This is a genomic window from Amycolatopsis sp. NPDC006131, from assembly GCF_040614175.1.
GTDB classification, from domain to species: domain Bacteria; phylum Actinomycetota; class Actinomycetes; order Mycobacteriales; family Pseudonocardiaceae; genus Amycolatopsis_E; species Amycolatopsis_E tucumanensis.
Window position 1 is genome coordinate 1 of the sequence record NZ_JBEXTX010000007.1, and the last position, 55,791, is coordinate 55,791.

Annotated in this window: 51 protein-coding genes, 2 tRNA genes and 1 pseudogene (1 of these 54 only partly in view); 24 read left to right on the top strand and 30 right to left on the bottom strand. The window is 71.7% G+C overall.

Annotated elements, in window-relative coordinates:
• Positions 1–674: 674 nt before the first annotated feature.
• From ABZ215_RS06305 to ABZ215_RS06320, 4 genes are all read right to left on the bottom strand, one after another.
• Entirely contained in the window at positions 675–2,078 is a 1,404-nt protein-coding gene (locus ABZ215_RS06305; protein ID WP_354948180.1) for an FGGY-family carbohydrate kinase, read from the bottom strand.
• Entirely contained in the window at positions 2,075–3,406 is a 1,332-nt protein-coding gene (locus ABZ215_RS06310; protein ID WP_027935724.1) for an MFS transporter, read from the bottom strand. The genes ABZ215_RS06305 and ABZ215_RS06310 overlap by 4 nt, the downstream gene beginning before the upstream one ends.
• A gap of 73 nt (positions 3,407–3,479) precedes the next feature.
• Complete coding sequence (locus tag ABZ215_RS06315) at positions 3,480–4,268, bottom strand: DeoR/GlpR family DNA-binding transcription regulator (protein ID WP_020417055.1); 789 nt, start codon at positions 4,266–4,268, stop codon at positions 3,480–3,482.
• 9 nt (positions 4,269–4,277) lie between these two features.
• Positions 4,278–4,883 (bottom strand): histidine phosphatase family protein, encoded by a 606-nt coding sequence (locus ABZ215_RS06320; RefSeq protein WP_354948182.1) that lies wholly within the window; start codon positions 4,881–4,883, stop codon positions 4,278–4,280.
• A 68-nt stretch (positions 4,884–4,951) separates the two neighbouring features.
• On the opposite strand from ABZ215_RS06320, the gene ABZ215_RS06325 reads away from it, so the two are divergent.
• From ABZ215_RS06325 to ABZ215_RS06355, 7 genes are read left to right on the top strand one after another with little or no spacing between them, the layout of a single operon-like run.
• Complete coding sequence (locus tag ABZ215_RS06325) at positions 4,952–5,629, top strand: HAD family phosphatase (RefSeq protein WP_354948184.1); 678 nt, start codon at positions 4,952–4,954, stop codon at positions 5,627–5,629.
• Positions 5,626–7,314, top strand: coding sequence for a dihydroxyacetone kinase family protein (locus ABZ215_RS06330; protein WP_354948186.1), 1,689 nt, complete (start codon positions 5,626–5,628; stop codon positions 7,312–7,314). The genes ABZ215_RS06325 and ABZ215_RS06330 overlap by 4 nt, the downstream gene beginning before the upstream one ends.
• Positions 7,314–7,778, top strand: a complete 465-nt coding sequence (locus ABZ215_RS06335; RefSeq protein WP_017985389.1) for a ribose-5-phosphate isomerase — start codon at positions 7,314–7,316, stop codon at positions 7,776–7,778. Before ABZ215_RS06330 ends, ABZ215_RS06335 begins: the two co-directional genes overlap by 1 nt.
• A 28-nt stretch (positions 7,779–7,806) precedes the next feature.
• Entirely contained in the window at positions 7,807–8,838 is a 1,032-nt protein-coding gene (locus ABZ215_RS06340) for a 2-hydroxyacid dehydrogenase (RefSeq protein ID WP_020417051.1), read from the top strand.
• Positions 8,835–10,283, top strand: a complete 1,449-nt coding sequence (locus ABZ215_RS06345) for an FGGY-family carbohydrate kinase (protein ID WP_354948188.1) — start codon at positions 8,835–8,837, stop codon at positions 10,281–10,283. The genes ABZ215_RS06340 and ABZ215_RS06345 overlap by 4 nt, the downstream gene beginning before the upstream one ends.
• Positions 10,280–10,930, top strand: a complete 651-nt coding sequence (locus ABZ215_RS06350) for a class II aldolase/adducin family protein (RefSeq protein WP_354948340.1) — start codon at positions 10,280–10,282, stop codon at positions 10,928–10,930. The genes ABZ215_RS06345 and ABZ215_RS06350 overlap by 4 nt, the downstream gene beginning before the upstream one ends.
• Before the next feature lie 25 nt (positions 10,931–10,955).
• Positions 10,956–11,459, top strand: a complete 504-nt coding sequence (locus ABZ215_RS06355) for a GNAT family N-acetyltransferase (RefSeq protein WP_020417048.1) — start codon at positions 10,956–10,958, stop codon at positions 11,457–11,459.
• Here the strand turns inward: ABZ215_RS06355 and ABZ215_RS06360 are convergent.
• Positions 11,456–11,761 (bottom strand): hypothetical protein, encoded by a 306-nt coding sequence (locus ABZ215_RS06360; protein WP_354948190.1) that lies wholly within the window; start codon positions 11,759–11,761, stop codon positions 11,456–11,458. The genes ABZ215_RS06355 and ABZ215_RS06360 overlap by 4 nt on opposite strands.
• A 120-nt stretch (positions 11,762–11,881) precedes the next feature.
• Between ABZ215_RS06360 and ABZ215_RS06365 the strand changes: the two genes are divergently transcribed.
• Positions 11,882–12,337, top strand: coding sequence for a hypothetical protein (locus ABZ215_RS06365; RefSeq protein ID WP_354948192.1), 456 nt, complete (start codon positions 11,882–11,884; stop codon positions 12,335–12,337).
• Here ABZ215_RS06365 and ABZ215_RS06370 read toward each other — a convergent pair.
• The 7 genes from ABZ215_RS06370 to ABZ215_RS06400 form a co-directional block, all read right to left on the bottom strand.
• On the bottom strand, positions 12,325–13,758 hold the full coding sequence (locus ABZ215_RS06370) for an MBOAT family protein (protein ID WP_354948194.1): 1,434 nt from the start codon (positions 13,756–13,758) through the stop codon (positions 12,325–12,327). The genes ABZ215_RS06365 and ABZ215_RS06370 overlap by 13 nt on opposite strands.
• 166 nt (positions 13,759–13,924) lie before the next feature.
• Positions 13,925–14,881, bottom strand: coding sequence for a 23S rRNA (guanosine(2251)-2'-O)-methyltransferase RlmB (gene rlmB / locus ABZ215_RS06375; protein ID WP_020417044.1), 957 nt, complete (start codon positions 14,879–14,881; stop codon positions 13,925–13,927).
• On the bottom strand, positions 14,882–16,273 hold the full coding sequence (cysS, locus tag ABZ215_RS06380) for a cysteine--tRNA ligase (protein ID WP_354948196.1): 1,392 nt from the start codon (positions 16,271–16,273) through the stop codon (positions 14,882–14,884).
• A gap of 31 nt (positions 16,274–16,304) precedes the next feature.
• Entirely contained in the window at positions 16,305–16,991 is a 687-nt protein-coding gene (locus tag ABZ215_RS06385) for an HAD family hydrolase (protein ID WP_027935721.1), read from the bottom strand.
• 41 nt (positions 16,992–17,032) lie between these two features.
• Entirely contained in the window at positions 17,033–17,500 is a 468-nt protein-coding gene (gene ispF / locus ABZ215_RS06390; protein ID WP_020417041.1) for a 2-C-methyl-D-erythritol 2,4-cyclodiphosphate synthase, read from the bottom strand.
• Positions 17,497–18,132, bottom strand: coding sequence for a 2-C-methyl-D-erythritol 4-phosphate cytidylyltransferase (locus tag ABZ215_RS06395; RefSeq protein ID WP_354948198.1), 636 nt, complete (start codon positions 18,130–18,132; stop codon positions 17,497–17,499). The genes ispF and ABZ215_RS06395 overlap by 4 nt, the downstream gene beginning before the upstream one ends.
• 98 nt (positions 18,133–18,230) lie before the next feature.
• Positions 18,231–18,722, bottom strand: coding sequence for a CarD family transcriptional regulator (locus tag ABZ215_RS06400; protein ID WP_020417039.1), 492 nt, complete (start codon positions 18,720–18,722; stop codon positions 18,231–18,233).
• Positions 18,723–19,047: 325 nt separating this feature from the next.
• Here ABZ215_RS06400 and ABZ215_RS06405 point away from each other — a divergent pair, with 325 nt between their 5' ends.
• Together ABZ215_RS06405 and radA are read left to right on the top strand one after the other, a co-directional pair.
• On the top strand, positions 19,048–19,707 hold the full coding sequence (locus ABZ215_RS06405) for a hypothetical protein (protein WP_354948200.1): 660 nt from the start codon (positions 19,048–19,050) through the stop codon (positions 19,705–19,707).
• A gap of 33 nt (positions 19,708–19,740) precedes the next feature.
• The gene (radA, locus tag ABZ215_RS06410) at positions 19,741–21,099 is read left to right on the top strand and encodes a DNA repair protein RadA (protein ID WP_237336412.1); all 1,359 of its coding nucleotides are present in this window, start codon (positions 19,741–19,743) and stop codon (positions 21,097–21,099) included.
• Positions 21,100–21,214: 115 nt separating this feature from the next.
• Here the strand turns inward: radA and otsB are convergent, their stop codons facing one another.
• The 3 genes from otsB to ABZ215_RS06425 all read right to left on the bottom strand — a co-directional run bounded on the left by otsB (position 21,215) and on the right by ABZ215_RS06425 (position 26,839).
• Positions 21,215–23,746, bottom strand: a complete 2,532-nt coding sequence (otsB, locus tag ABZ215_RS06415; protein WP_237336414.1) for a trehalose-phosphatase — start codon at positions 23,744–23,746, stop codon at positions 21,215–21,217.
• Positions 23,747–23,793: 47 nt separating this feature from the next.
• Positions 23,794–25,236 carry a trehalose-6-phosphate synthase gene (locus ABZ215_RS06420; RefSeq protein ID WP_017985373.1) on the bottom strand — a complete coding sequence of 481 codons (1,443 nt, stop codon included), beginning with the start codon at positions 25,234–25,236 and terminating at the stop codon, positions 23,794–23,796.
• Positions 25,237–25,318: 82 nt separating this feature from the next.
• Complete coding sequence (locus ABZ215_RS06425; protein ID WP_020417034.1) at positions 25,319–26,839, bottom strand: threonine/serine exporter family protein; 1,521 nt, start codon at positions 26,837–26,839, stop codon at positions 25,319–25,321.
• 150 nt (positions 26,840–26,989) lie between these two features.
• On the opposite strand from ABZ215_RS06425, the gene ABZ215_RS06430 reads away from it, so the two are divergent.
• Positions 26,990–27,062 (top strand) — tRNA-Thr (locus tag ABZ215_RS06430).
• A 261-nt stretch (positions 27,063–27,323) separates the two neighbouring features.
• Here the strand turns inward: ABZ215_RS06430 and ABZ215_RS06435 are convergent.
• Together ABZ215_RS06435 and ABZ215_RS06440 are read right to left on the bottom strand one after the other, a co-directional pair.
• Positions 27,324–28,613 (bottom strand): ArsB/NhaD family transporter, encoded by a 1,290-nt coding sequence (locus tag ABZ215_RS06435; protein ID WP_354948202.1) that lies wholly within the window; start codon positions 28,611–28,613, stop codon positions 27,324–27,326.
• 10 nt (positions 28,614–28,623) lie between these two features.
• Positions 28,624–29,064: a CBS domain-containing protein gene (locus tag ABZ215_RS06440; protein ID WP_354948204.1), complete on the bottom strand. Its 441-nt coding sequence runs from the start codon at positions 29,062–29,064 to the stop codon at positions 28,624–28,626.
• Between the two features lie 294 nt (positions 29,065–29,358).
• On the opposite strand from ABZ215_RS06440, the gene ABZ215_RS06445 reads away from it, so the two are divergent.
• The 3 genes from ABZ215_RS06445 (at position 29,359) to ABZ215_RS06455 (ending at position 31,463) form a co-directional block, all read left to right on the top strand.
• Complete coding sequence (locus ABZ215_RS06445; RefSeq protein WP_354948206.1) at positions 29,359–30,042, top strand: hypothetical protein; 684 nt, start codon at positions 29,359–29,361, stop codon at positions 30,040–30,042.
• A gap of 60 nt (positions 30,043–30,102) precedes the next feature.
• A complete protein-coding gene (locus ABZ215_RS06450; protein WP_354712437.1) occupies positions 30,103–30,912 on the top strand; it encodes a PrsW family glutamic-type intramembrane protease in 810 nt (269 codons plus the stop codon).
• Positions 30,913–31,025: 113 nt separating this feature from the next.
• Positions 31,026–31,463, top strand: coding sequence for an ester cyclase (locus ABZ215_RS06455; RefSeq protein ID WP_020417028.1), 438 nt, complete (start codon positions 31,026–31,028; stop codon positions 31,461–31,463).
• Positions 31,464–31,476: 13 nt separating this feature from the next.
• Here ABZ215_RS06455 and ABZ215_RS06460 read toward each other — a convergent pair whose 3' ends face one another.
• The 5 genes from ABZ215_RS06460 to ABZ215_RS06480 form a co-directional block, all read right to left on the bottom strand.
• Positions 31,477–32,685 carry a DUF6596 domain-containing protein gene (locus ABZ215_RS06460; protein ID WP_354948208.1) on the bottom strand — a complete coding sequence of 403 codons (1,209 nt, stop codon included), beginning with the start codon at positions 32,683–32,685 and terminating at the stop codon, positions 31,477–31,479.
• 2 nt (positions 32,686–32,687) lie between these two features.
• Entirely contained in the window at positions 32,688–33,032 is a 345-nt protein-coding gene (locus ABZ215_RS06465; protein WP_020417026.1) for a YciI family protein, read from the bottom strand.
• Positions 33,033–33,129: 97 nt separating this feature from the next.
• On the bottom strand, positions 33,130–34,038 hold the full coding sequence (locus ABZ215_RS06470) for an endonuclease/exonuclease/phosphatase family protein (RefSeq protein WP_051123487.1): 909 nt from the start codon (positions 34,036–34,038) through the stop codon (positions 33,130–33,132).
• 75 nt (positions 34,039–34,113) lie between these two features.
• On the bottom strand, positions 34,114–35,409 hold the full coding sequence (locus ABZ215_RS06475) for an MFS transporter (protein WP_020417024.1): 1,296 nt from the start codon (positions 35,407–35,409) through the stop codon (positions 34,114–34,116).
• 119 nt (positions 35,410–35,528) lie between these two features.
• Positions 35,529–36,647: a helix-turn-helix domain-containing protein gene (locus ABZ215_RS06480; RefSeq protein ID WP_354948212.1), complete on the bottom strand. Its 1,119-nt coding sequence runs from the start codon at positions 36,645–36,647 to the stop codon at positions 35,529–35,531.
• A 108-nt stretch (positions 36,648–36,755) separates the two neighbouring features.
• Between ABZ215_RS06480 and ABZ215_RS06485 the strand changes: the two genes are divergently transcribed.
• The gene (locus ABZ215_RS06485; RefSeq protein WP_354948214.1) at positions 36,756–37,532 is read left to right on the top strand and encodes an SDR family NAD(P)-dependent oxidoreductase; all 777 of its coding nucleotides are present in this window, start codon (positions 36,756–36,758) and stop codon (positions 37,530–37,532) included.
• A 1-nt stretch (position 37,533) separates the two neighbouring features.
• Here ABZ215_RS06485 and ABZ215_RS06490 read toward each other — a convergent pair whose 3' ends face one another.
• Genes ABZ215_RS06490 through selD form a run of 3 tightly spaced genes read right to left on the bottom strand, consistent with a single transcriptional unit; the run spans position 37,534 to position 41,122 of the window.
• Positions 37,534–37,938: a CoA-binding protein gene (locus tag ABZ215_RS06490; RefSeq protein ID WP_020417021.1), complete on the bottom strand. Its 405-nt coding sequence runs from the start codon at positions 37,936–37,938 to the stop codon at positions 37,534–37,536.
• Positions 37,939–37,966: 28 nt separating this feature from the next.
• Positions 37,967–40,114: a P-loop NTPase fold protein gene (locus ABZ215_RS06495; RefSeq protein WP_354948215.1), complete on the bottom strand. Its 2,148-nt coding sequence runs from the start codon at positions 40,112–40,114 to the stop codon at positions 37,967–37,969.
• A gap of 15 nt (positions 40,115–40,129) precedes the next feature.
• Complete coding sequence (selD, locus tag ABZ215_RS06500; protein WP_354948216.1) at positions 40,130–41,122, bottom strand: selenide, water dikinase SelD; 993 nt, start codon at positions 41,120–41,122, stop codon at positions 40,130–40,132.
• Positions 41,123–41,188: 66 nt separating this feature from the next.
• Here selD and ABZ215_RS06505 point away from each other — a divergent pair.
• The 4 genes from ABZ215_RS06505 to ABZ215_RS06520 all read left to right on the top strand — a co-directional run bounded on the left by ABZ215_RS06505 (position 41,189) and on the right by ABZ215_RS06520 (position 44,819).
• A tRNA-Sec gene (locus tag ABZ215_RS06505) sits at positions 41,189–41,283 on the top strand.
• A gap of 18 nt (positions 41,284–41,301) precedes the next feature.
• Positions 41,302–42,582: an L-seryl-tRNA(Sec) selenium transferase gene (gene selA, locus ABZ215_RS06510; protein ID WP_354948218.1), complete on the top strand. Its 1,281-nt coding sequence runs from the start codon at positions 41,302–41,304 to the stop codon at positions 42,580–42,582.
• Positions 42,570–44,267: a SelB C-terminal domain-containing protein gene (locus ABZ215_RS06515; RefSeq protein ID WP_354948220.1), complete on the top strand. Its 1,698-nt coding sequence runs from the start codon at positions 42,570–42,572 to the stop codon at positions 44,265–44,267. Before selA ends, ABZ215_RS06515 begins: the two co-directional genes overlap by 13 nt.
• A 72-nt stretch (positions 44,268–44,339) precedes the next feature.
• A complete protein-coding gene (locus ABZ215_RS06520; protein WP_020417016.1) occupies positions 44,340–44,819 on the top strand; it encodes a hypothetical protein in 480 nt (159 codons plus the stop codon).
• 190 nt (positions 44,820–45,009) lie between these two features.
• Here ABZ215_RS06520 and ABZ215_RS06525 read toward each other — a convergent pair whose 3' ends face one another.
• Together ABZ215_RS06525 and ABZ215_RS06530 are read right to left on the bottom strand one after the other, a co-directional pair.
• Positions 45,010–45,300 carry a hypothetical protein gene (locus ABZ215_RS06525; protein WP_354948222.1) on the bottom strand — a complete coding sequence of 97 codons (291 nt, stop codon included), beginning with the start codon at positions 45,298–45,300 and terminating at the stop codon, positions 45,010–45,012.
• Positions 45,301–45,389: 89 nt separating this feature from the next.
• A complete protein-coding gene (locus tag ABZ215_RS06530) occupies positions 45,390–46,343 on the bottom strand; it encodes a YafY family protein (RefSeq protein ID WP_354948224.1) in 954 nt (317 codons plus the stop codon).
• A gap of 62 nt (positions 46,344–46,405) precedes the next feature.
• Between ABZ215_RS06530 and ABZ215_RS06535 the strand changes: the two genes are divergently transcribed.
• Complete coding sequence (locus ABZ215_RS06535; protein WP_354948226.1) at positions 46,406–47,482, top strand: epoxide hydrolase family protein; 1,077 nt, start codon at positions 46,406–46,408, stop codon at positions 47,480–47,482.
• A gap of 43 nt (positions 47,483–47,525) precedes the next feature.
• Here the strand turns inward: ABZ215_RS06535 and ABZ215_RS06540 are convergent, their stop codons facing one another.
• The 3 genes and pseudogenes from ABZ215_RS06540 to ilvD all read right to left on the bottom strand — a co-directional run bounded on the left by ABZ215_RS06540 (position 47,526) and on the right by ilvD (position 50,305).
• The gene (locus ABZ215_RS06540) at positions 47,526–47,942 is read right to left on the bottom strand and encodes a hypothetical protein (RefSeq protein WP_020417012.1); all 417 of its coding nucleotides are present in this window, start codon (positions 47,940–47,942) and stop codon (positions 47,526–47,528) included.
• Positions 47,943–48,035: 93 nt separating this feature from the next.
• Positions 48,036–48,593, bottom strand: a pseudogene (locus ABZ215_RS06545) (IS5 family transposase); the annotation flags it as partial.
• Between the two features lie 44 nt (positions 48,594–48,637).
• Positions 48,638–50,305, bottom strand: coding sequence for a dihydroxy-acid dehydratase (gene ilvD, locus ABZ215_RS06550; RefSeq protein WP_354948228.1), 1,668 nt, complete (start codon positions 50,303–50,305; stop codon positions 48,638–48,640).
• Between the two features lie 76 nt (positions 50,306–50,381).
• Between ilvD and boxC the strand changes: the two genes are divergently transcribed.
• The 4 genes in view from boxC to ABZ215_RS06570 are tightly spaced (at most 20 nt apart) and all read left to right on the top strand, a layout consistent with a single transcriptional unit that may run on beyond the window.
• Positions 50,382–51,998: a 2,3-epoxybenzoyl-CoA dihydrolase gene (gene boxC, locus ABZ215_RS06555; protein WP_354948230.1), complete on the top strand. Its 1,617-nt coding sequence runs from the start codon at positions 50,382–50,384 to the stop codon at positions 51,996–51,998.
• Between the two features lies 1 nt (position 51,999).
• A complete protein-coding gene (gene boxB, locus ABZ215_RS06560; protein WP_354948232.1) occupies positions 52,000–53,418 on the top strand; it encodes a benzoyl-CoA 2,3-epoxidase subunit BoxB in 1,419 nt (472 codons plus the stop codon).
• A 20-nt stretch (positions 53,419–53,438) separates the two neighbouring features.
• A complete protein-coding gene (locus tag ABZ215_RS06565) occupies positions 53,439–55,001 on the top strand; it encodes a benzoate-CoA ligase family protein (protein ID WP_354948234.1) in 1,563 nt (520 codons plus the stop codon).
• Positions 54,998–55,791: the 5' portion of an amidohydrolase family protein gene (locus ABZ215_RS06570; protein WP_354948236.1), read on the top strand. Its footprint extends 64 nt past the window's final position; 794 of the gene's 858 nt are visible here — the first part of the coding sequence; the start codon lies at positions 54,998–55,000; the stop codon falls past the right edge of the window. Before ABZ215_RS06565 ends, ABZ215_RS06570 begins: the two co-directional genes overlap by 4 nt.

Genomic DNA, 55,791 nt, shown 5'->3' on the forward strand with positions numbered 1-55,791 from the left:
CCATAGTTCATCCGGCACCAACCGCAGCGACAACCGATCAACCACAGCCAAGATCATCGCTCACCAGCGGTCGATCACCACGTAAGACACGCTCTAAAGATCGGCTGTGGATCGGGGGCGGGGGAGGTCTGGTTGGGGTGGTCGGTGCCGTTGCGTTGCCGGCTTGCTTGTAAAACCAGATCCGATCTCCGGCTTGCCTGCCAGACCAGGCCTGGTGTGCGGCTTGCCTGCCAGGCCAGGCCTGGTGTGCGGCTTGCCTGCCAGGCCAGGCCTGGTGTGCGGCTTGCCTGCCAGGCCAGGCCTGGTGTGCGGCTTGCCTGCCAAACCAGGCCCGGCCTTCGGCTTGCTTGCCAGACTAGGCCTGGTGTGCGGCTTGCCTGCCAAACCAGGCCCGGCCTTCGGCTTGCTTGCCAGACTAGGCCCGGTGTGCGGCTTGCCTGCCAAACCAGGCCCGGCCTTCGGCTTGCTTGCCAGACTAGGCCCGGTGTGCGGCTTGTCCGCCAGACCAGCCCCGGCCTCAGGCTTGCCCGCCAGACCAGCACGCTCGGGCTTGAGCAGCCCGGCTTTCGGTTTCCCTGTCGGAGCCGGCCCGGTTTCCGGTCTTGCCTATCAGCCGTTTCCGGATTTCCTGTCAGAGCCGCCTCAGTGTTCCCACTCGCCAGAGCCAGCCGTCCTCAATTCTGCCGCTGGAGCCAGCCCCGGTTCTGCAATTCCTCTTTGAACCGCCGGTAGTTCTCTTCCATCGGCTCTCGCTCCGCCGCGTCCGGCTCGATCACCGATGCTTCTTCGCCGATCATTTCCGCCGCCTCGGTCAGTCCCCCCGGCAATACCGCCGCGGCAGCCAGCATCGCCGCGCCGTAGCCGGTTTCGGCTTGGGGCGACACACGCAGTTCCATCCCACTTACCGTCGCTCGGATGCGGGTCCACAACGGACTCTTGCTGCCCCCGCCGGCGGCCACCAGCGGGCCCGTCACGGGCACTCCCAGCTCCCGCAACCGCTCCAACGCCAGCCTCTCCACGAAGGCGACGCCTTCCAGACGAGCCCGGTGCAGCTCCACCTCGTCCTGCGGCTCGCCCAGTACGAAGCCCCGCGCGTCGGGCGTCACGAACGGGAAGCGCTCTCCCGGCCGCTTCAAGGGGTAGGCCACGACCTGCGCCGGGCCGCGCCGGGCTGCTGCCTCGTCCAGTGCGGCCAGGTTGGGCACACCGGCCACCGCCTCGCCGCCGGTGTTCGACGCTCCGCCGGGCAGCCACCAGCCGTCCGGGTGGCGGTGGCTGTACATCGCGCCGGACGGGTCTCGCACCAGGTGTTCGGTCACGCCCTTCAACACGTAGGTCGTGCCGAGGATCCCCGCGAAACAACCCGGCGTCACGGCGCCCGTCGCCAGCTGGCCGGCGCAACCGTCGGTCATGCCGGCCACCACCAGGCACCCCTGAGGCAGGCCGGCGACCGGGCGGGGCAACTCGCCCAGCACGGTCGTCGGCCGCACGACCTCGGGGAGCCAGTCCACCCCGAAGTCGAACACCTCGGCCGCCCACTCCTCGCGCAACGGGTCGTACCCGCTCTTCAGGGCATGCGAGGAGTCGGTCGCCACCGGACGGCCGAGGAGCTTCTCACCGATCAGGTCCGGCGTGTGCCGGACACCGGCGGCATCCGGGTAGGCGCGTCGCAGCCAGTTGATCCGGCCCAGCGCCGCCGTCGGTGACACGCTCATCCCCAGCTCGTGCCACCGCTGCGCGCCCACCTCCGCCGCCTTCGCGTTGTCGTCCGCGCCGCGCCGGTCGTCGTACATCAGCGCCGGACCGAGCGGCTCACCCCGGCCGTCGACCGCGACGACCGTGCCCGAGGTGGCCGACACCGCGACCGCGCGCACCGGCTCGGCCACCTCCGCGGTCACCCGCCGCAGCACCGACTCGACCGCGGGCCACCACGCCCGCGCGTCCTGCTCGCTGCGGCCGGACTCGTCCCGGGCCGGGGCGGGCAACGGCTCGGCAGCCGTCGCCCGCACCGAGCCGTCGCCGCCGACCGCGAAGGCACGCACCCCCGCGGTCGCGACGTCGACACCGACAACCGTCACGGGCGGACCGCCGTCACGTCCTGCAAGCTGACGTCCTCGTCGATGGCCTTCCGCGTCGCCTCCGGCAGCTTCAGGAACCGGGTGAGCACCGCCGCCACGATGTACAGCGCCGCGAAGATGATCACCACGCCTGCCGCGCCGGCCGGGCCGAGGAACAGCGACACGATCGCAGGCCCGACGAACGCCGCGGCACCGGCGCCCAGGTTCAGCAGCGCCATCGCGCCGCCCTTGTTCTCCGGCGCGAGCGAGGGCAGCAGCGCCGAGATCGGCACGAATCCGGCCAGCGTCGCCCCGTAGAGCGCACCCACGAGCAGAGCCACCCAGTAGTAGTCGGCGCCCAGCGAGGTCGGCACGAAGTACAGCAGCAGGATCGAGATGGCGCAGCCGATCGCGCCGAACCAGAAGATCGTCCGCTGCCAGCCGATCTTGTCCGAAGCCACGCCGAAGATCAGGTTGAAGAAGATGTTCGTGCCGTAGATGACCGACACCAGCAGCAGCCACCGGCCCTCGCCGAACCCGATCTGGTCGGCGAAGATCGTCGGGAAGAACACCAGCATGCCGAACTCCGGCGCGGTGTTGATGATCCGCACGATCATCCCGACGCCCACGCGCGGGTTCTTCCACGCGATCGACACGCTGGACACCAGGCTCTGCACCGGCTGGACGCCCTCCGGCGCGAGCCGCGTGAACCCGGTCCGCTCCCGCACCCCGAGCACGCACAGCAGACCGCCCGCGGCCAGGATGCCGACCGACAGCCACAGCGTGCCGTAGTGGCCGAGCACCGGGTTGGTGAAGCTCGCGACCAGCGAGCCGAGCGTGGGCAGGCCGCCGGTGAACGCGAAGTAGAACCAGCCGACCGCGGCGCCGAGCCGCGCGACGGGCGCCACCGCGGTGATCCACACCAGGAACCCGAACGCGAACATCGGGTACCCGAAGCCGCGGATGCCGTAGGTGATCAGCATCAGCGGGTAGTTCTCGCTGGGCACCGCCACGGCGAGGAACAGCACGTCGAACACGAGCCAGATCGCCAGGCCGATCCACATGACGCGGCGTGGCCCCCACAGCTCCGACAACGCGCCGGACAGCCAGGACGCGAGCATCACGGCCACGCCGTACGCGGTGATCACATAGGACGCGTGAATTTCGTCCCCGGCGCCGTGGTCGGCCATGAACGGGGCGATGAACCCGGACTCCACGCCGTCGCCGACCATGAACAGCAACAAGCCGACGTACCCGAGGAACAACGGGGCCGGTAGCCCCCACCTGGCGAGAAGCCCCCCGAACCCCCTGTCCGGCTGGGACAACCTCGATGTTGCCGTCTGCGTCATCACGCCTCCATGAGTGTGCGGAACCCAAGTTATCATGGAGCACGTGAAATTAACACGCAAGGGTGTGATGCGATCAGACCTCGGCGACGAGCACGTTCGTCTGGTCCTCGTACTGGTCGAGCAGGTAGGCGGACACGGCTGAGTCGACCACGAGGTGGTGGAAGTCCTCGATCTCGGCCAGGCGGTGCAGCGCGGTGCGCGGCATCTTGCTGGAGTCCATGAGCAGCACCCGGATCTCCGCGCTGGCCAGCATCGCCCGCTTGACCATGACGATCTCGGGTTCCTGGTGGAACGTCATCTCCGCGTTCATCGCCGAGGTCGACACGAACGTGAGGTCCACGGTGAGCCGCTCGACGGCCTCCAGGCAGGGCATGCCGAGGAACGAGTCGTGGGTCGCGGAGTAGTCGCCGCCGAGCCCGATCAGGCGCACGTCGTCGACCTGCTTGAGCACCTCGATGATCCGCAGGTAGTTCGTCGCCACGGTGAGCGGCGTGACCTGGTGCAGCAGCTTGGCCAGGGCGAGCGCGGTGGTCGAGTCGTCCAGCAGGATCGACATCCCGGGCTCGACCAGCGACAACGCCTTCTCGGCGATCGCGGCCTTCGCCTCGACGTGTGCGTTGAGCCGGTACTCGGTGTTGCTCTCGAACACCGTCGACGGCTGCGCCGAGACCCCGCCGCGGTACTTGCGCAGCAGGCCGCGCCGGGCCAGTTCGTCCAGGTCGCGGTGCACCGTCATCACGCTCACGCCGGTCAGCTCGGCCAGCTCCGCTGCGGAGGCCTGGCCCTTCTTCACGACGTAGTCGGTGATGCGCTGCTGCCGGATGTTACGGGAGCGCGCGCTCCCGCTGGACTTGTCTTCCACGGGACAAGGCTAGGACGTGGGCAGGTTGAAGCGCCGCAGGCTCGTCGCGTCGCCGTCGATCCCGATCTCGGTGATGGCCGCGTTCTCCAGGCGCGGGAACACGCGGCGGTAGTCGCGGACCGGGATGCCGAGCAGCTCGCACAGCGTGAGCCGGATCAGCGTGTTGTGCGCGACGACCAGCACCCGCCCGCCGTCCTCGTGCTTCGCGATGGTGCGCAGCGCCGTCGCTCCCCGGCGCGCGGCGTCGGCCGTCGGCTCGGCCCCGGGGAACGCGCCGGCCACCGGATCCGCCCGGAACGCGGCCACGACCTGCGGATCCAGCTCGGACAGCACCTTGCCCTCGGCGATCCCGAAGTGCACCTCGCGCAGCTCGTCGAGCACGACGGGCTCGAGGCCGAGCGCCCGCGCGGACGGCTCTGCGGTGACCCGCGCCCGCCCCTGCGGCGACCGGTAGAGCGCGGTGACCGGCTCGCCGGCGCCGGCCAGGTACGCCGCCAGCCCCTCGGCCTGCCTGCGGCCCCGCTCGGTGAGGCCCACCTCGCTGGTGCCGGCGTAGCGGTTCTCCGCGTGCCATTCGGTCTCGCCGTGGCGGACCAGCAGCAACCGCGTTCCCATCGGACCTCCCGTGACAAATCTCGGCGGCGGTGTTAATTTAACACCAACGGCGTGAAAGGGGTTGTTGCATGGGTTTCGCCGCGGTGGTGTTCGACCTCGACGGTGTCCTAATCGAGAGTGAACACCTCTGGGAGGAGAACTGGGTCGCCTACGCGGCGGCCCACGGTGTCGAGTGGACTGCCGCCGACACCGCCACCGTCCAGGGCATGAGCGCGCCCGAGTGGGCCGCGTACCTGGCGGAGCGCAGTGGCACCGCGGAGACCCCCGAGCAGGTCGAGAAGGCCGTGGTCGACGGGATGATCCGGTCGATCGCCAACGGTGAGGCCCCGCTGCTGGACGGCGCCGACGCGATGGTGCGCGACGTCGCGGCCCGCGTCCCGGTCGCGCTCGCGTCCTCGGCCGCGCGCCGGGTGATCGACGCGGTGCTGGAGACCCACGGGCTGACGGGGGAGTTCTCGGCCACCGTGTCCAGCGCCGAGGTGCCGCGCGGCAAGCCCAGCCCGGACGTCTACGCCGAGGCCGCGTCCCGGCTCGGCTTCCGCGGCGAGGAGTGCCTGGGGGTCGAGGACTCCAGCAACGGCATCCGGGCCGCCGCGGCCGCGGGGCTGACCGTCATCGCCCTGCCCAACCCGACCTACCCGCCGAAGCCGGACGCGCTGGAGCTGGCCGCGCAGGTCGCGGAGTCCAACCACGACGTCCGGAAGCTGCTGCTCGCCTACCTCGCCGGGGAGCTGGTGCGCTCATGACCACGCTGGGAACGGCCGCGACGTTCAAGCGCGACTGGCTGGACGGCTTCGTCACCGCGTACGGCCGCGAGGTGCGCAAGGTGCCCGGCGCGTACGGCGTGCTCGGCCGGAACGTGCCGCGGCGGGGCAAGGTCGCCGTGGTCATCGGCGGCGGCTGCGGCCACTACCCGGCCTTCGCCGGGCTGGTCGGGCCCGGCCTCGCCGACGCGGCGGTGGTCGGCGACGTGTTCACCAGCCCGAGCGCCGAGCAGGTCTACCGCACGGCCCGCGCCGCCGAGGGTGGCGCGGGGGTGCTCTTCGCCTACGGCAACTACGCCGGTGACGTCCTGCACTTCGGCCTCGCCGCGCGCCGCCTGGCCGCGGAGGGCATCGAGAGCCGCACCATCCTGGTCACCGACGACATCGCGAGCGGGCCGGCCGACGCGCCGGAGAAGCGCCGCGGGGTGGCCGGCGACTTCATCGTCTTCAAGGTCGCAGGCGCCGCGGCCGAGCGGGGTGACGACCTCGACGCGGTGCACGCGGCGGCGGTCAAGGCCAACGCGCACACCCGCACCTTCGGCGTCGCCTTCGGCGGCTGCACGCTGCCGGGCGCCGACCAGCCGCTGTTCACCGTCGGCGAGTCCGAGATGGAGCTGGGCCTCGGCATCCACGGCGAGCCGGGGGTGCGGACCGTCGGCCGCCTCGGCGCGGCGGAGCTGGCCGACGAGCTGGTCGACGGCCTGCTGCCCGAGCTGCCGCGGGGCGACGGCCGGGTCGCGGTGCTGGTCAACGGCCTCGGCCGGACCAAGTACGAAGAGATGTTCGTGACCTACACCCGGATCCACGAGCGGCTGACCGGCGCCGGGCTGACCCCGGTGCACACGGAGGTCGGCGAGTTCGTCACCTCGCTGGACATGGCCGGGGTCTCGCTGTCGGTGCTGGTGCTGGACGACGAGCTGGCCGAGCTGTACGGCGCGCCCTGTGACACCCCGGGCTACCGCAGCGGCGGGGCGGTCCTGGAGCCGGTCGAGCTCTCGTCCACTGTGGACAAGCAGCTGGCCCGGCCGGAGGGTGAGGGCGTCGAGGTCGTCGACCGCCTGCTGACCGCGGCCATGCGCCGCATCGAGGACAACGAGTCCGAGCTGGGCCGCCTGGACGCGGTCGCCGCCGACGGTGACCACGGCCTCGGCATGACCCGCGGCATGCGGGCCGCGGTTTCGGCCGCCCGCGGGGCCGCCGGGTCCTCGGTGGCCGACACGCTGCTGGCCGCCGGCACCGCGCTCGCCGACGCCGCCGGTGGCGCGTCCGGCGCCCTGTACGGCGTGCTACTGGCCGAGACCGGCGCCGGACTGCGGGTCGACGAGATCACCACCGCGGTGGTCGCGGACGCGGTCGACGGCGCGGTGCGCGCGTTCACCGAGCTGGGCAAGGCCGAGCTGGGCGAGAAGACCATGCTCGACGCGATCGAGCCGTTCCGGCAGTCGCTGCGCAAGCAGGCCGAGGCCGGCGCCGCGCTGCCGGACGCGTGGCGCGAGGCCGCGCAGGCGGCCGCGCTCGCCGCCGAGGAGACCGCGAACCTGGTGCCCGCCAAGGGACGCGCGGCCCGGCTGGCGCAGCGCAGCAAGGGGCACGCCGATCCCGGCGCGACCTCGTTCGCCCTGATCGTCACGGCGATCGGGGAAGCTCTGGGCAAGGAGGGGAACTGATGCGGGTCGTGGTGGCCGCGGACAACGCAGGCGTGCTGCTGAAGAACGAGGTGCGAGACCTGCTGGCGAAGGACGAGCGGGTCACCGAGGTGATCGACCTGGGCGTGGACAGCCCGGACGACGACCGCGCGTACCCGATCTTCGGCCTGGCGGCGGCGGAGAAGATCGCCAACGGCGAGGCCGACCGCGGCGTCCTGGTCTGCGGCACCGGCATCGGTGTGGCGATCTCGGCGAACAAGGTGCCGGGGGTGCGTGCGACGGTCGCGCACGATTCATACTCGGCCGAGCGGTCGGTGAAGTCGAACAACTGCCAGATCATCACCTTCGGCGCCAGGGTCATCGGGGCCGAGCTGGCGAAGAAGATCGTCACCGAGTGGCTGGGGTACACGTTCGACCCGGGTTCGCCGAGCGCGGCCAAGGTCGCTCACATCACCGAATACGAACAGGTCCACGCGGCCGGCTGAGGCCCGGCGGTTCAAGGAGGAGCCAGAAGTGCGCGTTCTCTGCGCGGGAGACGAGTTCGTCGGCAACAACCTGCTTGCCGACGCGGTCCGGGCCGAGCTGGCCACCGAGCCCGAGTTCACCGAGCTGTCGCTGCCCTGGCCGGTCGAGCCGTTCGGCCCGGTCGGCGGGGTGCACGAGGCGAGCGGCACCGAGGAGCAGGTCATCGAGGCGCTGGCCGGGGCCGAGGTCGCGGTCACCCAGATGGCGCCGTTCACCAAGAAGGTCTTCGCCGCCGCGCCCGAGCTGAAGCTCGTGTCGGTGTGCCGGGGCGGGCCGGTGAACGTCGACCTCGCCGCCGCCACCGAGGCCGGCGTGGCAGTCACCTATGCGCCGGGCCGCAACGCGACCGCCGCCGCCGAGTTCGCGATCGGCATGATTCTGGCCGCCATGCGCCGCATCTCGACGTCGTCGGCCGAGCTGCTCGGCGGCACTTGGCGCGGTGACTACTACGCCTACCCGAACGCCGGGCTCGAGCTGGAGGGCACCACGGTCGGCCTGGTCGGCTACGGCGCGATCGGCTCTCGGGTGGCCAAGGTGCTCGTCGCGTTCGGGTCGAAGGTCCTGGTCGCCGACCCGTACGCGAAGCCGGAGCAGATCGCGGCGGACGGGGCCGAGCTGGTCGAACTGGACGACCTGCTCCGCCGCAGCGCGGTGGTCAGCCTGCACGCTCGCCTGACCGACGAGACGCGCCACCTGATCAACGCCGAGCGCCTTGCCCTGCTGCCCGAGGGCGCGGTGCTGGTCAACTCCGCCCGCGGTGGCCTGCTGGACTACGCGCCGCTGCCGGACCTGCTGAAGTCCGGGCGGCTGGGCGCGCTCGCGCTGGACGTCTACGACGTCGAGCCGCCGCCCGCCGACTGGGCCCTGCGGGACGCGCCGAACGTGATCGCGACGCCGCACCTGGCGGGTGCCAGCCGCCAGACCGCCGAGCGCGCCGCGCGGATCGTCGCCGCCGAGGTGGGCCGGTACGCCCGTGGGGAGCAGCTGGCGAACGTCGCGAACCCGGAAGTGCTGCGATGATCATCGGCGTCGACATCGGTACTTCACTGACGAAGGCCGTCGTGTTCGACGAGGCCGGGGTGTCGCTGCACCAGGCCTGCACGCCGTCGGAGGTGCACCACCTGCCCGGCGGCCGGGTCGAGCAGGACCTCGACCAGGTCGTCGGCACGGTCGCGACCGTCGTGCGCGAGGTCGCGGCGAAGCTGGACGCCCCGGTCACCGCGCTGGCGCTGACCGGTCAGGGCGACGGTGTGTGGCTCCGCGACGAGGACGGCAACGCGGTGCGGCCGGCCATTTCCTGGCTCGACGGCCGGGCCAACGCGCTGCTCGCCAAGTGGCAGGCCGACGGTGTGTCGCGGGAGGTGTTCCGGCGCACGGGATCGGGCATGTTCCCCGGCTGCGCGGCCGCGATCCTGTCCTACCTGGACACCCACGAACCCGAGGTGCTGGACCGGGCCGCGGTGGCCGGGTACTGCGTCGACGCCGTGGTGCAGCGGCTGACCGGTGAGATCACGGTCGACGTGTCCGACGCGTCCCTGCCGTTCCTCGACCCGAAGACCCGGCGCTACGACGAGGGCGCGATCGCCGCCGTAGGACTGTCCCACCGGCGCAACCTGCTGGCCGAACCGGCGCCGCCGAAGGCCGTGTTCAGCCTGAACCGCCGCGGCGCCGAACTCCTCGGGCTGCCCGAGGGGCTGCCGGTCACCGCCGGCCCGTTCGACCTGCCTGCCAGCGCCATCGGCGCCGGCGTTCGCGCGCCGGGCGACGGCATCCTCACCGCGGGCACCACGCTGGCCTGCCAGGTGCTCACCGACAACGCCGAGTTCGACGGCGAGGGCGAGCCGGCCGGGATGTTCCTGTCCACGCCGACCCCCGGCGAGTACCTGCACGCGATGCCGGCGATGGTCGGCACCGCGAGCATCGACTGGATCTGCCGTCTGCTGGGCATCGAGGTCACCGAGATCGGGACGTTGCTCGCGCAGAGCCCGCCCGGGGCCGCCGGGGTGCGGGCGCTGCCGTTCCTGTCCGCGTCCGGCGAGCGCGCGCCGTTCGTCGACGCGTCCGCGCGGGCGCAGTTCGCCGGGCTGAGCCTGGAGCACGGGCGGGCGGACGTGGTGCGTGCGCTGTGCGAGTCGATCGCCTACGCGGCCCGGCACTGCTTCGACGCGGCCGGGTTGTCCGGTCGGCTGTACGCGTGCGGCGGCGGGGTTCGCTCCGCCGAGTGGACGCAGATCTTCGCCGACGTGCTCGGCCGCCCTATCGTGATTCCGAGCGATCCGGGTGTCGGGGCGCGGGGTGCCGTCCTGGTCGCGGCCGAGGCGCTGAACCAGCCGTTCGACGCGGAGCTGTGGGCGAGCAGCTCGCGGACCGTGTCGCCGGTGCCGGAAAATGTCGAGTTCTACCAGAGCGGTTACGCGGACTACCAGGCGTCGCTGACCGCCGCGCGGGGGTTGTGGCGACTGTGATCCTGGCCGACGAACGGCGAGCGGTGTGCGAGTACGCGCGGCGGTTGACCGCCGATGGGCTCGTGGTGGGCACCTCCGGCAACATCTCCGCCCGCTCGGGCGAGCTGATCGCCGTGACGCCGACCGGCGTGGACTACGGCGTCCTGACGCCGGAGGACATCCCGGTGGTGGCGCTCGACGGGTCCATTGTGGAGGGCAAACTGCGGCCCACCAGCGAGATGCCGATGCACCTGTCGGTGTACACGAAGGCGGCCGACCCGGACGGCGCGCCGATCGCCGGCATCGTGCACACGCACTCCGTGCACGCGACCGCGGTGTCCACCTTGGTCGACGAAGTGCCCGCGGTGCACTACATGCTGGCCACGATCGGCCCGTCCGCGCGGGTGGCCCGCTACGCGACGTACGGCACGGAGGAGCTGGCCGAGTCGATGCTCGCCGCGCTGGAGGGCCGCCGGGGCTGCCTGCTGGGCAACCACGGAACCATCACGTACGGCGATGGTCTTGCGGCGGCGTACAGCCGGGCCGAGCAGCTGGAGTGGCTCTGCCAGGTGTGGCTGCTCGCCCGTTCGGCGGGCAACCCACGGCTGCTGCCGGCCGAGGAGATCGCCCACGTGGTGGAGAAACTGCGGGGGTACGGCCAGAAATAGGTCGCGCGAGCCGGGAGCGGTCGGCATGCTGGGCGGGGTGGAGGAGATCGTCACCCATCTCGAGATGACCAGCCCGGCCGACCTGCGCCCGGCGCCGCCCGTGCCGGGGGTCGCGGTGGAGCCCGTCCCCGCCGACTCCCCGCTGGTGCGCCCGACGACGGTGCGGATCGGCAAGCCGTACAACTGGCCGAGCTCCCGCTGGTCCGACGACGACTGGGAGTGGTACCTGTCCCGCGAGGGGCGCTACTGCGTGCTGATCCGCCACCTGGGCGAGGTCGCCGGCCTGGCGGACTACCAGTCCCACGGCGACGGCGAAGTGGAGATCACCACTTTCGGCCTGGTCCCGGAGTACGTGGGCAAGGGCATCGGCGGCTACGCGCTGACCCTGGCGGTCGAGCAGGCGTGGCAACTCACACCGGACGTCCGCCGCGTGTGGCTGCACACCTCGGACCTCGACCACCCGCACGCCCTGCCGAACTACCATCGCCGAGGCTTCCGCACCTTCCGCACCGCCCGCGGACAACGCTAACCGTCCTCCCGCCCCGGCAGCGGCTCACCGCGGAGGAAGGCCTCGTAGGCTTCGCGGGCGTCCTCTTCGACCTCCGGAAGGTCGGGGCCGTAGCGGGTGTCCGTCCGGTCGCGTTTCGGGCCGGAGAGCCAGAACAACTCGTCCGTCTCGACGTCGACGAAGTTCGCGCTCGGCAGCCCGGTCCAGCGGCGCAGCGTCCGGCCGTGGAAGTAGGCCGTCTGCCACGTCCGGGAAAACCGCACCCACCCGATCCACGACGGACCACGATCGGTGTCGAAGCCGGTCTTCAGCTGAACGAACATGATCCGCTCCGGCACGGCATCCCCCTCACCCCGGTGATACTGGGAAACGTAGCGTCGAGCAGGCGAAACAGCCACCGGTTAAGTCGCGGGCAGCGTCAGAGCCAGACAAGGAGCCGGCCGATGTTCCAGAACTTCTTCGGACTGAAACCCGCCGTCCGCGGCGGCGCCGTGCTGGGGGCCGGTGCAAGGCGCAGGCGACGGGAGTTCCTGGACTTCGTGATCGATGACCGGCCCCTGCTGTCGCTCTTCGACGGGGAGGACGTGGTTTCGGCGCTCGCCACTGATCTTCCGCCGCGTGCCCTGAGCGGAGAGGTGGACCGTCTGCTGCTCCGCGGCCCGTCCAGCCTTCCGGACGGGCGGCAGGTGCTCTACTGCTGCCCGGAGTGCGGCGATCTCGGCTGCGGAGCCATCACCGCGATGATCATCCGGCAGGACGACCGCATCATCTGGCGCGACTTCCGCTGGCAGGACTCACAAGACCAGGAGCTCGAAAGCTACCCGGGCGTCGGCCCTTTCCGGTTCAGCGCGGACGAGTACCGGAACGCCCTGGAGCACGCCGCCACTCAGAACTGGTAGTACAGGAACGGGCTGAAAGTCCCGTTGGCGACCAGGATCGCGGCGTACAACGCGCCTGCCGTCATCACGCCGATCCGCAAGCCGACGGCGCCGCGGGTTCGGGCGGACTCCAGTAGCGGCCCGGTGACCGGGTTGGCAGGCAGCGCGAAGATCGCCAGCGCGGCGATCAGGATGACCACCCGCTGGTTGGTCAGCGCCGCCTCGACGACGTCCGTCAGGCCGTCGAAATCGGGGACCAGCATGTGCCCGATCATGGTGAACGCGTGCCCGATGTCGGCCGACTTGAAGAACACCCAGCCGAACACCACGAGCACCAGCGTCAGCACCCGGCGGCCCACCCGTGCGGCCACCGCTGCCGGCGTGCGGTCCCAGCCGAACCGCCGCTCGATGATCAGCAGCAGCCCGTGGTAACAACCCCACACCAGGAACGTCCAGTTCGCGCCGTGCCAGAAGCCGGTCAGCACGAACACGATGCACAGGTTCCGGTACGTCTTCGCCGCGCCCGCCCGGTTGCCGCCGAGCGGGATGTACACGTAGTCGCGGAACCAGCGGCTCAGCGACATGTGCCAGCGCCGCCAGAACTCGGTCACCGTCACCGACGAGTACGGCCGCGCGAAGTTCTCCGGCAGCCGGAACCCGAGCATCCGGCCCAGCCCGATCGCCATGTCCGAGTAGCCGGAGAAGTCGAAGTACAGCTGCAGCGTGTACCCGACCGCGCCGAGCCACGCGATCGCGAACGTCATCTCGTCGCCGGGCGCCGCGAAGCACGCCTCCACCATCGGGCTCAGCGAGTCCGCGATGATCGCCTTCTTGCACAGGCCCAGCGCGAACCGCGGGAAGCCCGCGGCGATGTCGTCCAACGGGTGCGACCGGTGCTGCGGCAACTGGTCCGCGATCTCCCGGTACCGCACGATCGGCCCCGCCACCAGCTGCGGGAACATCGCGATGTAGGTCACGAACGACACCGGGTTCCGCAGCGCCCGCCGCTCACCCCGGTAGATGTCGACCACGTACGAGATGTGGTGGAACGTGAAGAACGAAATGCCGATCGGCAACGCCAGGTGCGCCACCGGGAACGAGCCGCCGAAGAGCTGGGTGAAGTAGTCGATCTGCTGTGTGGCGAACCCGGCGTACTTCCAGACCACCAGGATGCCGACGTCGAAGCAGATGACCGCGATCAGCAGCGACCGCTTCCGGCTCGACCGCGGCTCCCACGGGTTCGGTTCCAGCGCGGTGCCTGCCGCGAAGTTGACCACCATGCACGCCAGGAGCAGCAGGGTGAACGCGCCCGCGCCACTGGCGTAGAAGATCAGGCTGGCGACCGCGATGATGCCGTTCCGCCAGCTCCTCGGCAGCACCAGCACGGCGAGCAACGTCGCCGGGAGGAAGTACCAGAGGAACAGCGGTGAAGCGAACGACATCGACCTGGGGTCCCCCTGTGCAAGCGGATCAGCGCACTGACCTTAGCCGACCCGGTTGGCCCGAAGGAGTGAAACTCACCGCTTCAGCAGCGGGTGTGTGAAGTTCCCCGCTGCCCGCCACAAAAAGAAGCGGCGCCGGAGACCGGCGCCGCTCGAACAGCCACGATCAGATGCGGCCCGCCACCCGACGCCGCCGCGCGACCTCCGCCAGCAGCACCGCCGCCGCGACGGACGCGTTCAGCGACTCCACCCCGGCGGCCATCGGGATCGACACCGTCTCGTCGCAGGTCTCGCGCACCAGGCGGGACAGGCCACGCCCCTCGGAGCCCACCACGACCACCAGCGGATCCGTCGCCAGCGACAGGTCGTCGATCCCGACCGAGCCGTCCGCGTCCAGGCCCGCGATCATCAGGCCCTCCTCCGCCCACAGCTTCAGCTGCCGGGTCAGGTTGGTCGCGATCGCGATCGGCATCTTCGCCGCGGTGCCGGCGCTCGTCCGCCACGCCACGGCCGTGACGCCCGCGCTGCGACGCTGCGGCAGCAGCACCCCGTGCGCCCCGAACGCCGCCGCCGAACGCACCACCGCGCCCAGGTTCCGCGGGTCGGTCACGCCGTCGAGCGCCACCAGCAGCGGCGGCTCACCCGAGTTCTTCGCGATCGCCAGCAGGTCGTCCGGGTGGCTGTACTCGAACGGCGGCACCTGCAGCCCGAGCCCCTGGTGCACCGCGCGGTTGGTCTTGCGGTCCAGCTCCTCGCGCGGGATCTCCAGGATCGAGATGCCCTTGTCCGCCGCCAGCCGCACCGCTTCGGTGACCCGGTCGTCGGCGTCGATGTTCAGCGCCACGAACAGCGTGGTGCCCGGCACGCCCGCGCGCAGGGCCTCGACCACCGGGTTGCGGCCCGCGATGATCTCCGGCCCTTCGCGGCGGTCGCGGGACTTCTCGGCGCGCGCGGCAGCCGCCGCGGCGCGCTTCTGCTTCGGGTGCCCAGGGCGCATCTCCGCGCGCGGCGTCGGGCCCTTGCCCTCCAGCCCGCGGCGGCGCTGACCGCCGGAGCCGACGACGGCGCCCTTCTTGGTGCCCTCTTTGCGAACCGCACCCCGGCGCTTGGAATTGCCTGCCATTTAAGCTTCTTTCACGGTCCACACCGGACCATCGGGAGTATCTTCGACCGCGATCCCCGCCTTGAGCAGGCGGTCGCGCACGGCGTCGGCCCTGGCGAAGTCACGCGTGGCGCGCGCCTCCTGGCGCTCCACGAGCATCGCCTCGACCAACTCGGCCAGTGCGGCCCTCGCCGGCGTCTCCGCCGCCGAGCTCTCCGCCCATTCCGGTGCCAGCGGGTCCAGCCCGAGCACACCCATCATCGCGCGCACCGAGCCCGCGGCCGCGCGCGCCTTGGCGTCATCGCCGGAGTCCAGTGCCGCGTTACCCTCGCGGACCAGGTTGTGCACGGCCGCGACCGCCGCCGGCGTGGACAGGTCGTCGTCCATCGCGGCGACGAACTCGGGCGCCAGCTCACCCGGCTCGACCGTGCCCGTCCGCTGCGCCGCCCGGCGCAGGAAGCCCTCGATCCGCCGGTAGCCCTGGGCCGCCTCGGACAACGCGCCGTCGGAGTACTCGATGGTCGACCGGTAGTGCGGCTGCACCAAGTAGTACCGCAGCTCGGCGGCCCGGTAGTTCCGCAGCATCGCCTCGATCGACACGACGTTGCCCAGCGACTTCGACATTTTCTCGCCGGACAGCGTCACCCACGCGTTGTGCAGCCAGAACCGCGCGAACGGGTCACCCGCCGCCTGCGACTGGGCGCGCTCGTTCTCGTGGTGCGGGAACACCAGGTCGACGCCGCCGCCGTGGATGTCGAACTCGGCGCCCAGGTAGGTGGTCGCCATCGCGGAGCACTCCAGGTGCCAGCCCGGCCGCCCGTCGCCCCACGGGGTCGGCCACGACGGCTCGCCCGGCTTGGCGCTCTTCCACAGCGTGAAGTCCCGCGGGTCGCGCTTGCCCTCGGCCAGGGTCTCGCCCTGCTGCACCTCGTCCAGCTTCTGCCGGGACAGGGCGCCGTACTCGGGGAACGTGGACACGGCGAAGTACACGTCGCCGCCTGCCGCGTAGGCGTGCCCGGCGTCGATGAGGCGCTGCATCAGCTCCACCATCTGCGTGACGTGCCCGGTGGCGCGCGGCGCGATGGACGGCGGCAGGCAGCCGAGGACCGTGTAGGCCTCCTCGAACGCCCGTTCGTGCGTCGCCGCCCACTCCCACCACGGCCGCCCGGCGTCGGCGGCCTTGGTGAGGATCTTGTCGTCGATGTCCGTGACGTTCCGCACGAACAACACGTCCAGTCCACTGTGGATCAGCCAGCGGCGCAGGACGTCGTAGTTCAGGGCGCCGCGGACGTGCCCGATGTGCGGAATGCCCTGCACGGTGGCCCCACACACGTACATGGACGCCGTTCCGCTACGGGCGGGGTGGAACTCCCGCACGTTCCTGCTCGCGGTGTCGTACAGATGAAGGGCCACCCTGAAATGGTACGGGTCACCTTGACGCCGCTCAGAGCACCCCGTGCGTGCGCAGGGCCGTGAGCAGGCCGTCCGGGCGTTCGGCGGTCGGCAGCGGGTCGACGAGGGCGAACGCGCAGCCGAGCGCCTTCGCCCCGCCGTCGGCCTCCTCGCTGTCGCCGACCATGAGCGTGTTCTCCGGCGCGACCCCGAGCTTGTCGATCAGCAGCCGGAACACCTCGGGCTGCGGCTTGATGTAGCCCTCCTCGAAGGAGAGCAGGAACTCGTCGACGAAGTCGGTGTAGCCGCGCATCGCGAACGCGGGCCGGATGTCGAAGGCGATGTTGCTCAGCACGCCGACCTTGACGCCCTTGGCGGCGGTGTCCTTCAGCGCGGCCTCGGTGTCCGGGTACGGCGTCCACTCCGCAGGGTCGATCAGGCGGTTGTAGAGCGCCTCGGCCTGGTGGGCGTGCGCGACGCCGGACTTGCGCAGCACCTCGAGGTAGATCTTGCGGTGCAGCGCCGGGTCGAGGTCCCGGTTCTCCCACGCGTGCTGGTACTCCTCGGACAGCTCGACGACCTGCCCGGTCGGGGCGGTCATGCGGCGCATCAGCTCGGTCTGCGCCTCGACGTCGAGCGGGGCGCCGTCGGGGGTCGTGAGGTCGGACAGCCAGCTGGAGTTCTGCTCGAGCCGGAAGAGGGTGCCGGAGAAGTCGAACATCACCGCCTGAATCGTCACAGAACACAGGCTACCGGGGATGACCTCGGGATTCGTGTGACTTATTCCGCCGGCAGCAGCAGCGCGGTGGCGACCGCGGCGATGCCCTCGCCGCGGCCGGTCAGGCCGAGCCCGTCGGTGGTGGTGCCGCTGACGCTGACCGCGCCGCCCGCGGCCTTGCTCAGGACGTCCTGGGCCTCTTCACGCCGCTTGCCGATGCGTGGCGCGTTGCCGATGACCTGCACCGACGCGTTGCCCAGCCGCCAGCCTTGGGCCTCGACGAGCCGACGCGCCTCGGCCACGAACTCGGCGCCGTGCGCGCCTGCCCAGCGGGGGTCGCTGGTGCCGAACACCGCGCCCAGGTCGCCGAGCCCGGCGGCGGACAGCATCGCGTCGCACAGCGCGTGGGCGGCCACGTCGCCGTCGGAGTGGCCGGCGCAGCCGTCGGCGCCCTCCCACAGCAGCCCGGCGATCCAGCACTCGCGGCCCGCCTCGATCGGATGGACGTCGACCCCGGTCCCGACCCTCAACCCTGCTCCTCGAGTAGTGCTTCCGCGACGGCCACGTCGAAGGCCGTGGTGAGCCGGAGCGCGGTGGGGTGCCCGGCCACGGTGCGCACGCTACCGGGCAGGTCCGACAGCGGGTCCGCGCCGCGTGCGCAGAGCTCGCGGAGCACTTCGGGGCGGTAGCCGACGGGGGTCTGCACGACACGCAGGTGGTCGCGGTCCGAGGTGGCGGCGATCACGTCGCCGGAAACGAGTTTGACGGTGTCGGTCACGGGTAGGACCGGGATGATCGCCTCTGCCCCGGCGAACACCGCCTCGGCCACCGCGCGGACGGTGGCGGGAGGCACGAACGGACGCGCGATGTCGTGCACGAGCACGACATCGGATTCCCCGGTGGCCTCGACGGCCGCCCGGACGGATTCGGCGCGCTCAGGACCACAGGCCAGTACCCGGCACCGGGAACCGGCGCCGGGTACTGCCCGTATGATCAATTCACAATCCCCGAGCACGGGTTTGGGAACCGCCACCGCCAGGCGGTCCGCGCATCCGGACTCCAGCAGGCCGTCCACGGCGTGCCGCAACAGCGGCGCACCGCGCACGAGCGCGCACGGGTCCGGCCCCTCGGGGTCGGCGATGAGGACTGCCGCGACCTTCATCGCCGGGGTCTCACTTCGCGGGACGAGCTGTGTCTCATGAGGCACACGCAGTAGATGAGCACGTCTGCCCGGCTCATCTCGCGAGGTCAGCCTGTGCTCTAGACGGCCGCTGTCTCCAGGACCTCGTCGAGCAGCGTCTCCGCCTTGCCCTCGTCGGTGCCCTCCGCCAGGGCGAGCTCACTGACCAGTATCTGCCGCGCCTTGGCCAGCATGCGCTTCTCGCCGGCGGACAGGCCGCGGTCCTTCTCGCGCCGCCAGAGGTCGCGCACCACTTCGGCCACCTTGTTCACATCGCCCGAGGCGAGCTTCTCGAGGTTGGCCTTGTACCGACGAGACCAGTTCGTGGGCTCCTCGGTGTGCGGCGCTCGCAGCACGTCGAAAACCCGGTTCAGACCATCCTGGCCCACGACGTCCCGCACGCCGACGATCTCGGCGTTGTCAGCGGGCACGCGAACCGTGAGGTCCCCTTGCGCGACTTTGAGGACGAGGTACTGCTTCTCCTCGCCCTTGATCACGCGGGTCTCGATCGCTTCGATGAGTGCGGCACCGTGGTGCGGGTAGACGACGGTCTCTCCGACCTTGAAAACCATGTGTCCTCTGCCCCTTTCGCTGCCTCCATCCTAGCACGCGGCGAGGGGGCCCACCTAGCGGGCCGAGATCGTCGTCGCAGGTCAGGGGCCATCCGGGGGGTTGACAAACCGATAAAGTGCATGCTCATGCAGGTGGTGGGGAACCCTGTCGACATTGATTGTCTGATCCATTGTGGACGGTTTCCGGCCCCCTCGGCGCACCCTCGGTGGCGGGCTTTCCGGCCATAGCTAGGCCCCTCCCGCCGGCCCACCACCACCCTCAACGGAGCCGCTTCGCGGCGCAGATAGGATCGGGCTGCCACTGGCTTTAGGAGGGACTGAGACCGTGAGGCTGCAGAAACGTCGTGTGGTCGGCGCGAGCGTGGTCGCCGTGGGTGCCGCCCTGGCTCTGGCCGGGTGCGGGGCCGGGCAGATCACCCAGACCAACACCATGCTGCCCGCGGTCAACGGCGCCATGGCCCAGGCAGGCAAGCTCGTCCTGCGGGACGCCGGCCTGGTGAACCGCAACGACTGCCAGCAGGCCTACGCGACCGGGTCGAGTGCCCCGCTGACGCTGGTGATCGCCAACGACGGCACCGCCGACGACGAGCTGGTCTCCGTGAGCAGCGCGAACGCGGCGAGCGCCACCGTCGAGGGCCAGAAGGCCATCGTCGCGGGCAGCAAGCTCCTGATCGGCCCGGCCAACGAGGGCGAGTCCGTGCAGCAGCCGGAGTCCAGCTCCGCGGCGCCGAGCTCGACCCAGACCTCGCCCACTTCGTCGGCGTCCGCGTCGCCGACCGCGGGCCCCACCGGCCAGCCGACCCGGATCGGTCACGCCGAGGTCGTCCTGCAGGGCATCAAGCAGGTCGTGTGGCCCGGCCAGACCATCCCGGTCACCTTCACCTTCCGCGACGCCGGCCCGGTCACCGTGCAGCTGCCGATCCAGGCGCCCACGGTCGAGCTGAGCTGCCAGCCGTCCGGCGAGGCGGAAGCCGGCGGTCACTAGAACTGTCGGTGGTGCCAGCTAGCGTGACCGACCATGGTCAAGAAGGGCACCAGCTACCGCTGCGGTGAGTGCGGGTACGAGACCGCCAAGTGGGTCGGCCGCTGCCCGGAGTGCCAGGCGTGGGGAACCATCGAGGAGCGCGGTGACGCGCGCCCGGCGATAGCCCGCGTGGCGGCCGGCGCGCCCAGCGCCCCGGCGCGGCCGATCGGCCAGGTCGACATCGAGGCCGCTCGCGCCCGCACCACGGGCGTCGGCGAGCTGGACCGCGTGCTCGGCGGCGGGCTGGTGCCCGGCGCGGTCGTGCTGCTGGCCGGCGAGCCGGGCGTGGGCAAGTCCACCCTCCTGCTCGAGGTGGCCTACCAGTGGGCCCGCGGCGGGTCCGGGCCCGCGCTGTACGTCACCGGCGAGGAGTCCGCGGGGCAGGTGCGGCTGCGCGCCGAGCGGACGAAGAACGTGCACGAGGGCGTGTTCCTGGCGGCGGAAAGCGATCTTTCGGCGATCCTCGGGCACGTCGACGCGGTCAAGCCGGGTGTGCTGATCGTCGACTCGGTGCAGACGATGGCCTCGCCGCAGGTGGAGGGCGCGCCGGGCGGTGTCACGCAGGTCAGGGCGGTCACGGCCGGCCTGGTGGCGCTGGCGAAGGAGCGCGGGCTGCCGGTCGTGCTCGTGGGGCACGTCACGAAGGACGGCTCGGTCGCCGGGCCGCGCGTGCTGGAGCACCTGGTCGACGTGGTGCTGCACTTCGAGGGCGACCGGCACTCCACGCTGCGGATGGTGCGCGGGGTGAAGAACCGGTTCGGGCCCGCGGACGAGATCGGGTGCTTCGAGCTGCGTGAGGACGGCATCGTCGGGGTGCCGGACCCGTCCGGGCTGTTCCTGAACCGGCGGGAGGACGCGGTGCCGGGCACCGCGGTGACGGTCACGGTCGAGGGCAAGCGGCCGCTGCTGTGCGAGGTGCAGGCGCTCGTGTCGAGCGCGGGCGCGCCGCAGCCCAGGCGGGCCGTGAGCGGCCTGGACTCCGCGCGGGTGGCGATGATCCTCGCCGTGCTGGAGAAGCGCGGCGGGATCAAGCTGGGCGACCGGGACGTCTACTCGGCGACGGTCGGCGGGATGAAGGTCACCGAGCCCGCCGTCGACCTGTCCGTGTTGCTGGCGCTGTGGTCGTCGGTGCGGGACGTCGCGTTGTCGCCGCGGCTGGTGGTCGTCGGCGAGGTCGGGCTCGCCGGGGAGGTCCGCCGGGTGACCGGCGCCGGGCGGCGGCTGGCGGAAGCCGCCCGGATGGGGTTCACGCACGCGCTGGTGCCGCCCGACCCGGGCAAGCTGCCGGACGGGATACGGGTGCTGGAGGTCGACTCGGTGGCGGCGGCCCTGCACGCGGCCAACTACGCCTGACGGAGCCCGCGCGGCGTCGGCGCCGGAATCATCTGCGGCCCCGCCGCACCAGGACCCTCGGCAAGAGAGAAGGCCCCCTCCGGCAGCCGGAGGGGGCCTTCGTCCGAACCGTGACCTACGCGCCGGACAGCAGCTTGGCGCAGCGGATCAGCCCGAGGTGCGAGTACGCCTGCGGGTGGTTGCCCAGCGAGCGCTCCGCCACCGGGTCGTACTGCTCGGGCAGCAGACCCGTCGGGCCTGCCGCGTCGACCAGCTGCTCGAACAGCTCCTCCGCCTCGGTGCGGCGGCCGGTCAGCAGGTACGCCTCGATCAGCCACGCGGCGCACAGGTGGAACCCGCCCTCGCCGCCGGGCAGGCCGTCGTCGCGGCGGTAGCGGTACACCGTGGAACCGCTGCGCAGCTCGGCCTCGATCGCGGTCACCGTGTGCTGGAACCGCTCGTCCGACGGGTCGATCAGCCCGGCCAGCCCGACGAACAGCGAAGCCGCGTCCAGGTCGGTGCCGTCGTAGGCCGTGGTGAACGCCTGGACCTCGTCGTTCCAGCCGTGGGTCAGCACGTCGGTCGCGATCTCCTCGCGCAGGTCGTGCCACCCGGCCGGGATCTCGCGCCCGTACACCTCGCCGAGCTTGATGGCGCGGTCGACGGTCACCCAGCACATGACACGCGAGTACACCCGGTGGCGCGGCACGTGCCGCTCCTCCCAGATGCCGTGGTCGGGCTCCGACCAGCGCCGCGTGACGGCCTCGGCCATCGCGCGCACCAGCTGCCAGTCCTCGTCCCGCAGCTCGCCGCGCACCTGCGCCAGCTCGGCCACCAGCTCGACGACCGGGCCGAACACGTCCAGCTGCACCTGGTGGTTCGCCAGGTTGCCGACGCGCACCGGGCGCGAACCCGCATAGCCGGGCAGCGAGTCGATCACGGCCTCGGCGCCCAGCTGGGTGCCGTTGATCGTGTACAGCGGGTGCAGCCGCTCCGGGCCGGCCAGCGTCGACAGCACGCCGTGCAGCCACCGCAGGTAGCCCTCGGCCTCGGCCAGCGAGCCCAGCCCGACCAGCTCGCGCACGGTGAACGCCGCGTCGCGGATCCAGCAGTAGCGGTAGTCCCAGTTCCGCACGCCGCCGATCTCCTCCGGCAGCGACGTCGTGGCCGCCGCGAGCACCGCGCCGGTGTCGGCGTTGCACAGCCCGCGCAGCGTCAGCGCCGAGCGCGCGACCAGCTCCGGCTCCACGTTCGGCAGCTTCAGCGTGGTCGCCCAGTCGCTCCAGTAGGCGCCCGCCCGGGCCCGCCGCTCCGGTTCGGACAGTTCGTGCGCGGTCAGGTCCGTGGTGCCGCAGCGCAGTTCGAGCACGACCGGCTCGTCCTGGGTGGGCTGGACCAGCGCGGTCGCGGTGTCGTGCAGGCCGTCGGAGGTGATCTCCCACGCCACGCCCGGCGAGCGCAGCACGATCGGCTCCGACGTGCCCAGCACGCGCAGGCCCTCGGGGTCGGGCACCAGCCGGACCGGGACACCGCCGAACTCCGGCCGCGGCGCGAACACCACGGACGCGGCGGCGGTCCCGGAGACCACGCGCACCAGGTCGGTGCGGTGCGGCGGGCCCTCCGGCTCCAGGTAGTCCGTCACCAGCAGCCGCGACCAGCGGGTCTCCACCGTCATCGTGTTCGGCAGGTACCGCTGGCCCAGCGGCAGGCCGTTGTGGTGCGGCTTGATCGAGAAGTGGCCCGCACTGGTGCCGCCGAGCAGGTCGGCGAACACCGCGGGCGCGTCCGGGCCGGGGTGGCACATCCAGGTCAGCCGGGCGTCCGGCGTGACCAGGGCGACCGCGCGCTCGTTGGACAGCATCGACAGCCGCTCGATCGGCGGCGCCTGCTCGCCGTAGAGCCAGTTGCGGCGCTCCTCCAGCATGAACGCCAAGACCGTGGCGACGTCCTCGGTGCCGGGCACGCGGTAGGCGGCCAGGGTCTCCCCGTCGCCGACCTTGACGCCGACGTCGGGGCCGGACAGCCGCGCGAACGCCTTCTCGTCGGTGACGTCGTCACCGAGGAAGATCGCCGCGGTGGCGCCGACCTGGTGGCGCAGGGTGTCCAGCGCGCGGCCCTTGTCGGTCTGCACGACGGCGAGCTCGACGACCTCCTTGCCGTCGGTGGTCGTCACGCCCTCCCACGTGCACGGTCCACTGTGGACCTCGTCGAGCACGCGGCGGGCGGCCTCGCGGTCGGCGCGGCGGACGTGCACGGCGATGCTGGCCGGCTTGACCTCCAGGCTCACGCCCGGCACGTCACCGGCGATGCGCTCCAGCTCCTGCTCGACCCTGCGGTGCAGGTCGCGGGCCTGGGCGTCGAGCTCGTGCACGAAGCCGATGTCGAATTCGGAACCGTGGCTGCCGACCAGGTGCACCTCGTGCGGCAGTCGCGACAGGATGGCGAGGTCGCGCAGCGCGCGGCCGGAGATGACCGCGGTGGTCGTCTCGTGCAGCCCGGCCAGCGAGCGCAGCGCGCCCACCGACTCGGGCAGCGGGCGCGCCTCGTCCGGGTTGGTCACGATCGGAGCCAAGGTCCCGTCGTAGTCGCAAGCGACCAGCAATCGCGGCGTGCGAGCGATCTGCACGATCGCACGGCGCAGCTCAGCGGGCAGGGACTCGGCGGTCACCACTCCTCCTTAAGGAGCTCAAAAGCTTGTTGCTGCAGGTGGGCCACTCAGGCGGCCGGTTCGGACCCGAGTGCCTCGAGGAACGACCGTGCCCACCTGTCGACGTCGTGGGTGAGGACCTGACGCCGCAACGCGCGCATCCGGCGTCTGCCCTCGGCAGGGTCGAGCGTAATGGCCGCCTCCAACGCGTTCTTAACCCCGTCGAGATCATGCGGGTTGACGAGAAAAGCGCTGGTCAGCTCGGCGGCGGCGCCGGCGAACTCGGACAGCACGAGCGAGCCGCCGAGATCGTGACGGCACGCGACGTACTCCTTGCAGACGAGATTCATCCCATCGCGTAGTGGGGTGACGACCATGACGTCGGCCGCACTGTAGAACGCGGCCAGCTCCTTGCGGTCGACCGACTGGTGCAGGTAGTGCACCACCGGGTGACCGACGCGGGCGAACTCGCCGTTGATGCGGCCCACCATCTGCTCGATCTCGGTGCGCATCCGCTGGTAGTGCTCGACGCGTTCCCGGCTCGGGGTGGCCAGCTGGACGAAGGTGACGTCCTCGGGCTGGACCCGGCCCTCCTGGAGCAGCTCGTGCAGCGCCTGCAGCCGCAGGTCGATGCCCTTGGTGTAGTCCAGGCGGTCGACCCCGAGCAGGACGGTCTTCGGGTTGCCCAGGTCGCGGCGGATCTGCGCGGCCCGCTCCGCGACCTCCTTGGTGCGGGCGAGGGTGTCCAGGCCGGCCGCGTCGATCGAGATCGGGAACGCGCCGACCCGGACCGTGCGGTTGCCGACCTGCATCATGCCCGGCCGGGACCGCACGCCGACCGCGCCGCGGCTGGGCTCCAGCCCGAGCAGCGTGCGGGCCAGCCACAGGAAGTTCTGCGCGCCGCCGGGCCGGTGGAACCCGACCAGGTCGGCGCCGATCAGGCCGCGCACGATTTCCGCGCGCCACGGCAGCTGCATGAACAGCTCGACCGGCGGGAACGGGATGTGCAGGAAGAAGCCGATGCGCAGGTCGGGGCGCAGCTCGCGGAGCATGCTCGGCACCAGCTGCAGCTGGTAGTCCTGCACCCACACGGTGGCGCCCTCGGCCGAGACCTGCGCGCTGGCCTCGGCGAAGCGGCGGTTGACCTGGACGTAGCTCTCCCACCAGCCGCGGTCGAACACCGGCGGCGCGACCACGTCGTGGTAGAGCGGCCACAGCGTGGCGTTGGAGAAGCCCTCGTAGTAGTCGCGGACCTCTTCGGTGGACAGGGAGACGGGGTAGAGGACCATGCCCTCGTCGCTGAACGGGTCGACGTCGACACCCGGCACGCCCGGCCAGCCCACCCAGGCGCCCTTGCGCGAACGCAGGAACGGCTCCAGCGCCGACACCAAGCCGCCCGGACTCGCGGTCCAGCGCTGGTTGCCGTCGGCCGTCCGTTCGAGGTCGACGGGCAGCCGGTTGGCGACCACGACGAAGTCCGCCGAAGCCGTGCCGATCCCTGGTTCGCTCACGTGGCCATGCTCCCTTGTCGTCCGCTCGAACACTATCTCGCGACGGCGAACCAAGATCCACCGCGCGGTGGCCCACCAGCGGCTACTCCAGTCGCCGATCGGTCGTCCGCAGCGGACCCGCCATCCGGGGGCCGGCGAGCTTCCGTTCGAGCCGGCCGAGACCGGTCCGGACCGGCTGCGCGAGGTACTCCCCGAGTACCACGCCCGCGGCCAGCGCAAGCCCGATCGCCGCGGCTTTGATCAGCGTGGAGAGGTTGCCGTTGCTCTGCGTGGCCAGCTCATAAAGGCCACGGTACGTCGACAGACCGGGCAGCAGGGGCGTGATTCCCGACACCGCCACGACCAGCGGCGTCACCTTCAGGCGGCGGGCCAGAACGCCGCCGGAGAACCCGATCACGACGGCCGCGACGGCGGAGGAGGTGATGACGTCGAACCGGCCGACGATCACCAGCGCGCCGTAGACACCGGCGCCGATCGCGCCCGCGGCGGCGGCCACGAGCATCGACCGCAACGTCGAGTAGGAGGCGACGGCGAAGCAGGCGGCCGCGGCCGCGCCCGCGGGCACGATCACCAGCAGGCTGTCGGCCGTCTGCGCGGGCAGCACCGGTTCGGCCGGGGTGAAGCCGAGCGCCTTCGCGATGTTCAGCGCGAGGGCGACGCCGGTGATCAGGCCCGCGGACATGAGGATCGTTTCCATCGTGCGGCCCGCGGCGGTGACGTTGTAGCCGGTGATGGCGTCCTGCACCGCGGACACGGTGGACAGACCGGAGAGGAGCACGGTGATCGCCGCGGCGGCGACCAGCGTGGAGAACCGGGTCGGGACGAGGCCGGTGTTGACGGCAAAGGTGGCCAGCCCCGTCGCGACCAGCCCGCCCACGGCCTGCTGGAAGAAGAACGGCAGCGCGACGCGGTTGAGGAGGCGCCCGAGCCGGTCGATGAGGGCGGAGATGATCAGCGCGCCGACCGCGACGTCCAGGGTGCCGCTGAGCAGCAGGGTGATGAAGAAGGCCATGCCGCCCCAGGCCAGCGTGGCGAACCAGCGCGGGTACGGGTGCGGCGCGGTGGTGATCTTGTGCAGCTCGGTGTAGGCCTCTTCCGCGCTGAGGTTGCCGCGCAGGATCTGCTGGACCAGCATCTCCGTCTGCGACAGGCGGGTGTAGTCGAGGCTGCGCGAGCGGACGACGCGCAGGGCCGTGATCGGGTTCGCGTCGGTGCCCCGGTGACAGGTGACGGTGATGGACGTGAAGATGACGTCCACCTCGCAGTGCGGGAGACCGAAGGCCGCGGTGAGGGAGAGGATGGTGGCGGTCACGTCGGAGGCGCCGGCGCCGCTGGCCATCTGCACCTCGCCGACCCGGAGGACCAGGTCGAGGACGAAGTTGACCGTCGCCTCGTCCGGCAGGGCGGGACCGAGTTCGGTGGTCGCGTCAGGCGCCGGCTGCTCGCCGGTCGGCGCTTCCAGGATGTGCCAGGCCCGGCGACGCGGCTCGGTCGCCCGCCGCCGCCGGTTCGCCTTCTCGACGCCCGGGTCCTCCGGCGCTTCGAGGATGTGCCAGCCGCGCCTGCGGGTCACCGGGCCCCGGACGCGCTGGGTGCTGTTCATACGGCCGTCACCTCCTTGATTGGCCTCCCGGGTGCCCATCGCCTGGATCACGCCGGTCGTTGCAAAGGGGCAACCGTGGCGTGCGCCACTTCGCCGATCATCCACGAATCCGGAGGGCCCGGCAGCGGTTGCTAGGATGACCCCGACCAGGCCGACTTAGCTCAGCTGGTAGAGCAGCTGTCTTGTAAACAGCAGGTCAGGGGTTCGAGCCCCCTAGTCGGCTCTTCGCGTGGGCCGGGGTGTTCCCTGTGGTGGGAAACACCCGGCGGTCCGCCGCCTCTCGCGTGTCCGGCTGGGTTCAGATCGTCGTCCATCTGGCCCGCGACCTTGTCGATGTCCCCGATCTCGCCGAGTGTGTGGAAACCAGCCCGCAGCTCGCCGAGAACGGGGGATTGGACAGTCCGATCGAGCACGTTCTTCACTTGGCGTTGCTCACGCTTCGTTCCGGTTTCTGCGACGGCTCCGTGTGGGCATTGCACCCGTTTCACGCCAGCACGAAGTACCTCAGCCACAGGTACGGCGCCGCCAGCGTGACGGTCATCAAAGTGACCACCGCGCCTTTCCGGGTGAATTCCCAGAACGAGATCGGTGTGCCGGCGCGCGCGGCGATTCCCAGCATCACCACGTTCGCGCTGGCGCCGATCGCCGTGAGGTTTCCGCCGAAGTCGGCTCCCAGGGCCAGCGCCCACCACAGCGCCTGGGCCTGCCCGGGGTCCGGCAGGTCCGCCACGAGGCCTGCCACGAGCGGGCTCATCGTCGCCACGTAGGGGATGTTGTCGATGAAACCGGAGAGCACCGCGGAGACCACCAGGATCAGCATCACGGCCAGCAGCGCGTTCCCGCCGGTCGCGTCCGCCGCGAGTCGCGCCAGGCGGCCGATCACTCCGGTGTGCACGAGCGCGCCGATCATGATGAACAGGCCCGCGAAGAACAGCAGCGTCTCCCATTCGACCGCGGCCAGGTAGTCCCGCGGCCGCGTGCCCGAGACGAGCACGAGGACCCCGGCGCCGAGCAGCGCCACGACTGACGGGTCCAGGTGGAACACCGAATGCCCGATGAACCCGGTGAACACGAGCGCCAGCACGACGCCGCACTTCACCAGCAACCGCTTGTCGCGGATGGCTTCGCGCTCGTCGAGGGTCATCACCTCGGCGATGCGCGCCGGGTCCGCGTCGAACGCGCCGCGGAACAGCCAGCGCAGCACCAGCGCGAACACGGCGACCTCGACGACCACGATCGGCGCCAGGTGCACGAGGAAGTCGTTGAACGTCAGGCCGGCGCGGCTGCCGATGATGATGTTCGGGGGATCGCCGATCAGCGTCGCGGTGCCGCCGATGTTCGACGCGAACACCTCGGCGATCAGGAACGGCACCGGGCTGATCCCGAGCCGGTCGCACACCAGCAGCGTCACCGGTGCGATCAGCAGGACCGTGGTGACGTTGTCCAGGAACGCCGACGCCGTCGCCGTCAGCAGGACCAGCAGGACCATCACCCGCAGCGGCGAGCCCTTCGCACGCTTGGCCGCCCAGATCGCGGTGAACTCGAAGACACCGGTGCGGCGCAGGATCCCGACGATGATCATCATGCCGAGCAGCAGGAACACGACGTCCCAGTCGATGCCGGTGTCGTGCGAGTAGAACGCCTCGTCCGAACCGACCACGCCCGCCGCGAGCACGATCCCGGCGCCACCCAGCGCCGCGGCCGCCTTCGGGACGCGGTCGGTCGCGATCAGCAGGTAGGCGACCGCGAACACGACGATCGCGAGCACGGTCACCGCGCACCGCCTACCGCAGCGCCAGCTCCAGCAGCCGCGATGCGGTGATCACCCCGGTGAGCCCGTCGCCGTCCACCACCGCCACCAGGGGACAGCGCAACCGCGCCATCGCCGCGGCGACCTCCACGATCGTGTCGTCGGCCTTGACCACGGGCAGCTCCGGCCGGTCCTCGGGCAGCAGGGCCCGGACGGTCTTGCCGTGCAGCTTCTCCGCCACCCGGTCGGCCATCGACTCCGACAGCACCCCCGCGAGCGACGGGTCGTCCTGGACGTAGTGCGGCACCAGCAACCGCACCACCTGCGACGCGGGCAGGACCGCCACCGGACGGCCGCGCGGATCGGTGACGACCAGGCCGGGCAGCCGGTTCGCGGCCAGCAGGCGGGCCGCTTCGAGAGCGTCCGAATCCGACGCGATGACCGGGAAGTCCTCGGCCATCTCCGACGCGCGCATGCCCGCAGCGTACGACGATCTCGCCGCGGTCACCGGTTCTTGCCGGGATCCTGACGAGCACCACCGCGCCACTCCTGCCGTCGACCGTTCGCCCGGCCCTGCTCAGGACGGGTGTGCCGACCAGACTTCCCGGCGCGCCGACCGTAAAGATGCCGCACGGAGGCGACCGCGGCAAGCCGGGCGGCCTCGACGGTGAATGGAATTACGCGGGTATCGGAATACCTATTGCCAATCGCTCATTCGGCGGAATCGCGGCCGCGCTCCTGGACATAAAGTCCGGCGGGGAGGTTTTCCGTGGGCAGAAGAATCGGCGGTAAGGGCGGTGGTTCCGACCCCGGTCCCGGTAAGAAGACCGGCCGGGTCGTGGCTGCGGCCGCACTGGCCGGCGTGGTCGGCGTGACCAGCGGGACGGTCAGCCTGGGTGGCAGTGCCGCGATCGAGGGCGCGGTCGCGGACTCGGGCGCGAACGCGGTGGCTGGACGTGGCCTGAACAGCCGGAAGGCCGACAGCAAGCGTTCCGCAGGCCGAGGACGTCCGGATGAGGCGTGGCAGCGTCTGGGACTGCGCGGCATGCGGAAAACCGCGAAGCGGGATGCCTCGTGCCTGATTCATTCGCACGGCGAAATCCGCGAATTCTTCCTGCGCACGCCGTGCACTTCGCTGGACCGTCAATTGCTCGCGATCGGTGACGGCAACGGGAACACCGCGCTGGTGTCCGTCGTCTGGGTGAGTTTCCGCTCTCGTGGCCAAGCGCGCGACTTCGAGCGCCTGGAGAAGATCCACGGCAACGGTGACATCACGCCGCTGGCGGCCTCGCTGATCCAGATGGCCGACGTGCGGTTCACGGCGCACCACTTCGACTCCCGGTTGGCGGGCAACACCGTCGTCATCGCCGAGAGTGAACGGGCGACCGGGCAGGTCAGCGATGCCGTGCTGGACGCGCTGGCCGAGGTGGCCGTCCACCTGCCGCGCGCCTGAGCGGGGTAACGCCGCCTGGCGTCGGGCCGATTTCTGGTCACCGGGCTTAGCGGAGGTGCCATGCGGACGCGGACCGCGACTTGGAAGGTGTCCTGGCGGTGGGCGTGGGTGCTCGTGCTCGTCGTGGGGCTCGGGTTGTTCGAGCTCGTCCGGCGGGTTCTGCTGGACACCGAGAACCCCAACTTGGTGCCCTCCCTGATCCTGCTCGGCGCCGTCGTCGGGCCGGCCACCTTCGTCACCTTCGTGTGGGGGCGGCGGCTCTCCTTCGGGGTCGATCCGGTGCTCGTCGGGCTCGTCGCCATCGTGGGCGGTGTGGTCGGCGTCGTCACGGCCGGGGCGCTCGAGTACGACGTTCTCAAGGACCTCGGTCCCTTCCAGATGGCCGGCGTCGGCGTCATCGAGGAGACCGCGAAGCTCATCGCGCCCGCCGTCGTCCTCGTGGTCGTCCGCGACCGCCGCGCGGCGACCGGGCTGCTGCTCGGCGTCGCGTCCGGGGCGGGCTTCGCGGCGCTCGAAACGATGGGCTACGCCCTCGTCGCGTTCCTCAAGTCCCAGGGCGAGATCAGCGCCGTCGACCAGACGCTGCTGATCCGCGGCGTGCTCAGCCCGGCCACGCACATGGCCTGGACGGGGCTGACCGCCGCCGCGTTGTGGGCGGCGGTCCGGCACCGCGGGCGGTCCCGCTGGATGGGCCGCTTCGCCGTGACGTTCGTGGTCGCCGTGGCGCTGCACGCCGCGTGGGACGGGATCGGCACGACGCTCAGCTACGTCGTGCTCGCCGCCCTCAGTCTCGGGCTGCTCGCGCTGGCCGTGCACCGCATCGGCCACCACCGCTCGCCCTACGGCCGCCGCGTCCGCGCCGCGCGATAAAGAGCCCTAAGCCTCTGGCCGCGCCGCGCGCGCCGGGTGTCCACTGCGGGTCGCGGCCGCGGCAGTACTCAGCGGGCGCCGCCCGCCCCGGCGCGGCCGGAAGGAGGCACCTCATGACTTCCGATGAGCGGCGCGAACGGTTGCGCCGGGTGCTGGACCTGATGTGGAACCAGGGCGAGCTCGACGCCTGCGAAGAGCTGTGCGCACCGCACTGCACGTTCCACGACCCGACCTTCGAAGTGGACGGCGTCGCCGGGTTCCAGCGCCAGGTCAGCGACCTGCGCACCGCCAACCCGGACCTGCACATGGACATCCACGACGTGCTCGTCGACGGCGACCTGTGCGCGGTCCGGTTCACCATGGGCGGCACGTCGCGGGCGGAGTTCCGCGGCCTGCCCGCGACCGGCAAGACGTACGTGATGACCGGCATGATGTGCGCCAAGTGGGCCGACGACCGGATCGTGGAGATGTGGGTCAACTACGACATGCTCGGCGCGTTGCAGCAGCTGGGCATCATCCCGGAGATGGCGCCCCGCGAGACGGCCGGCTGAAATCCGGCGCGCCTCAGCCCAGTTCGGCGAGGCGCAGGCGCAGGTGGGCGGCCTGCGGTTCGCTCATCCCGAGCGCCAGCGCCTGCCGGTACGCGGTCCGCGCCTCGGCTGCCGCGCCCAGCCGGTGCAGCAGTTCGGCGCGGGCCGCGTGCCACCACGGGTACGAAGTCAGCCCGGGGATCGCGTCCACCAACGCCAGGCCGGCCGCCGGGCCGTCCCGCTCGGCCACCGCCACCGCGCGGTTCAGGCGGACCACCGGCGTGTCGGAGATGCGCAGCAACACGTCGTACCAGGAGATCACGGCGTCCCAGTCCGTCTCGGCGTAGGACGGCGCCAGCGCGTGGCAGGCGGCGATCGCGGCCTGGACGACGTACCGGTCCGGTTCCACCGCGCGCCGCAGGCCGCGGCCCACCAGCGACACACCCTCCTTGATCGCGGAGCGGTCCCACCGCGACCGGTCCTGGTCCGGCAGGAGCACCGGCACCCCGTCGGCGTCCACCCGCGCGTCGCGTCGGGAGTTCTGCAGCACCAGCAACGCGAGCAGCCCCAGCACCGTCGGCTCGTCGGGCATCCGCGAAGCCAGCAGCCGCGCGAGCCGGATCGCCTCCGCGGTCAGCTCGGCGCGCACCAGGTCGGCGCCCGCCGCGGCGGCGTAACCCTCGTTGAAGATCAGGTACACCGTCGCGGCGACCGCCGTCAGCCGGTCCGGCAGCTCAGCCGCCTCCGGCACTCGGTACGGGATCCGCGCCCGCGCGATCTTCTGCTTCGCCCGCGTCAGGCGCTTCGCCATCGTCGCCTCGGGCACCAGCAGCGCCCGCGCGACCTCGGCGGTCGACAACCCGCCGAGCGTCCGCAAGGCGAGCGCCACCTGAGCCTCCAGCGACAACGCCGGGTGGCAGCAGGTGAACACGAGGCGCAACAGGTCGTCCGCGACCACCTCGGCCGGCTCCGGTTCGACGAACGGCATCGCCGCCGCCTCCTTCCCGGATCGCGCGGCCTCGCGGCGGAACAGGTCCACGGCCCGCCGCTTCGCGGTGACCAGCAGCCAGCCACGCGGGTTGTCCGGCACGCCGTCGCGTGGCCAGGTCTCCAGCGCCCGCACGACGGCGTCCTGGACCGCGTCCTCGGCGAGGCCGACGCTGCCGGTGACGCGGATCAGCGTGGCCAGCACGCGGGTCCCCTCGTCCCGCACCAGCCGCGCGACCGCGTCACCGGCCTCCACGGTCAGAACTCGATCACCGGGCGGACCTCGACGACGCCGTCCCAGGCGGCCGGGAGCTGCGCGGCGAGCTTCACCGCCTCGTCGAGGTCGGCGCACTCGAGCAGGTAGAAGCCGGTCAGGGCCTCCTTGGTCTCGACGTAGGGGCCGTCGCTGGTCAGGATTTCGCCGCCCTTCCCGCCGGACACCCGCACGGTGGTCGCGGTCGAGGTCGGGTACAGCGCCTTCCCGCCCCTGATGACGGCGGCGGCGGCTTCGCCGAACTCCCGGTACTCCTTGATCGTCTCCGCGTACTCGGGCTGCGACCAGTCGACGTCCGCGGCGTACAGCAGGGCGGCATAGGTGGGCATTGGCTGCTCCTCCGTGTGGGCACCGGCGCCGGTCGCCGGTGTTCACGATAAGGACGAACAGCCTCCCACCGCGCGGGACACCGGGCCGGACTTTTTTTCAGCTCAGCCGCACCAGCGCCTGCACCGGCACGTGGTCGGACGGGTAGCGGCCGTCCACGCGGAACGTGTTGATCGCCGCAGCCAGGACCGACACCCGCGAGTTCGCCAGCACCCAGTCGATCCGGTTCGCGCCCAGCACCGGGTCGCGGTAGTTCGGGAACGTGCCCCACTCCGGCGTGAGCTGCTTCGCCGCCGTGCGCCAGGTGTCGGACAGCCCGCCCTCGATCAGCGTCCGGTACGACACCGAGTCGGCCGGGGTGTTGAAGTCGCCGGTCAGCACCACCGGCAGCGCCGGGTCGAAGCCGGCGATCCGGTCGCGCACCAAGCCCGCGCTGCGCTGCCGCGCGTTCTCCGACTGGTGGTCGAAGTGGGTGTTGACGTGCACGAACTCCTTGCCGGTGCGGGCATCGCGGAAGCGCACCCAGGTGACCATCCGCACGACGTTGTTGCCCCACGACTTCGACCCGATCACGTACGGCGTGTCGGACAGCCAGAAGTGGTCGAAGTCGAGCGGTTCGACGCGGCGCGTGTCGTAGTAGATCGCCATGAACTCGCCGCGCCCGCCGCCCTCGCGGCCGAGGCCGATCCACTCGTAGTGCTTGGGCAGGTCCGCCGCGATCTCCTTGACCTGGTGGTACAGGCCCTCCTGGATGCCCAGCACGGTGGGCTGCTCGATCTCCAGGAACCGCGCGAGCACCGGCCGCCGGTCGGTCCACGAGTCCGGCGTGCCCGGCGCGGCCTTGGTGTCCAGGCGGATGTTGAACGTGGTCACGTGCAGCGTGTCGCCGGCGGCGCGGCCGATCACCGCGTCGTCCCCGGGCCGGGCCTGCGCCCCGCTCGCGGTCATCAACGTCACCGCACCCGCGCCGGCGAGGCCGAGTGCACCCCTTCGAGTGATGTCAGACATGTGCGCACTTTGTCCGTTCCGCGTGTGGCGGTGCCGACCGTCAGGCGACGCCCGGGCGAACAACGCGCGTCGATCTCACTCGAGTTCGTTGCCCCGGGTCTCGCGCAGGAACCAGACGCACACCGCGCAAATCACCGCTATCCCCGCGACGTACCCGGAAACCGGCAGGGACGAACCCGTCGCGGCGATGAGTTGCGTGGCCAGGATGGGGCTCACCCCACCGCCGATCACGCCGCTGGCGTTGTACGCGATCGACGCGCCGGTGTAGCGGTAGCGGGTCGCGAACAGCTCCGGCAGGAACGCGCCCATCGGCGCGAACAGCGCGGCGAACGCGATCATCCCGACCGCCATCGCGAGCGCGATCAGCACCGGGTTGCCCGTGTTGATCAGCGCGAACAGCGGGAACGCCCAAGCCACCGCGAGCACCGCGGCGCCGAGGCACACCCGGCGGCGGCCGACCCGGTCCGACCACGTCGCGAGCAGCGGGGTCGCCAGGCCCATCACGAGCGCGCTGATCATGGCGCAGATCAGCAGCATGTTCTTGTCCAGCTTGAGCACCGTGGTGCCGTAGGACAGCGAGAACGTGGTGATCGTGTAGAAGAGCGTGTGCGCCAGGATGAACGCGCACGTGCTGAGGAACAGGGTCTTCGGCTGCCGCTGCAGGACCTCGACGATCGGCACCTTCGCCTTGTCGTGCTCGGCCATCGCGCGCTCGAACACCGGCGTCTCGGCGATCTTCATCCGGATGTAGTAGCCGATGACGATCAGCAGCGAGCTGGCCAGGAACGGGATCCGCCAGCCCCAGTCGTCGAAGGACTCCTGCGACATCGTGCCGCCAAGCACCAGGAACGCGCCGCCCGCGATGATGAACCCGATCGCGGGTCCCATCTGCGGGAAGCTCGACCACAGGCCGCGCCGGTTGCGTGGCGCGTACTCGGTGGCCAGCAGCACCGCGCCGCCCCACTCGCCGCCGAGCCCGAAGCCCTGCAGGAACCGGCACAGCACGAGCAGGATCGGCGCGCCGATGCCGATCGCGCTGTAGGTGGGCAGCGCGCCGATCGCGACCGTGCCGGTGCCCATGACCAGCAGCGACGCGACGAGCATCGCCTTGCGCCCGATCCGGTCGCCGAAGTGCCCGAACACCACCGCGCCGACCGGCCGCGCGACGAACCCGACCCCGAAGGTCGCGAACGCGGCCAGCGTGCCGGCCAGCGGGGAGAACGTCGGGAAGAACTGGTGCCCGAACACCAGCGCCGCGGCCGTGCCGTAGAGGTAGAAGTCGTAGAACTCGATGGCCGTGCCGATGAAACTGGCGATCGCGATCCGCGAGGCCGACACCGGGGCGGCGGACGTCTGCGCGGCGGTACTCATCGGCTGCTCCTTCGGGGCCGGTTGATCCGGTGGGAGTATCTGCGCAACCCCGGCGGGTGACGACCTACGGTGGTCGGGTTTTGCCGGCCGCGATTCCTCATCCTGTCGAAACGGGCAGGTCAGTCGCGCACCAGGGGGAGCAGTTTCAGGCCGAGGTGCAGGGTGAGCCGGTGCTCGCCGTCGGCGAGGTCGAGTCCGGTGATCTCCTCGATCCGGTGCAGCCGGTAGTACAGCGACGTGCGGTGGATGTGCAGCGCGGCGGCCGTGTCCAGGCTCGATCCGGCGTGGTCGAGGTAGGCGGCGAGGGTTTCCACGAGCCGTCCGCCCGGGTCCTTGGCGACCAGCGCGAGCAGCGGCTCGGGCAGGTGCGCCCTGGCCGGCGCGGGGACGCGCAGGAGCAGTCCGTAGGCGCCGAGGTCGTTCCAGTGCGCGATGCCGTCGAAGCGGGGCAGCGTCGCGGCGGCCCGGACGGCGACGGCGGCGCGGTCCCGGGCGACCCACGCCTGGCCGTCGGCGGACGTGCCGATGCCTGCCACGCAGCGGGCGCCCGCGCCGAGGACGTCCTCGGCCTGCTTGACGATCGCCGCGGCGTCCGCGGCGCCGAGCAGCACGCCCTGCCGTCCGCGCACGTAGAAGGACGGTTCGCGGCCGCGGGTGGCGGCCTCCAGCGCGGTCCGCAGCGCCACTTCGATCCGGGCGGTTTCGCCGGAGAGGACCTCGGCGATCAGGACTGTGGACGTGTCCGGGAAGTCGTGCGTGACCGCGCGCTCGGCCGGGTCTGCGCTGAGCAGCCGTTGCAGGGTCTCCTCGCGGGCCGCGCGTTCGGAGTCGGCGACCAGGAAGTCCCGGTAGAGCAGGGCGGCCATGGGCTCGGCGGCGGTCTTGATCGCGTCCAGGTCGGCGGCGGTGAGGGTGCCGTCCGGGTCGATCACCATCAGCAGGCCGAGGAGGGTGCCGCGCCAGCGCAACGGCATGCTCACGCGGGCGAGCATGTCCAGGTCGGGCCGGGGCGGGATGACGCCGGGGCCGGTCCACCGGGTCACGCCCTGGGCGAGGATGTGGCCGATCGCCTCGCTGCCCGCGCTGCGCTGCAGCATCGCCCGCACCCGCACGGCGTCCTCGTCGCCGAAGTGCCTGCTCGCGCACAGCAGCCGGACCGACGGGTCGTTGATCGCCACCGACCGGCCGAGATCCTCCGCGAGCGCGTCGACCCTCCGCTGCAGTTCGCTCCCGACCATGGACCCATGATCCACCAGGCCGTTCCTCCGGTTTTCGGAACGGCCGCCGCGCGGTCTTCGACGTCCGTCGGTTCCGGGCAGGCCGGTGGCGTGCCGATACTGCGGGGCATGGGGAGACTGGCCGGCAAGGTGGCGCTCGTCTTCGGCGCGGGCTCCAGCGGTGACGGGATGAGCAACGGCAAGGCGGCCGCGCTCGCCTTCGCGCGGGAGGGGGCGCGGGTCGCGGCGATCGACATCCGGGCCGCGGAGGCGACGCGCACGGCCGCGGAGATCACGGCGGCGGGCGGTGACGCCCTGGCGCTGACCGCGGACGTCACGGACGAAGCGCAGGTCGCCGCGGCGGTCGAGGCCGCGTCCGAGCTGGGGCCGCCGTCGGTGCTGCACAACAACGTCGGCGCGACGCGGGTCGGGGACGTGGCGGACCTTTCACTGGCGGAGTGGGACGCCGCGCTCGCGGTGAACCTGCGGCCGGTGTTCCTGACCTGCAAACACGTGGTGCCGCGGATGCTCGCGGCAGGCGGCGGCGCGATCGTGAACGTCTCGTCGATCGCCGCGATCCGCGACACCGGTTACGTCTACCCGGCCTACAGCGCGGCGAAGGCGGCGGTGAACCAGCTGACGGTCGCGCTGGCGCTGCGGTACGCGGATGCCGGGATCCGGGTCAACGCAATCCTGCCGGGGCTGATCGAGACGCCGCTGGTGACACGCGGCATCGCGGCCGATCCCGGTGAGCTGGCGCGGCGGCACGCGGCCAGCCCGACGGGGCGGATGGGCAGCCCGTGGGACGTGGCCGCGGCGGCGGTGTTCCTGGCCTCGGACGAGGCGGCCTACGTCAACGGGGTCTGCCTGCCGGTCGACGGCGGGCTCACCGCGCGCTGCGCCTGACTCACTTCCGGATCCGGGCGAGGGCGCGGACGACCGCGATGCACCGGTCCTCGACGTAGTTCAGCCCGCCGGACTCGGCGATGCGCCGGGCCTCCGCCGAGACGATGCCCTGCTGCAGCCACAACGTCTTCGCCCCGATCGCGACGGCCTGCTCCGCCACCCCCGGCGCCTCGCGCGCCGGGCGGAAGACGTCGACGATGTCCACCGGCTCGGGGATGTCGGCGAGGCTCCGGTAGACCTTCTCGCCGAGGAGCTCGTCGGCAGAGGGGTGCACCGGGATCACCCGGAACCCGGCGGCCTGCATCGCGGCCGGAACCGAGTGCGCGGCCTTCGCCGGGTCACGGCTCAGGCCCACCACGGCGATGGTGTTCGCGGCTTTCAGGACTTCTTCGGCAAGGTCGGCCATATACGTGGAAACCGCCGCCGAACAGGCGCTATTCCACGGCGAGCCCGCGGGCGGCGCGGAAGGAGGCGAGCAGGTCCATCGACACCCGCGGGTCGAACGCCATCTGCTGCCGGGCCAGCGCGAGCAGCTGCGGCTCGCCGCCGGGCACGCCGTAGAGCCGGTCGCGGGTGAGGTCGTCGGTGAACACCTCCAGGATCGTCGCGCTGAACAGCAGGTACGCGGCGGCCTGCGTGCGCAGCGCGGCGAGCCCGTCGCCCGAGTCGATCTTCGTCGCCAGCGCGCGCAGCTCCCCGGGCCCGCGCACGGTCGGGATCGACACCAGGTCCGCGATGAGCCCGGACCGCTCCGGCGAGGGCTCGATGCCGCGCGCGGCCCCGGTGAAGGCGTGCGCCTTGCGGTCCAGCTCGCGCCGGACCAGCACCTCGACGACCGCGCTCAGCGGCTGGCCGGCAGGCACGTCGAGCAGTTCGACGACCGTGCGCCGCAGGTCACGGGGCAGGCCGCCGGACAGGCAGTGGCACAGGCAGACGAACTGCTCCGGCAGCCCGAGCACGCGGCGGCTGATCCAGTTCCGCGTGTCGTCCGGGGTGAAGTTGTCCAGCCGCACCATCTCGGAGAAGGCGCTGTCGAACGCGTCGCGCGCCGGGATGCCACGGCGCTCGAAGGAGACGATCGCGTCGTCCGACACCGACACCAGGAACAGGCACCCGGGCACGTCGAAGACGCCCTTGATGTCGTTGATCAGCTCCTGCGCCTTCTCCGGCTCGGCGATCTTGTCCAGCTCGTCGATCGCGATGACCACCCGCTCGGTCACGCCGGTGGCCCGCAGCACCTCCGCCGCGTGCTCGGCGAAGGCGCGGAACTCGTCGACGACCTCGGGGTAGCTGAGCTGCTGTTCGGCGCTCTGCGTGGAGCGGGTCCACCCGGCCTCGCTCTTCAGCGGCAGGGTGAGCTTGCCGGACCAGCCGGTGGTGTAGGTCTGCAGGAACCGGATGCGCCGCAATTGCTGCCCGGCGACCGCGCGCAGCTCACGCAGGCGCGGGTCGGCCGGCCGCACCGGACGCAGCCCGCGCGCCGCCCGCCAGGCGAACGCGCTCAGGTCGGCGACGACGGCCAGCGCGACGAGCGCGGCGAGCACCAGGACCGCGATCCGCCAGCCGGTCAGGTCGCGGAACAGCGGCGGCGGATCGGTGACGAACTCCAGCGGCGGCCGTCCCCACGCCCACGCGCCGAGCAGCACCGGCACCGCGATCGCGACGAGGTGGGCCAGCAGGGAGCGGACCACGTGCGCGGCCCGTTCACGTCGCCGGACCGGCGCCGCCAGGCGGGCGAACGTCGCCCACCGCTGTGGCTGCCCGGCGCCGTGGGTGCGGGTGATGACCTCCTTGCACAGCAGGGCGTGCAGGTAGAGGACGAAGTCGCGGGCGTCGTAGCGGGCGGGCGCGGACGCGACCACGGCGAGCGGCGGCCGGTCCGGATCACCGAGCACCCCGCCTGCCACGAACCGGATCGCGGTGGTCTTGCCGACCCCGCGGTGCCCGGCGAGCGCGATCGCCCCGGTCTCCGACCGCGCGACGGCGGTGCGCAGACGCTCCGCGGCGCCCGTGATGACCGGCGTCGCGGAGGGGGATTCGCGGTAGAGGCCGTCGACCGCGCGGTAGGTGAACTCGGTGCTGTCCGGCGGAGTCCGCTTCTCCTCGACGTAGCGGACCAGCGCCGGCCACACGATCTGCTCGACCGCGTACACGCGCCACAGATCCTCGACAGGCAACGCACCGACGCGGCGGACCAGCCCCCGCAGCGGCGCGATCCAGCGGTACCCGATGCGGCAGGCGATCGCGAGCACGGCGAGGTAGGCGGCCACCGCGAACGCGGCGAACCCCCACGGCAGCTGCGGCCACGCCCGGACCAGCAGCAGGTGGTAGCCGAACACGACGGCGAAGGCGGCGGCGAGCCGGAGGTCGACGAGCCGGTGCCCGGGCAGCCTCGACGTGATCACGCCCTCGAAGGCGGGGTCGCGCAGGAAGGTGTCGCGCCCGGTGGTCAGCCGTTCGCGCAGCTCCGGGTCCGCGGACAACTCCTCGTGCGCCTCGCGCAGCGGGATCCGCTCCTTGGCGAGCAGGTCGCGCGCGTCGTCACCGAACAGGACGCCCGCGATCAGCTCGTCGTCCCCCATGGCGATCAGGTTAGATCAGCGCACCACCACGACGTGCTCCCCGCGCGGGACGAACTCGCCGATCACCGGGGCGCCCGGGATCTCGCCTGCCAGCAGGAGGCCGCCCGAGGTCTGGGCGTCGGCCAGGAGCAGGGCCTCCTCCTCGGCCACCGCGGACAGGTCGGTGTGCGGCCGCACCCAGTCGAGGTTGCGCCGCGTGCCGCCGCTGACGTAGCCCTCGGCCAGCGCCGCCCGTGCGCCGTCCACATAGGACACCGCGGCGGAGTTCACGACGGCCGTCACCCCGCTGGCGCGCGCCATCTTGTACAGGTGCCCGAGCAGGCCGAAGCCGGTCACGTCGGTGGCCGCGGTGATGCCGGCGTCCAGCGCGGCACTGGCGGCCGGGGCGTTCAGCGTGGTCATCACCTCGATCGCCTCCGGAAAGCGCTCCCCGGTCGCCTTGTGCCGCGAGTTCAGCACCCCGATGCCGAGCGGCTTGGTCAGCGACAACGCCATCCCCGGCCGGGCGGAATCGTTGCGCAGCAGGCGGTCCGGATCGCCGACGCCGGTGACCGCGAGCCCGTACTTCGGCTCCGGGTCGTCCACGCTGTGCCCGCCCGCGAGGTGGCACCCCGCGTCGGCGCAGATGTCCGCCCCGCCGCGCAGCGCCTCCGCCGCCAGCTCGAAGGGCAGCACCTCCCGCGGCCAGCCGAGCAGGTTCACCGCCACCACCGGGCGGCCGCCCATCGCGTAGACGTCGGACAACGCGTTGGCCGCCGCGATGCGCCCCCAGTCGTAGGCGTCGTCGACGACGGGCGTGAAGAAGTCCGTGGTGGCGATCAACGCGAGCCCGCCGGAGATCCGCACCGCGGCCGCGTCGTCGCCGTCGTCCAGGCCGACCAGCAGTTCGCCTGCCGGATCGGCGGGCTGCCTGCCGACCAGCCCGCGCACCACGTCCTCCAGCTCGCCCGGCGGGATCTTGCACGCGCACCCGCCGCCGTGCGCGTACTGCGTCAGTCGATGGCCCATGCCCACATCGTGCCGCGTTCGTGCTGCGCGGGCCGCGTGAAGTTGCGATCATGGGGTGTCCCCCGAGGAGGCGTATCCGGTCTGGTGACCGGCGCGGTCTTCAAAACCGTTGGGCGGCAGCCGCTGTCGCCGGCGGGTTCGATTCCCGTCCGCCTCCGCCACCCAGGGAGGAGCGAGGAGTGACGGACCCCCGTCGCCGCGTGCCGCGGACCGACGTGCTGCTCGCGCACCCGCGCCTGGCCGAGGCGGAGCGCGTGCTCGGCCGCGCCCTGGTCAAGGCCGCGGTCGTGGCGGCGCAGGACCGGGCGCGCGCCGGGGAGATCGAGCCGGAGCAGGTGGCCGAGCAGGCCATCGCGGCGCTGCCGTCGTCCGCGACCACGCTGCGGCCGGTGGTGAACGCGACCGGGGTAGTCGTGCACACCAACCTCGGCCGGGCGCCGCTGTCGCAGGCGGCGCTGGACGCCGTGGTCACCGCGGGGCGCAGCACGGACGTCGAGTTCGACCTCGCCACCGGCCGCCGGGCCCGCCGCGGCCGTGGCGCGCTGGCCGCGCTCGCCGAGGCGGTGCCGGCCGCGGGCGGGGTGCACGTGGTGAACAACAACGCCGCGGCGCTGCTGCTGGCCGCGCTCGCGCTGGCGCCCGGCAAGGAGATCGTGATCAGCCGCGGCGAGCTGGTCGAGATCGGCGACGGGTTCCGCATCCCGGAGCTGCTGGCGTCCACCGGCGCGCGGCTGCGCGAGGTCGGCACCACGAACCGGACGAGCCTGCGTGACTACTCCGCGGCGCTCGGCCCGGACACCGGCTTCGTGCTGAAGGTGCACCCGTCGAACTTCCGCGTCACCGGCTTCACCGCGGAGGCGTCGGTGCGCGAGCTCGCCACGCTGGACGTGCCGCTGGTCGTCGACATCGGGTCCGGACTGCTCGCTCCGCACCCGGTCCTGCCGGACGAGCCGGACGCCACCACGGTCCTGCGCGACGGCGCCGACCTGGTGACCGCGAGCGGTGACAAGCTGCTCGGCGGCCCGCAGGCCGGGCTGCTGCTGGGCTCGGCCGAGCTGGTGGAGCGGCTGCGCAGGCATCCCGCCGCCCGGGCGCTGCGGGTCGACAAGCTGACTCTCGCCGCGCTGGAGGCGACCTTGCGCGGGCCCGAACCGCCGGTCGCGCGGGCCCTGGTCGCCGACGTGGCGGAACTGCGCCGGAGGGCGGACGCGCTGGCCTCGCGGATTCCCGGTGCGAGCGTGGTGTCGTGCCGTTCGGCGGTCGGTGGCGGCGGCGCGCCCGGGGTTGAGCTGCCGTCGGTCGCGGTGAGCCTGCCGGAGTCGTTGGCGGAGCCGCTGCGCACCGGGACGCCGTCGGTGGTGGGCCGGGTCGAGCACGGCCGGTGCCTGCTGGACCTGCGCACGGTGGGCCCGGACGAGGACGAACTGCTGCTCGCGGCGGTGCGCGCGTGTACGTCGTAGCGACCGCGGGGCACGTGGACCATGGCAAGTCGACGCTGGTCGAGCGGCTCACCGGCACCTGGCCGGACCGCCTGGCGGAGGAGCAGCGCCGCGGGCTGACGATCGAGCTGGGGTTCGCCTGGACGGAGATCGACGGGCGGCGGCTCGCGTTCGTGGACGTGCCGGGGCACGAGCGGTTCGTGCCGAACATGCTCGCCGGGGTCGGCCCGGTGCCCGCCGTGGTGTTCGTCGTCGCCGCGGACGAGGGGTGGATGCCGCAGTCGGCGGAACACCTGGCGGCGCTCGACGCGCTCGGCGTCCGGCACGCGCTGCTCGTCGTGACCAAGGCCGACCTCGCCGATCCCGGGCCCGCGACCGCGGAAGCGCTTTCCCACCTGGCGGTCCTCGGGAGCTGCGACGTGGTGTCGATCGGGCGCGGCGGGGACCTGGAGCCGGTGCGCAGGGCGTTGTGCGCGCTCGTCGACCGGCTGCCCGCGCCGGATCCGGCGGCGGACGTGCGGCTGTGGGTGGACCGGGCGTTCACGGTGCGCGGCGCGGGCACGGTGGTGACCGGGACGCTCGCCGGCGGCACCCTGCGTGCGGGGGACGAGCTGGAGCTGGCCGGGGAGCGGGTGACCGTGCGCGGGCTGCAGTCGCTCGGCGCGGCCGAAACCGAGGTGACCGCGGTGGCGCGGGTCGCGGTGAACCTGCGCGGGGTGGACCGCGACCGGGTGCGGCGCGGGGACGCGCTGCTGACGCCGGGGGCGTGGGTGCACACCTCGGAGGTGGACGTCGCGGTGCGCGCGCAGGGGGAGCTGCACCGGGAGCTGGTGCTGCACCTCGGCGCGGCGGCGGTACCGGTGCACGTCCGTCCACTCGGGACGGACGCGGCGCGGCTGCGGTTGCGGGAACCGTTGCCGTTGCGCATCGGGGACACCGGACTGCTGCGGGACCCCGGCGAGCACCGGATCGCGGCCGGGATCACGGTGCTGGACGTGCGGCCGCCGCCGCTGCGGCGTCGTGGTGCGGCGCGTGCGCGGGCGGTGGAGCTGGCTGCCGGGCGGGTGTTGCCGCCGCCGATCGCCCGCGCGAGCGAGCTGCGGGCGATGGGATTCCCGTTGACGGGCAAGCGGATCGGCGAGTGGGTCGTGGACGACGCGGCCCTCGCGCGGGCGCGCGAGGAGGCGCTGTCGCGCTTCGACGAGTGGTCATCTCGCAACCCCGTCGCGGCCGGGATGCCGGTGGAGGCGCTGCGCCAGGCGGCCGGGCTACCCGCGGCCGAACTCGTGCCGGCCGCGCTGGACGGCACCGGGCTGGTGATCGCCGACGGACTCGTGCGGCGCCCGGGCGCGGGGTTGCCCGCGCCGGTGCTGTCCGCGCTGGCGCGGCTGGACGAGCGGTTCCGGTCGCAGCCGTTCCGCGCGCCCGAGGCCGACGACCTCACCGAGCTGGGGCTGGGCGCGCGGGAACTGGCGGCGGCGGTGCGCGCCGGGCGGCTGACCCGGATCGCCGACGGGGTGTTCCTCGGCCCCGACGCGGTTCCGCGGGCCGCCGAGGTGCTGGGGACGCTGCCGCAGCCGTTCACGGTCAGCGAGGCCCGGCGAGCGCTGGACACGACCCGCCGGGTCGCGGTGCCATTGCTGGAGCTGCTCGACGCCCGCGCGATCACCGCCCGGACCCCGGATTCGCGGCGCCACCTGCGCTGAGCTGCCACGACTCGCGGGTTTCGCTCGGAAGCGTGACGGGTACTCGACTCACGGTGAGGAGAGGAGCTCGTCATGGACACGAACGCCTATGTGGCCTTCCTGGTGATAGGCGCGCTGATCGTCCTGGTCGACGGTCAGTTCGTCTACCACAGCGGGAAGCGGTACCTGGCGAACGGGCAGGGCGAATCGGAATCGGGGGCGTCCATGGCCCGGCTGGTCGCGGTGCTGTTCCACATCGCGACGCTGGGCGTGCTCGCGCTCATCTCGACGATCGACTTCCCCGGCGGCACCACGCCGACGGCGATCGTGGGACGCATCGGCGTGTTCCTGCTGGTGCTGGCGCTGGCCCACGGCATCACCATCGCCGTGCTGTCGCGCCAGCGGGAGGAACAGGTCGTCGAGCAGATCAACACGCGGATGAACGCCCCGCGCCCGGCGGACCACTCGCTCAACGACCCGGTCGTCTCGCCGGTGCCCGGGCAGGAGGGCCGCGACCCGCGGGTCAGCCCGAGCATCGAGAGCGGCACGCCGTACACCACGGACCGGTACTAGGAGTTCAGGCTCCGCACCAGACCCAGGGTCCGGTCCTGCTCCGCCGGTGACCCGGCGAGGGCGGCGGCGAACTCGGTGGCTCCGGCGTCCACGTGACGCCGGAGCTTCCTGCGCGCGGCCAGCGTGAATCGGGTGCTGCGGCCAGGTCGGCGCGATCGAGGGCGCCTGCACGGTCGCGGCGAGTCGACAGTCACCACGGTCCGGGCCCCAGTGCGGCCTCCGCGTCGCTCTCCGGCCACGGTGGCGTCGTCACCGCGACCACCGTCAGCCCGTCCGCGCCCGCCCGGAACTGGAACGCCGTGCCGAGCGGGATCGTCAGGCACACCCCGGGCGCCAGGTCGGTGACCTCCGCGCGCGTGCCCTGCCTGCGCCACATCCGGCCGCTGCCGCCGACGACGTACCAGATCTCCTCCACGGTCGCGTGCGCCACGGCCCGCGACACCTGATCCCGCTCCAGCGCGAAGTGCGCGAAACTCGCCACGCCCGGAAGTGTGCACAGTGGACGGACGGTGGACCCGTCCGGTGCGGTCACCTCGACGGCGTCCGCGAGACGCCTGGTCTGGAACGGTTTCACGACACGGCCTTCCGGTAGCGCCGCGACAGGACCCGCAGCCGTTCGACGAGTTCCGGCGGCCCGGTCACGGTGAAGTCCAGGTCCAGCAGACCCAGGTGCACGGCGATGCTCTGCACGGTGTCCGCGCCGGTGTGCAGCACGCACGTCGTCGCGTCGAGCGCTTCGACCGTGCCCACCGCCGGGTTGATCCGCTCACGCACCACGTCCGCCGGAGCGTGCACGGTCACCTCCGCGCGGTACCGCCACGCCGCCGCCGACACCCCGCGGCGCACCCGGTCGGTCACTTCTTCGGGCAGCTCACGCGGGGTGAACCGCGGGCCGGACGGGATCTTCGGCTCCATCCGATCCACCCGGAACGTGCGCCAATCGCCGCGGTCGCAGTCCCACGCCACGAGGTACCAGCGGCTTCCCCAGTTCACCAGCCGGTACGGGTCCGCCACGCGCCGACCGGTCGTGCCGTCGTGCCCGGTGTAGTCGAACCGCAGCCGCTCGTGGTCGCGGCACGCGGCGGCGAGGAGGCTCAAGGTTTCGGCGCTCACGCGCGGGCCTTCGTTGTCGGCAGGCGCACGGACGGCGTAGGTGCTCAGCGCTTGCACGCGGCGTCGCAAGCGCGACGGCAGGACCTGCTCCAGCTTCGCCAGCGCGCGCAATGCCGTCTCCTCGACGCCGGTGAGGGAGCCGGCCGCTGTGCGCAGGCTGATCGCGACCGCGACGGCCTCCTCGTCGTCGAGCAGGAGCGGCGGTAGCGCGGCGCCCGCGCCCAGCCGGTAGCCGCCGACCGAGCCGCGCGTGCCGTGCACCGGGTAGCCGAGGTTGCGCAGCCGCTCGACGTCGTTGCGGACGGTGCGGGTGCTCACCTCGAGACGTTCGGCGAGTTCGGCGCCGGTCCAGTCGCGGGGTGTCTGCAGCAGGGACAGCAGGCGGAGCAGTCGGGCGGAGGTCTCCAGCATTTTTCCGAGTCTGCCGGATCAATAGGAACGAAGTCTTCCTATTGGCCGCCTAGCTTGGTGTCATGACCGAGATCAAGCCCTTCCGCATCAACGTCCCGCAGGCCGACTTGGACGACCTGGCCGACCGCCTCGCCCGCACCCGGTTCAGCGAAGAACTCGCCGACGGCGGCGACGACTACGGCGTGCCGGTCGCCCGCGTGCGTGAGCTGGTCGAGTACTGGCGCGACGGCTACGACTGGCGCGCCTTCGAAGCGAGATTGAACGCCTATCCGCAGTTCACCACCGAGATCGACGGCCAGAACGTGCACTTCCTGCACGTCCGGTCGGCGCGCGAGGACGCGCTGCCGCTGATCCTCACGCACGGCTGGCCCGGTTCGATCGTGGAGTACCTCGACGTGATCGAGCCGCTGTCCCGCGACTTCCACCTGGTGATCCCGTCGATCCCAGGGTTCGGCTTCTCCGGCCCGACCCGCGAGCGCGGCTGGAACCGGTACCGGGTCGCGAAGGCGTGGGCCGAGCTGATGGCCCGCCTCGGCTACGAGCGCTACGGCGCGGTCGGCAACGACGGCGGCTCGTTGATCTCACCCGAGGTCGGCCGGGTGGACCCGGAGCACGTCGTCGGTGTGCACGTCACGCAGATCTTCTCGTTCCCGTCGGGCGATCCCGCCGAGATGGCCGACCTGACGCCCGAGGAGGGTGCCGCGCTGGAGCACCTGCAGTGGTTCTGGTCGAAGATGGGCGCGTTCAACCAGCTGCAGGCCCAGCAGCCGCAGACGCTGGCGCACGCGCTGGCCGACTCGCCGGCCGGCTTGGCCGGGTGGAACGGCCAGCTGCTCGCCGGCCTCGACGACGACTTCGTGGTGACGAACTTGGCGATCTACTGGCTGACGGGCACGACGGCGTCCTCGATGCGGTTCTACTGGGAGGACGCGCAGACGGAACCGCCCGCCGAGCCGACCACGGTGCCGCTGGCGCTGGCCGGCTTCGCGAACGACTTCCAGTCCATCCGCCGCTTCGCCGAGCGCGACCACAAGAACATCGTCAGCTGGCACACCTATGAGGTCGGCGGCCACTACGCGGCGCACCAGGCCGCCGCGGAGCTGGCGCAGGACATCCGGCAGTTCTTCGGCTCGCTCTAGTCGCAGACGGGCCGGACCGCGGGTCCGCGGTCCGGCCGCGGCGTCAGGCGTAGAGCGTCGGCGAGTACAGGCGCGCGTCGTTGCCCACGCCGTCGACCCCGAAGCGGATCGTGCTGTCCTCGCGGAAGTCCTTGTCGCACACGCCCCAGTGGCCGGAGCCGAGGTTGTTCCGGCACGTGCCCTGGCGGTAGGGCGCCCCGTTCAGGTTGTTGTACCAGCGGACCTCGGCCGCTTGCCCGTTCGCCTTCGTGTCGCGGACGTAGAACAGGTCGCCGTAGGGCTGGTAGCAGCCCTCCACCCCGGTGTCCGTCACGCAGTAGTACCAGTAGTTGCCGCTCGGGCCGTTCGAGGCCGTCGCGATGTTGTAGTCCGAAGCCGCGGCCGTTCCCGGGACGAGCAGCGCGAGCACCGCGCCGATCGAGGTGGCCAGGGCAACGAACAACGAGCGTCGCGCACGCATGTGGGAACCCCTTCGCCAGGAATGGGCGCACTGTGTGCCGCCCCCAGTGGCGGAGGACACTATTCGATTGTTGAACGATCCGTCAATACTACGGGTGGCTAGGTCGCGGAACTGGTTGAGCCGGTTGAAGCAGCGTTCGACCATGTTGCGCCGCTTGTAGGTCTCGGCATCGAAGGCGGGTGGTCGTCCGCCGCGTGAAGCTCTGGCGGCGCGGCGGGCGATCTGATCCTCGCGCTCGGGACTGACGAACCGGATCCGCCGATGTCGCATCGCTTGCCGGGTTGAGGGGTGCGAGTAGGCCTTATCCGCGACCATACGATCGGGTCGGCATCGCGGTCTGCCTGGTCTGATTCGGGCGACCGCGATGCCGTCGAGCAGCGGCAGCAGTTGTGGGTTGTCGCCGGCGTGGCCGCCGGTGAGCAGCACCCGCATCGGCCGCCCGCGGCCATCGACGGCGAGGTGGATTGTGGTGCTCAGTCCTCCGCGGGAGCGTCCGAGTCCTTCCCCGTCGACCGCGAGCGCCTCGACGGCGGGGGCGCAGCCCCCTTTTTTCCGGGCGCCCGCAGACGCCACGGAGCGCCGGCGTAGCTTCCACAGAATCGCGTTGAGCACCTGCCGGTGATCCCGCCACCGCCGACCCCGACCCGACACCGGCAACAACGGCTCAATCCGCGGCCGATCCGTCAATACTACGTCTAGTTGCAGACGGCCCCCTGGGCGGCGGAGCCGACCAGACGGGCGTACTTGGCCAGCACGCCGGTGCGGCGCGGGGGCGGGGGCGCTTCCCAGCCGGACCGGCGTTCGGCCATCTCCTCCTCGGAAATCCCCACGTCGAGCGTGCGCGTCTCCATGTCGAGCACGATCGGGTCGCCGTCGCGGACGAAGGCGATCGGGCCGCCGTGCGCGGCCTCCGGGGCGACGTGCCCGATGCACAGCCCGGTGGTCCCGCCGGAGAACCGGCCGTCGGTGAGCAGCAGGACGTCCTTGCCCAGCCCGGCGCCCTTGATCGCGCCCGTCACGGCCAGCATCTCGCGCATCCCGGGCCCGCCGCGCGGCCCCTCGTACCGGATCACCACCACGTCGCCGGGCTGCAGCGTCGGCAGCGCGTCCATCGCGGCCTGCTCGCCGTCGAACACCCGCGCCGTGCCCTCGAACCGCGACGAGTCGAACCCGGCGCTCTTCACCACCGCGCCCTCCGGCGCAAGGCTGCCGTGCAGGATCGTGAGGCCGCCGGTCGGGTGGATCGGGTTCGACAGCTTCCGCACGACCTCGCCGTCCAGCTCCGGCGGCGCCAGCTCGGCCAGGTTCTCGGCCAGAGTCTTGCCCGTCACGGTGAGGCAGTCGCCGTGCAGCAAACCCGCGTCCAGCAGCGCCTTCATCACCACCGGCACGCCGCCGACCCGGTCGACCGCGGTCATCACGTGCCGCCCGAACGGCTTGACGTCGGCCAGGTGCGGCACCCGGTCACCGATCCGGGTGAAGTCGTCCAGCGTCAGCTCGACCTCGGCCTCGTGCGCGATCGCCAGCAGGTGCAGCACGGCGTTGGTGGACCCGCCCAGCGCCATCACGACGGCGATCGCGTTCTCGAACGCCTCGCGCGTCAGCACGTCCCGCGCGGTGATCCCCGCGGCGAGCATCCCGACCACGGCCTCGCCGCTCTCCCGCGCGAACCGGTCGCGCCGCCGGTCCACCGACGGCGGGCTCGCCGAGCCGGGCAGCGACATTCCCAGCGCCTCGGCCGCGCAGGCCATCGTGTTCGCCGTGTACATCCCGCCGCAGGCGCCCTCACCGGGGCAGATGGCGCGTTCGATCTTGTCGACCTCCTCGCGGGAGATCAGGCCGCGGGCGCACGCGCCGACCGCCTCGAACGCGTCGATGATCGTCACCTCGCGGCCGTCCACGTTGCCAGGCAGGATCGACCCGGCGTAGAGGAACACCGCCGCTACGTCGAGCCGCGCGGCGGCCATCAGCATCCCGGGCAGGCTCTTGTCGCACCCGGCCAGCAGCACCGCGCCGTCCAGCCGCTCGGCCTCCATCACCGTCTCCACCGAGTCGGCGATGATCTCCCGCGACACCAGCGAGAAGTGCATGCCCTCGTGGCCCATGGAGATGCCGTCGGAGACGGAGATCGTGCCGAACTCCATCGGGTAGCCGCCGCCGGCGTGCACCCCCTGCTTGCTCGCCTGCGCCAGCCGTTGCAGGGAGAGGTTGCACGGTGTTATCTCGTTCCATGACGAGGCGATGCCGATCTGCGGTTTGGCGAAGTCCTCGTCGCCCATTCCGACCGCGCGCAGCATGCCACGCGCCGCCGCGCGTTCCAGCCCGTCCGTCACGTCCCGCGACCGGGGTTTGAGGTCAGCCATGCTGAGCACCATAGGCCCGAGATCCACTCTCTACACAACGTTGACGACCGAGAACAAGTTGTAGAGAATCGATGTCATGACGACGGTGTCATTCGATCGGCATCCGGATTCCTACCGGCACTGGCGGCTCCGGATCGAGCCGCCAATAGCGTGGCTGGAGATGGACGTCGACGAGCAGGGCGGCCTGGTCCCCGGCTACGAGCTGAAGCTCAACTCCTACGACCTGGGCGTGGACATCGAGCTCTACGACGCCGTCCAGCGGCTGCGCTTCGAGCACCCCGAGGTGCGCGCGGTGATCCTGACCAGCGCCAAGGACAAGGTGTTCTGCGCCGGCGCGAACATCCGGATGCTGGCCGGCTCCCCGCACGAGTGGAAGGTGAACTTCTGCAAGTTCACCAACGAGACCCGCAACGGCATCGAGGACGCCACCGAGAACTCCGGTCAGATCTACCTCGCCGCGGTCAACGGCAGCTGCGCCGGCGGCGGCTACGAAATCGCCCTGGCGTGCGAGAAGATCCTGCTGGTCGACGACAACTCCTCGACCGTCGCGCTGCCCGAGGTGCCGCTGCTCGGCGTGCTGCCCGGCACCGGCGGCCTCACCCGCGTCACCGACAAGCGCCGGGTCCGCAAGGACCGCGCCGACGTGTTCGCCACCCGCCCGGACGGCGTGAAGGGCCGCACCGCGGTCGACTGGCGGCTGGTCGACGAGCTGGTCCCGCGCCAGGAGTTCCGCGCGGTCGTCGAGCAACGCGCCCGGGAACTCGCCGCCCGGAGCAACCGGCCGCAGGACGCGCAGGGCATCGTGCTCGAACCGCTCGACCGCACCGAAGAAGACGACCGCATCACCTACCCCAACACCACCGCCGAGCTGGACCGCGCCGCCGGCGTCGTCACGATCACCGTCCGCGGACCGCAAGCAGACGGCTGGCTGCTCGCCCTGACCCGCGAGCTGGACGACCTCGTCCTGCGCCTGCGCACCAACGAACCCGAGCTGGGCACCTGGGTCTTCCGCACCGAGGGCGACCCGGACGCCGTGCTCGCCGCCGAACGGGAGGTGCTCACCGGCACAGACTGGCTGTCCAACGAGGTCCTGCACTACTACAAGCGCACGCTGAAACGCCTCGACGTCACCAGCCGCAGCCTCATCGCCCTGATCGAACCGGGCAGTTGCTTCGCCGGGGTGCTGCTGGAGCTCGCGCTGGCCTGCGACCGCCAGTACATGCTGGACGGCCCGCCGATCGACGACGAGGACAGCGAGGAACGCGCGTGCCTCGTGCTGTCGGACGCGAACTTCGGCGCCTTCCCGATGGGCAACGGCCTGTCCCGCCTGGAATCCCGGTTCTACGGCGAGCACGACCACCTGGACTGGCTCAAGCGCGAGCGCGACCGGCGGCTGTCCGCGGGCGAGGCCGTCGAGCTGGGCCTGGTCACCGAGGCCCCGGACGACATCGACTGGGAGGACGAGATCCGGATCGTGCTGGAGGGTCGCGCCGCGCTGTCGCCGGACGCGCTCACCGGCATGGAGGCCAACCACCGGTTCGTCGGCCCGGAAACCATCGAGACCAAGATCTTCGGCCGCCTGACGGCCTGGCAGAACTGGATCTTCACGAGACCGAACGCCTCCGGGCCGGAGGGCGCGCTGCGCCGCTACGGCACCGGCCAGAAGGCTTCCTTCGACCGCAAGCGGGTGTGAGATGCCGACCAGGATCGACTACGACGCCAAGATCCCGAACAACGTCGAACTGTCCGACAACCGGAGGCTGCAGCGGGCGCTGGAGGGCTGGCAGCCGAAGTTCATGCACTGGTGGGCCGAGATGGGCCCGGCGCTGGAAACCCAGGGCGTGTACCTGCGCACGGCGGTCAGCGTCGGCCGCGACGGCTGGGCGCACTTCGACCACGTGGTGCCGCAGGACTACCGCTGGGGCATCTTCCTCTCCGAACGCGACCCGGACCGCCGCATCGCGTTTGGCGAGCACCGTGGCGAGCCCGCGTGGCAGCAGGTGCCCGGCGAGTACCGCGCCGACCTGCAGCGGCTGATCGTCATCCAGGGCGACACCGAGCCGGCGTCGGTGGAGCAGCAGAAACTGCTCGGCCTGACCGCGCCCAGCCTGTACGACCTGCGCAACCTCTTCCAGGTCAACGTGGAGGAGGGCCGCCACCTGTGGGCGATGGTCTACCTGCTGCACGCCTACTTCGGCAAGGAGGGCCGCGAGGAGGCGGAGGCGCTGCTGCACCGCAACTCCGGCAGCCCGGACACACCCCGCATCCTCGGCGCGTTCAACGAGGAGACCGCGGACTGGCTCGCGTTCTACATGTTCACCTACTTCACCGACCGCGACGGCAAGTACCAGCTGGGCACGCTGAAGGAGTCCGCGTTCGACCCGCTGTCGCGCACCTGCGAGTTCATGCTCAAGGAGGAGGCGCACCACATGTTCGTCGGCACCACCGGTGTCGACCGCGTGGTGACGCGCAGCGCCGAGCTGATCCGCGAGCACGACACCATGGACATCGCCGCGCACGGCGGCATCCCGCTGGACATCATCCAGCGCTACCTGAACTTCCACTACACCGTCTCGCTCGACCTGTTCGGCAGCGAGACGTCGACCAACGCGGCCAACTACTACACCTCCGGGCTCAAGGGCCGCTGGATGGAGACCCGCCGCAAGGACGACCACCAGCTGACCGAGGACGCGGCGCTGCTGGAGAAACCGCAGGACGACGGCACCTGGACCACCGAGGAGATGCAGAAGATCCTGCTGCTCAACCTCGACCTGCGTGGCGAGTACATCGCCGACTGCTCCTCCGGCGTCAAGCGCTGGAACAAGATCCTCGCCGACGCCGGCATCGACTTCCGGTTCCGCCTGCCGCACCCTGGTTTCAACCGGAAAGTCGGCATAAACTCCGGCCACCACATCACGGCGGACGGGACGATCGTGGACGAAGCGACCTGGGAGCGCAGCCGCAGGCACTGGCTGCCGACCGACGAGGACCTGGCGTTCGTCCGCTCGCTCATGCACCCGGTGTACGAACGGGGCAAGATCGCGAGCTGGGTCGCCCCGCCGCGACAGGGCATCAACGGGAAGCCGTTCGACTACGAGTACGTGTACCTGTAAACCTGCGGAGGGCGGGCGCGATGGTCGAGTTCAACGCCGCGGACTACCTGGTCGACCGGCACGTCCGGGACGGCAACGGCGCCCGCACCGCGGTCGTCACGGTCTCGCGCACGCTGTCCTACGCCGAGCTTTCCGAAGCGGTGCACCGCGTCGCTGGCGGGCTGGCGGACATCGGGGTGCGGCCCGAGGAACGGGTCATGCTGTGCATGGTCGACGGCGTCGAGATGCTCACCGGGATCCTCGGCGCTATGTGCGCGGGGGCGGTCCCGGTGCCGGTGTCGACCATGGTGACCGGTCCCGAGCTGGGCCGGGTGCTCGCCGACTCGCGGGCCAGGGTGCTGTGCGTGTCCGGGGAGTTCACCGCGGCCGCGAAGGAGGCGGTCGAGCTGGCGCCGGAGGTCACCGACGTCGTGCTGGACCGCGCGGACGCCGCCCAGTTCTCCCGGGTGTCCACACACGACTGGACGCGACTGTCCAAAGCAGACCCACGGGAAACGTATGACACGTGGGCGGATTCGCCCGCGCTGTGGCTGTACACCTCCGGCACCACCGGCCAGCCCAAGGGCGCGATGCACCGGCACGCGAGCATCCGGGCGGTGTGCGAGACCTACGGCAGGCAGGTGCTCGGGATCGGCCCCGACGACAAGTGCTTCTCCGTCGCCAAGCTGTTCTTCGCCTACGGCATCGGCAATTCCGCGTTCTTCCCGTTGTCGGCCGGCGCGAGCACGGTGTTCGAGCCGGGCCGTCCGACGCCGCAGCTGGTCGCCGACCGGGTGCGCGCCGAGCGGCCGACGCTGTTCTTCGGGGTGCCGACGTTCTACTCCGCCCTGCTGGCCGCCGACCTGCCGCCGGACACGTTCTCCTCGGTGCGGCAGGCGGTGTCCGCGGGCGAGCCGCTGCCCGCGGTGATCTACGAGCGGTTCCGGGACCGGTTCGGGGTGGAGATCCTGGACGGGATCGGGTCCACCGAGGCGCTGCACATCTTCCTGTCCAACCGGCCGGGCGAGGTGGTGCCGGGCACCACGGGTGTCGCGGTGCCGGGCTACGACCTGGAGATCCGCGACCCGCTCGGCACGCTGATCGAGACCACCGGGCAGCCCGGCGAGCTGTACGTGCGCGGGCCGTCCACCGCGTTCGGCTACTGGAGCCGGTACGAGACGTCGAAGCAGGTGTTCCAGGGCGAGTGGCTGCGGACCGGGGACAGCTACGTGCGCAACCCGGACGGCACGTACACGTGCCTCGGCAGGTTCAACGACATGCTGAAGGCGGGCGGGATCTGGGTGTCGCCCGCCGAGGTCGAGCAACGGTTGCTGCAGCACCCGGACGTCGCCGAGGTCGCGGTGGTGGCGGCGCCGGACTCCGACGGCATCGAGAAACCGGTGGCCTGCGTCGTGCCTGCCGCCGGGCGGGCCGTCGACCCGGACGCGTTGATCGATTTCTGCCGCGAGGGGCTCGCCGCGTTCAAACGGCCACGTGCCGTGGTGGGTGTCGAGGAGCTGCCCAAGACCGCGACGGGCAAGATCCGCCGGAACGTGATCCGCGAGCTGGTGCGGGATTCGCTGCGGCCGGGGGCGCTCACGTGATCGACGGCTACACCGTGGTCGACGCGCACGTCCACGCGCCGCGGCTGAGCACGTTGAAACCGGCGTGGCTGGAGTGGGCGGAGCGGTTCTCGGGCCCGCACGACTGGCGCTCGGCCTACGACGCGGATGGGAACGTCGTGCCCGCGCGGCTGGACGCGTTGTTCGAGGCCGAGGGCGTCGACCGCGCGTTGTTGTTCTGCGAGTACAGCCCGCGCGCGACCGGGATCCAGCCGATCGAGGACAACCTGCCGCTGGTCGCGGAGAACCCGACGCGGTTCCGGCTGGTGGCGAACGTGAACCCGTACCTGCACCACCCGGTGGCGGCCGAGGTGGAGCGGCAGCTGGACCTCGGCGCGGTGGCGTTGAAGATCCACCCCGTGCACGGCGCGTTCTCGCCGGGGGACAAGGAGTTGTACGCCGCGTACCACGTGTGCGCCGAGCGCGGGGTGCCGGTGATCATCCACTCGGGCACGAGCAGCTTCCCCGGCGCCCGCGCGAGCTTCGGCAACCCGGAGCTGATGGCTGACGTCGTGGAGGACTTCCCGTCGGTGCAGTTCGTGTTCGCCCACGGCGGCCGCGGCTGGTGGTACGACGTGGCCGCGTTCCTGGCGCTGGCGCGCGACAACGTGTGGCTGGACCTGTCCGGCCTGCCGCCGCGGAAGCTGCCGGAGTACTACGCGCGGTTCGACTTCACCCGGCTGGCCGGGCGGTTCGTGTTCGGCACGGACTGGCCCGGCGTCCCGGGCGCCGCGCGGAACGTCCGGGCGCTGCTGGAACTGGGCCTGCCGGA

Coding starts and splice junctions, on each gene's coding strand:
- ABZ215_RS06310 (WP_027935724.1), bottom strand. CDS start 3,406: ATGACGCAGACGGCAACATCGAGGTTGTCCCAGCCGGACAGGGGGTTC.
- ABZ215_RS06320 (WP_354948182.1), bottom strand. CDS start 4,883: ATGGGAACGCGGTTGCTGCTGGTCCGCCACGGCGAGACCGAATGGCAC.
- ABZ215_RS06325 (WP_354948184.1), top strand. CDS start 4,952: ATGGGTTTCGCCGCGGTGGTGTTCGACCTCGACGGTGTCCTAATCGAG.
- ABZ215_RS06330 (WP_354948186.1), top strand. CDS start 5,626: ATGACCACGCTGGGAACGGCCGCGACGTTCAAGCGCGACTGGCTGGAC.
- ABZ215_RS06335 (WP_017985389.1), top strand. CDS start 7,314: ATGCGGGTCGTGGTGGCCGCGGACAACGCAGGCGTGCTGCTGAAGAAC.
- ABZ215_RS06345 (WP_354948188.1), top strand. CDS start 8,835: ATGATCATCGGCGTCGACATCGGTACTTCACTGACGAAGGCCGTCGTG.
- ABZ215_RS06355 (WP_020417048.1), top strand. CDS start 10,956: ATGCTGGGCGGGGTGGAGGAGATCGTCACCCATCTCGAGATGACCAGC.
- ABZ215_RS06360 (WP_354948190.1), bottom strand. CDS start 11,761: ATGTTCGTTCAGCTGAAGACCGGCTTCGACACCGATCGTGGTCCGTCG.
- ABZ215_RS06365 (WP_354948192.1), top strand. CDS start 11,882: ATGTTCCAGAACTTCTTCGGACTGAAACCCGCCGTCCGCGGCGGCGCC.
- ABZ215_RS06370 (WP_354948194.1), bottom strand. CDS start 13,758: ATGTCGTTCGCTTCACCGCTGTTCCTCTGGTACTTCCTCCCGGCGACG.
- rlmB (WP_020417044.1), bottom strand. CDS start 14,881: ATGGCAGGCAATTCCAAGCGCCGGGGTGCGGTTCGCAAAGAGGGCACC.
- ABZ215_RS06395 (WP_354948198.1), bottom strand. CDS start 18,132: ATGAAGGTCGCGGCAGTCCTCATCGCCGACCCCGAGGGGCCGGACCCG.
- ABZ215_RS06400 (WP_020417039.1), bottom strand. CDS start 18,722: ATGGTTTTCAAGGTCGGAGAGACCGTCGTCTACCCGCACCACGGTGCC.
- radA (WP_237336412.1), top strand. CDS start 19,741: ATGGTCAAGAAGGGCACCAGCTACCGCTGCGGTGAGTGCGGGTACGAG.
- ABZ215_RS06425 (WP_020417034.1), bottom strand. CDS start 26,839: ATGAACAGCACCCAGCGCGTCCGGGGCCCGGTGACCCGCAGGCGCGGC.
- ABZ215_RS06440 (WP_354948204.1), bottom strand. CDS start 29,064: ATGCGCGCGTCGGAGATGGCCGAGGACTTCCCGGTCATCGCGTCGGAT.
- ABZ215_RS06450 (WP_354712437.1), top strand. CDS start 30,103: ATGCGGACGCGGACCGCGACTTGGAAGGTGTCCTGGCGGTGGGCGTGG.
- ABZ215_RS06455 (WP_020417028.1), top strand. CDS start 31,026: ATGACTTCCGATGAGCGGCGCGAACGGTTGCGCCGGGTGCTGGACCTG.
- ABZ215_RS06465 (WP_020417026.1), bottom strand. CDS start 33,032: ATGCCCACCTATGCCGCCCTGCTGTACGCCGCGGACGTCGACTGGTCG.
- ABZ215_RS06470 (WP_051123487.1), bottom strand. CDS start 34,038: ATGTCTGACATCACTCGAAGGGGTGCACTCGGCCTCGCCGGCGCGGGT.
- ABZ215_RS06475 (WP_020417024.1), bottom strand. CDS start 35,409: ATGAGTACCGCCGCGCAGACGTCCGCCGCCCCGGTGTCGGCCTCGCGG.
- ABZ215_RS06480 (WP_354948212.1), bottom strand. CDS start 36,647: ATGGTCGGGAGCGAACTGCAGCGGAGGGTCGACGCGCTCGCGGAGGAT.
- ABZ215_RS06485 (WP_354948214.1), top strand. CDS start 36,756: ATGGGGAGACTGGCCGGCAAGGTGGCGCTCGTCTTCGGCGCGGGCTCC.
- ABZ215_RS06490 (WP_020417021.1), bottom strand. CDS start 37,938: ATGGCCGACCTTGCCGAAGAAGTCCTGAAAGCCGCGAACACCATCGCC.
- ABZ215_RS06495 (WP_354948215.1), bottom strand. CDS start 40,114: ATGGGGGACGACGAGCTGATCGCGGGCGTCCTGTTCGGTGACGACGCG.
- selD (WP_354948216.1), bottom strand. CDS start 41,122: ATGGGCCATCGACTGACGCAGTACGCGCACGGCGGCGGGTGCGCGTGC.
- ABZ215_RS06520 (WP_020417016.1), top strand. CDS start 44,340: ATGGACACGAACGCCTATGTGGCCTTCCTGGTGATAGGCGCGCTGATC.
- ABZ215_RS06530 (WP_354948224.1), bottom strand. CDS start 46,343: ATGCTGGAGACCTCCGCCCGACTGCTCCGCCTGCTGTCCCTGCTGCAG.
- ABZ215_RS06535 (WP_354948226.1), top strand. CDS start 46,406: ATGACCGAGATCAAGCCCTTCCGCATCAACGTCCCGCAGGCCGACTTG.
- ABZ215_RS06540 (WP_020417012.1), bottom strand. CDS start 47,942: ATGCGTGCGCGACGCTCGTTGTTCGTTGCCCTGGCCACCTCGATCGGC.
- ilvD (WP_354948228.1), bottom strand. CDS start 50,305: ATGGCTGACCTCAAACCCCGGTCGCGGGACGTGACGGACGGGCTGGAA.
- boxC (WP_354948230.1), top strand. CDS start 50,382: ATGACGACGGTGTCATTCGATCGGCATCCGGATTCCTACCGGCACTGG.
- boxB (WP_354948232.1), top strand. CDS start 52,000: ATGCCGACCAGGATCGACTACGACGCCAAGATCCCGAACAACGTCGAA.
- ABZ215_RS06565 (WP_354948234.1), top strand. CDS start 53,439: ATGGTCGAGTTCAACGCCGCGGACTACCTGGTCGACCGGCACGTCCGG.